Source organism: Aeromonas sp. S11(2024), assembly GCF_041402345.1.
In the GTDB taxonomy this organism is placed as follows: domain Bacteria; phylum Pseudomonadota; class Gammaproteobacteria; order Enterobacterales; family Aeromonadaceae; genus Aeromonas; species Aeromonas veronii.
Genome location: NZ_JBGLRC010000005.1, coordinates 170,923 through 227,817 on the forward strand (window position 1 = coordinate 170,923; position 56,895 = coordinate 227,817).

The window sequence follows — 56,895 nt, forward strand, 5'->3', positions numbered from 1 at the left end:
TTGTTTGATAAAGGTATGATTTTTGCTTGAGGCTGCCATTCGATAAAACAAGGAGATGGTGTTGAAATTTCTGACCGTTCACTCCCTCGCCCAGGATTCATCGCTGGCGGCCCAAGATATCTGCGCGCAGCTACGCCACCATGCCGATCAGGCCCCCTCCCTGCTGTTACTCTATTTTACCCAAGCCCATGAGGGGGCGATACTGCGCGACGCGCTCAAACGCCAGTTCCCGACGACCCGCCTGCTTGGGTGCAGCTCTTGCGGTGGTGTCATGACCGAGATGGGACACCACGCCCGAGACGGATATGGGCTGGCCGTTGCTGCCCTGTACGATGAGAAAGGGGCATTCGGGGTAGCCGGTGCCAGCGGTGACGGGGTGGATGTGCGGCAGTTGCTGCGCCGAGCCATGAGCGATTGTGGTCGACCGGGCGAGCTGCCCCAGCTGATCCTGTTTCATGCCAGTCCCGGCAAGGAGGAGGGGCTGCTGGCCGGAATCGAGGCAGAACTCGGTGCCTCGGTGCCGGTGGTCGGTGGATCCGCGGCAGATAGCAGTGTCAGCGATGACTGGCAGCTCTGCTGGGATGAGGCGGTGAGTCAGGATGGCATCGGTCTGGCGGTGCTCTATCCCGATTGCCAGCTGGCTTTTCAGTTTCACTCCGGTTATGTGCCTGCCGAATTCAGTGGCGAGATCACAGCCTGCAACGGGCGGGAGGTACTCACCATCGATCACCAGCCTGCTGCCGAGGTCTATGCCCGCTGGTGCGGTCGCGAGCAGCCCTGGCCGGTGGGGGCGATTTTGCGGGAGACCACGCTCACCCCGCTGGCTCGTCAGGTGGGAGCGCTGGATGGCATTCCTTACTACAAACTCTCCCATCCTGAAGCTGTGACCGAACAGGGCGGGCTACGCCTCTTTACCGATGTGGTGCAAGGGGAGCGTCTGCTGTTGATGTACAGCAGTCAGGAAGGGTTGCTGCAGCGCAGCCTCAATGCCATGCGCGTCGAGCCAGGGTATGGGGTCGATGTGGAATTGCAGCCTATCGGCGCTCTCATCATCTTTTGTGCTGGTTGTCGTTTGGCGCTAGGTGATATGTTGTGCCAATTTGTCGAGCAGAGCCAGGCTCGCCTCGGCAAGATCCCCTTTATCACCCCCTTTACCTTCGGCGAGCAGGGGCGGCTGCCCAATGGCGAGCTGGCCCACGGCAACCTGATGGTATCGAGCGTGATTTTCCTGACCCGTTGAGTCGGCAGAACATAACAGAGCAGGCAACAAGATGATTGGCAACAGTGAACTGGAAGCCCTCGGCGACAAATTGCAGACCACGCTGGTCGACCTTATGCGTTGCCGCGAGCGCGAGGCCAAGTATCGTCACGAGTCCCAGACTCTGCTGGGGGGGGTTGCCACCCTCGCCGATGCCAAGACGCTGGAGCAGGTGCTGGAGAGCCTTATCCAGGTGCTCAAACCCTTTATCGGCTTTGAGCACGCTGATGTGGTGGCTTGGGAAGGGGAGTTGGGGAGTACCCACCTCAGTACCGAGCCAATGCTATCAGCCCGCGGTTGGCGCATGACCCCGGCATTTGCCCGCGCCATCTCGGGTGAAACCCTGGTGATTTACGATCCCGCCCAGCTCCCTGAGCTGGCGCCGCTGGCGAGTGAGCCGGGCTGGGCCAGCGTGATGCTGACCGGGCTGCAGGCCCCCGGTTTTACCGCCACCCTCATCTGCCGCCACGCTCGGGCGGGCACCTTCGATCTCACCAGCAAGGCCGCCATGGAGCGTTGCCGTCCTCTTATCGCCCAGGCGCTGGTCAACATCACCTATCGGGCCCGGTTGCAGGAGCAGGTCGCGGTAAAAACCGAGGCGCTGCAGGCCAGCGAACGCCGTTTTCGCAGCTTCGCCGCCATGGCTTCGGACTGGTTCTGGGAAACAGATGCCGAGCATCGCCTTAGTTACGCCTCAGAGCCGGGTTATCTGGATGAGATGACCCCGCAGGCGACCCGGCCGACCCTCTATGACTACGTCTGCAACAAGCAGAGCTGCGATGCCCAGAAATACCTGCAGCTTTTGGCGCTGCGCCGGCCGGTGCGAGGGGTGCGGATGCAGGTCGCGCTGCAACACGGCCCCTGCTGGATGGAGGTGAGCGCCGAGCCCTGCTTTGACCATGATGGCCTGTTTATTGGTTATCGCGGCACAGCCCGGGATATCAGCAACCAGATCCGCCGGGAAGAGGAGCTGGCGCGGGCACGTGATGAGGCTGAAGCGGCCAACCGTGCCAAGTCCCAGTTTCTGGCCATGATGACCCACGAGATCCGTTCGCCCATGAATGCGGTGTTGGGGATGCTCGATCTGGTGCAGCATGCCGAGCTGGCGCCGGAGCAACAGAGCCTGCTGCGTCATGCCACCCACTCGGCCAGATTGCTGCAAACCATCATCGACGACGTGCTCGATTTTTCGAAAATCGAGTCGCAAACCCTGGTCTTTCACTGCGAGACCCTGCAACCCGTCCAGCTTTGCCAATCTCTGGTCGAGCCGCTGCAAGCTCGCGCGACCGCCAAGGGGATCGCGCTGGTTTATCGGGTCGATGAGTCTGTGCCCCGGGAGTTGCAGGGTGATCCGATGCGTTTGTCACAGGTGATGGGCAATCTGCTGGACAACGCCCTCAAGTTTACCGAGCAGGGGCAGGTGACACTGCACCTGGGTTGGCAGGATGAGAAGCTGCTTATCTCGGTCTCCGACACCGGGATCGGGATCGCCGATGCGGATCAGGCGCTGCTGTTTGAGCCCTTCTCCCAGGTCGATAACTCGGCCACCCGGCGTTTTTCCGGTACCGGCCTCGGTCTTGCCATCAGCAAGCGTCTGGTGACGCTTATGGGGGGAGAGATCCACCTGAAGAGCGAGCCGGGCAAGGGAAGCTGTTTCTGGTTCGAACTGCCTGGCATGGCGTTGCCTTGCCATAGCCAGCCGCAGCGGGAGGAGGGGGCTTCGGCACTGCTGCCACTGGATGTGCTGGTGGTGGAGGACAGCCCGGTGAACCAGTTGGTGGTGTCGCTGATGCTGCAAAAACTGGTGGGCAAGGTACGGCTGGCGGCCAATGGTCTGGAGGCGCTGGCGCAGGTGGATGAGCAGCTCCCGGATCTGATCCTGATGGATATGCGGATGCCCCTGATGGACGGACTGGAAGCCACCCGGCGCTTGCGTGAGTTGGGATGTACTATGCCTATCGTCGCCCTGACGGCCAATGCGATGGCGGAGGACAAGGCATGCTGTCTGGCGCAGGGGATGGATGACTTTCTTGCCAAGCCCATCACCTTGTCACGGCTGAGAGAGTGTTTGCAGCGTCATTTTGGTCAGCGGTTGCCGACGCGCGGATAAAAAAAATGGTCAACTTTGTGGGTTGACCAGTTCTTCAGCAAATACTGAAGAGAGCACGGGATAAATCGGGTTGTATCAATCTACATGAAAAATCTGTGCCAACTTTTTCAGGACTCTTTTGTGTTCAATTTTGGCCGTTTAGCGCAGCGGCTCTCTCTTGTTATGGTGTTTTGCGTTCCTACTTACTCGCAAAATGCGAATTTCACATTTTCATTGTTGGAATAATTGCATTTTGCAATGCTGTTTTTGTCATTGTGAAATCAGGCGATGCAGAAATTTACGGGCCGCTTCGCTGTTTTGTTTGGCAATCAGCATCTGCTTTTCATAAATCGGCATCGGCAATATCTCGAGCCAGCGTTGGCAGAGCCAGGCGGCATCTTCAAAGCGCTTGTCCGGATAGAGCTCATCAAGCTCCGGATACTGCTCGAACACTTCCCGCAGGCGATTGACCAGCAGCTTGTCGTTGAAATCTGAGTGGGTGCTCGGCCAGTTGGGCAGCATCTCCACCTTGGCCCGGCGCAGGCCCATCTCGTCTGTTTCCATCTCGTGGATACAGAAGCGCTCCAGTCCCAGCACCGTCACACCCAGCAGGCCATCATTGAGGGTGTAGAAGTCAGTCACCTTGACCCGGGTGCCCACCGGCAGAATGCGGCCGGATTGTCCCGAGGTGGTCGACTCTTCCATCACGATGCCAAAGCCCTGATCGTTGATGAATGACTCCTTGAGCATCTGCAGGTGGCGTGGCTCGAACAGACGCAGAGGAAGCTTGCCGCCCGGCAGTATGTGGGAAGGCAAGGGGAACAGTGCCAAAGGTTGTAGTTTCATGTTCCATCCTCCATTGAGTAGTTGCTGAATATGACAATGCAGCGACTGTGCCAGAGAATGAAAAAAGCCACCGGAGGGTGGCTTTCGGGCGGTTGAGGGCGCTTAGTTGCGCTGCTCCAGATACATGACAGCCGCTTCCACGCGGCTTTGCGCCTCGAGTTTCTTCAGCAGGCTCTTCACGTGAACCTTGACCGTTCCCTCGGAGATATGGAGTACCGAGGCGACCTGTTTGTTGGAGAGGCCTTTTGCAATTTCGCGCAGGATTTGCATTTCGCGACGCGTTAAGCTTTCCAGCTTCTGCTGCAGGTGATCCAGCTCGTAGATGTTTTCGAGATAGGGGCGCAGCGGTTCGCTCAGGATCTGCTTGCCGGTCATCACGTCGGCCAGCTGGGCAAGCAGCAGATCAGGCTCGGTATCCTTGAGCAGGTAGCCGTCGGCACCGGCCTTGAGCAAAGCCACCACATCCTGACGGGCATCGGAGACGGTGAGGATCACCACCCGGGAGGTGATCTCTTCGGCCCGCAGCGCCTTGAGGGTATCGAGGCCGGAGAGCCCCTTCATGTTGAGGTCGAGCAGGATCAGGTCCGGCTCGGACTCTTTGGCCAGCGCCACGGCATCTGTGCCGTTGGAGGCTTCACCGGTCACCTCCATGTTCTCTTCCAGAGCCAGCAACTGCACAATCCCTTTGCGCATGAGGGGATGGTCATCTACGACCAGAACTGTGTATTTCATCTCGTCCATCAGGCGTCTCTCGCTAGACTGGTGGGAAAGGTCAGATGCACGCAGGTGCCTTGTGGTTGCTGCTCATTGATGGTCAGCAGACCGTGCAGTTTGCTGGCGCGCTCGTTCATGATGCTCAACCCGTAATGGTTGATCGCCGAGCTGGCGAGTCCGATCCCGACACCGTCATCTGAAATCTGAACCTCAATGTTACCACTGGCGAGGGTCTCACAGCTAACATCAATCACTTGCGCGTTGGCATGTTTGATGGCATTGAGCACTGCCTCACGGATCAGCTGCAAAATGTGGATATGCTGGCCCGCCTCCAGGTCGTTGTCGGCCAGTCCGTAATGGAACCGGATTTCGGCCTGGGTCTGAGGTTGCAGTTGATCAAGCATGACGCGGATCGCTTCCCCCAGATTGGCATCGCCAATGGTGAGACGGAAGGTACCGAGCAGTTCGCGCAACTGGGTATAGGCATTGCTAAGCCCCTCGTCGATCTGCTGCATCGCCTCCTGCGCCTTGTCATGCTGCCCCTTGGCGTAAGAGCGCTTGAGCAGGGTGGACTGGATCTTGAGATAGGAGAGGGCCTGCGCCAGCGAGTCGTGCAGCTCCCGGGCGATCACAGCCCGCTCCTCCATCAGCAGCAGTCGTTGCTGTTGCAGCAGGGTCTGGTCTTTGTGCAGCACCTGAGCCAGCAGCATGGTGAAGTTCTTGATCAACCGCTCATCGATGGGGTGCTGGCTGATGATGTCGAGGCGGCCGAACTCCTGCTCATCCATCTGCAGATAAAAGCTGGCCACCGCATCGAGATCGCCGGGCCAGCCGGTGCGCCCCGAGATGTAGACCGGCATGGCGTTGTGCTCGAAGCGGGTCAGCCGGATATGGTCGATATGCTGGTGGGCGGCAGCGCGGTCCAGCAGTTTGATGAGGGTACGGGTACTGAGCGGGGCGGCGTGCAGCTTCTGGGCGGTCGAGTAGAGAAACGAGAGTGTGTCGTTGGCCTGTTGCAGCTTGGCGGTTTTCTCTTCCACCTTGTTTTCCAGCTCCCGATAGAGCTTACCCAGCTCGTCCGCCATGGTGACGAAGGCGCGCGACAGCTCCCCCAGCTCGTTTTCGCCGTGGGCGGGCAGCTTAAGATCGAAATCCTGCCGTTGGATCTGGCGGGCGCAGTAGACCAGTTGGTTGAGGGGGGCGACCACCTGCTGGCGGGTGAAGCGCACAGTGAACCAGGCGATGGTGATGATGGCCAGCAGGCCGAGCCCCTCCGCAAGCGCCAGCATCCGCACCTTGAATTCCACGTGGTACTGCATCTGATTGACGAAATTGTCGATGGCCGCCACAAACTGCTCGGTGTTATCGGTGTACCGTCTGGGGGTGCGATCCTCGATGTGCTGGCGCATTACCTGCCACTGGCCGAGCACCTCGCCATAGGTGCGACGCAGGGAGGCAGGAGTGATCCAGCGCTGGGTCTCCTGCAGCTCTTCGGCGTGCAGGGTCTCTTCAAACTGGGAGAGACGCCCCAGCACGCTGTCGCCCCGCTCGATTTCGTAGGCCATCCGGTAGGCCTGCATCCGCAGCGAACCGGAGAGGTTGATCGCCTTGGCATCGGGTACCGAGTAGAAGAGGGTGACCATGGCGACCAGCGCGATCAGGCTGGCCATGAAGAGGATCAACACCATGGCGCGGCCAATGGCACTGCTGACCGAATGGACCCTGAACCGTTTTCCCATACTGATGCGCACCTCTGAATAGTGATAAGGACCCCGCAAGATGCGTGGGAGTGTACTCCAACTTGTGTTAGCATCGAAAAACTAGATGAACTCCGAGCGGTTTTGCCTAAGTCCTAGCGATAGGGGGAAACCAGCCGTCAGCCGACGTTCGAGCTGTAAGGGTCAGGAAAGAAATGCCCTGGCCTCCCGTATTTGGAAAGGTGTTTATGTTGCCACTTGAAGATGGTTTTTCCCGTCGTTTTTACTATTTGCGTCTGTCGGTGACCGACGTGTGCAATTTCCGTTGCACCTATTGTTTGCCTGACGGTTATCGCCCCCCGGAAGGCCACAAAACGGGGCGTCAACCCTTTCTCTCGATTGACGAGATCCGCCGCGTGGTCAGCGGTTTTGCCGCCATGGGCACCCGCAAGGTGCGCATCACGGGGGGCGAGCCCTCCCTGCGCCGCGATTTCACCGAGATCGTCAAGGTGATTGCCACCACCCCGGGTATCGAGAAGGTCGCCATGACCACCAACGGCTATCGCCTCAAGGAGCGGGCCCAGGAGTGGTTTGATGCCGGACTCAACGCGCTGAATGTCAGTGTCGACAGTCTCGACCCGCGCCAGTTTCACCAGATCACCGGTGAGAACAAGCTGGCCGAGGTGATGGAGGGGATCGAAGCAGCACTGGCCGCCGGTTTCAAATCGGTGAAGATCAATGCTGTGCTGCTCAAGGGGCTCAACGACTACCAGCTTGATGCCTTTCTGGGCTGGATCAGGTACAAGCCCATCGAGCTGCGCTTTATCGAGCTGATGCAGACCGGCGAGATGGATACCCTGTTTCGTGACCACCATGTCAGCGGCGAGCAGATCAAACAGCGCTTGCTGGAGAGCGGCTGGGTGCAGCAGTTGCGGGGCACGGATGACGGTCCGGCGCAGGTCTTTATGCACCCCGATTCGCAAGGTGGGGTGGGGCTCATCATGCCCTACAGCAAGGATTTCTGTGCCGGTTGCAACCGGCTGCGGGTCTCCTCGCTGGGGAAGCTGCATCTGTGCCTGTTTGGCGACAACGGCATCGACCTGCGGGAGCTGCTCGGCGCAGATGGGCAATCTGATGAGCTGCAACAGCGCATTCGCGCGGCACTGGCGGGCAAGAGTGCCACCCATCGTCTCCATGAGGGCAATGCCGGCATCACCCCTCATCTCGCCTCGATCGGCGGATAACCGCAAAAAATCGCCAACGATTAAATAGCAATCCTCACATGGAGGTATTTTAACCGATACCTCCATTTTTATTGCGCTGCAAGGCTTTGATCTGGCGCAAGAATCCCCCCTGTTTATCTCCCTGGTGGTATATCCCTTACCTTGTCAGGGCCGCAATATACACCCACTCTTATAATTGGTATCAAGAATGCCAATCATGGACTCGCACTGTCCCCTTTTTCACCAGAACAGGAGTCAACATGCCGGATGAGATCGATCTTGCCCGCCGCGGCCTGTTCCGGGGGCGGCTGAGAACTGCCGAACCGCCGGTGCAGTTGCCCTGGTCAGTCAACTGGTCGGCATTTGTCGCCGACTGCACCCGCTGCGGGGACTGTCTGGCCGCCTGTCCGGAGCAGATCCTGGTGAATGGCGAGGGCGGTTTTCCGGTGGTCGATTTCCAGCGTGGCGAATGCACCTTCTGCACCGAGTGCGTCACTGTCTGCAAGGCGCCGCTGTTTCGCCCGACCAGCGAGTCCCCCTGGCACTATAAGGCCCATATCGAGGCCAACTGTCTGGCCAATGGTCAGGTGTTCTGCCAACGCTGTCAGGACAGCTGCGAGCCCAATGCCATTCGTTTTATTCCGGTGCTGGGGCGTGTGCCCACTCCGACGGTCGAGCCGGATCGCTGTAATGGCTGCGGCGCCTGCGTGCAGGATTGTCCGGTTGGCAGCATCAAGGTCGACGAGCGAGCCGCCCCATCCGGTGGTACGAGCCAGCCCGCCCTCAAGCAGGAGTCAGAATGAGTCAGAAGCCGTGTGACACAGAAGCCACAATGGATCAGGAGTTCCATGTATCGAGTCTGGTGGTGCTGACCCAGCCCCCCTTGCGCCATCAGCTCGCCGAGCAGATTGGCGCCCTTGAAGGGGCCGAGATCCACGCCGTCAGTGACGAGGGCAAGCTGGTCGTGACCCTGGAAGGTCCGAGCCAGCGGCCGATCATGGCGGCCATTGATGCGATACAGGCGATGCCGGGTGTGCTCTCTGCCGCCCTGATTTACCACCAGTTCGATGAACTGGGCGGTCACTGAAAAGAGTGATGGGATGCCGGGCGTGCCCTCTGCCGCTGATGGCAGGCTCCCGTTCGACAGATTCGACAACTATTACGCGATAAGCAATGTGAGGATATGCCATGAAGCTGAGTCGACGCGACTTTATGAAGGCCAACGCGGTGGCAGCTGCCGCTGCCGTGGCCGGTGTCAGTGCCCCCACGCTGGCAGCCAATCTCATCACCAGTACCGACAAGACGGCCATCCATTGGGATAAGGCTCCCTGCCGCTTCTGCGGTACCGGCTGCTCCGTGCTGGTGGGCTCTCAGGATGGTCGGGTCGTGGCGACTCAGGGTGACCCCGATGCGCCGGTCAACCGTGGCCTCAACTGCATCAAGGGCTACTTCCTCTCCAAGATCATGTATGGCCAGGATCGCCTCACCCAGCCGATGCTGCGGATGAAGAACGGCCAGTTCGACAAGGATGGCGACTTCGCCCCCATCAGCTGGGATCAGGCGTTCGACATCATGGCCGAGAAGTTCAAGGCGACCCTGAAAGAGAAGGGGCCGACAGCTGTCGGCATGTTCGGCTCCGGCCAGTGGACCGTCTGGGAAGGTTACGCCGCCGCCAAGCTGATGAAGGCCGGTTTCCGCTCCAACAACATCGACCCCAACGCCCGTCACTGCATGGCCTCCGCGGTCGTCGGCTTTATGCGTACCTTCGGTATGGATGAGCCGATGGGCTGCTATGACGATATCGAGCAGGCCGACGCCTTCGTGCTGTGGGGCTCCAACATGGCCGAGATGCACCCCATCCTCTGGTCGCGGATGTCCGATCGCCGTCTCTCCAACCCGGATGTGCAGGTGCACGTGCTCTCGACCTTCGAGCACCGCAGCTTCGAGCTGGCGGACAACGGCATGGTGTTCACCCCGCAGACCGATCTGGCGATCCTCAACTATGTCGCCAACTACATCATCCAGAATGACAAGGTGAACTGGGACTTCGTCAACAAGCACACCGTGTTCAAGAAGGGGGCCACCGACATCGGTTATGGCCTGCGCCCGACCGATCCGCTGCAGCAGAAAGCGAAGAACCCGGACAGCGGCGATGCCACGCCGATGACCTTCGAGGAGTTTGCCAAGTTCGTGGCGGATTACGATGTGGAGTCTGTCTCCAAGCTCTCCGGCGTCTCAAAAGAGAAGCTGGAAAAGCTGGCCAAGCTCTATGCCGACCCGAGCAAGAAGGTGGTCTCTTACTGGACCATGGGCTTCAACCAGCATACCCGTGGCGTCTGGGCCAACAACCTCTGCTACAACATCCACCTGCTGACCGGCAAGATCTCCGAGCCGGGTAATGGTCCTTTCTCACTGACCGGCCAGCCCTCTGCCTGTGGCACCGCGCGTGAAGTGGGTACCTTTGCCCACCGTCTGCCTGCCGACATGGTGGTGACCGAGCCCAAGCACCGCGCCATTGCCGAGCAGATCTGGAAACTGCCGGAGGGGACCATTCCCGACAAGGTGGGTTTCCACGCCGTGCTGCAGGATCGCATGCTCAAAGATGGCAAGCTCAACGCCTACTGGGTGATGTGTAACAACAACATGCAGGCTGGCCCCAACATGAATACCGATCGCCTGCCTGGCTATCGCGATCCGCGCAACTTCATCGTGGTCTCTGACCCTTACCCGACCGTCACTGCCCAGGCCGCTGACCTCATTCTGCCCACCGCCATGTGGGTGGAGAAAGAGGGGGCCTACGGCAACGCCGAGCGCCGCACCCAGTTCTGGCACCAGCAGGTGAAAGCGCCGGAAGGGGCCAAGTCAGACCTGTGGCAGCTGATGGAGTTCTCCAAGCGCTTCAAGGTTGAGGAAGTGTGGCCGGCTGAGCTGATTGCCAAGATGCCGGAAGTGAAGGGCAAAACCCTGTTCGACGTGCTCTATGCCAACGGTCAGGTCAACCAGTTCCCGAAAGAGCAGAGCAAAGGTCTGCTGAACGACGAGGCCGAGCACTTCGGGTTCTACGTCCAGAAAGGGTTGTTCGAAGAGTACGCCACCTTCGGTCGTGGCCACGGTCACGATCTGGCGCCGTTCGATCAGTACCACGAAGCGCGTGGTCTGCGCTGGCCTGTGGTGGATGGCAAAGAGACCCTGTGGCGATATCGCGAAGGGTTTGACCCCTATGTGAAAGCGGGCGAGGGGGTGCGTTTCTATGGCAAACCCGATGGCAAGGCGGTCATCTTCGCCCTGCCGTTTGAGCCCGCCGCCGAGTCGCCCGATAAAGAGTACGATCTGTGGCTCTCCACCGGCCGCGTGCTGGAGCATTGGCACACCGGCACCATGACCCGTCGGGTACCCGAGCTTTATCGCGCCTTCCCGGATGCGGTGCTCTTCATGCACCCTGACGATGCCAAGGCTCGCGGTGTGCGCCGTGGCGAAGAGGTGATCGTCTCCTCCCGCCGTGGTGAGGTGAAAACCCGGGTCGAGACCCGTGGTCGCAACCGTCCGCCGAAAGGACTGGTCTTCATGCCCTTCTTTGATGCGAGCCAGCTGGTCAACAAGCTGACCCTGGACGCCACCGATCCGCTCTCGAAAGAGACCGATTACAAGAAGTGCGCCGTCAAGGTGATGAAGGCTTAAGGCGGGGGAGTGCGAGATGAGTCGTAGTCGTCGCCAGTTTCTGGCCGACATGGCCAAGGGGGCCTGCGGTGTGGGCCTGCTTGGCGTGGGGCTCGGTGGCGTGGCCCGCCAGCAGGCACAAGCTGTGCCTGCCCAGGCGCTGCGTCCGCCCGCCGCTCTCGATGAAGCAGACTTCCTCAGCGCTTGCGTGCGTTGCGGGCTCTGCGTCGAGGCGTGCCCCTACGACACCCTCAAGCTCGCCCGGCTGTTTGACCCTGTGACCACTGGCACTCCCTATTTCAAGGCGCGTGCCGTGCCCTGCGAGATGTGTGATGACATTCCTTGCGTGGTGGCCTGTCCGAGCGGGGCGCTGGATCAGCAGATGACCGACATCGATCAGGCCCGGATGGGGGTAGCAGTGCTCATCGATCACGAGACCTGTCTCAACTATCTGGGGCTGCGCTGCGATGTCTGTTATCGGGTCTGCCCGTTGATTGACAAGGCGATCACTCTTGAGCTGCAGCATAACCAGCGTACCGGCAAACACGCCATGTTCCTGCCCACGGTACACAGCGATATCTGTACCGGCTGTGGCAAGTGCGAGCATGCCTGCGTGCTGGAGGAAGCGGCCATCAAGGTGGTGCCACGCCAGCTCGCCAAAGGTGAGCTGGGTCATCACTACCGGCTCGGCTGGGAAGAGAAGGCCAAGGCGGGGAACAAGTCGCTCATCGGCGACAGGCTCACCCTGCCCACCCGTAAACCGGAGGGGTTATGAGTCGTTATCCGGGGGAAGAGGCTCGCATCAAGCTGGGTTGGTGGCGTTCCCACCGCTTCCTGCTGCTGCGTCGGCTGAGTCAGTTCAGCGTGCTCGCGCTGTTTATGCTGGGGCCGCTGGCGGGTATTTGGATCCTCAAGGGCAACCTCTCCAGCTCGCTGTTGCTGGAAACAATGCCGCTGACCGATCCCCTCACGCTGCTGCAGTCGCTGGCGGCGGGTCACTGGCCCATCACCACCCTCTGGCTAGGGGCTGCCATTGTGCTGGCCGGCTACTGGCTGGTTGGGGGACGAGTGTTCTGCTCCTGGGTCTGTCCGGTCAACCTCATCACGGATGCGGCGGCCTGGCTCCGGGGGCGCCTTGGCCTCAAGGGCAATGGCCAGTTCAGCCGTGCGACCCGCTACTGGCTGCTGGCCATGGTGCTGGTGGTGCCAGCGGTGGTCGGGGTGATGGCGTGGGAGTTGGTCAATCCTGTGTCGCTGGCCATGCGCGGTCTGTTGTTTGGCATGGGGGCGGGCTGGGCCCTGCTTGCAGCGCTGTTCCTGTTCGATCTTTTCGTGGTTGAGCGGGGTTGGTGCGGTCATCTCTGTCCGGTGGGGGCCTTCTATGCTCTGGTCAACCGGGTCGGATTTATCAAGATTTCTGCCAAGGGGCGCGAGCGGTGCAACAACTGCATGGATTGTTATGCGGTTTGCCCAGAGCGTCCCATCCTGCGCGGGCCTGTTCACGGTGCCAAGCGCGGTCACGGGCCCTTGATTGCGGCTCAGGAGTGTACCAACTGTGGCCGCTGCATCGATGTCTGCGCGGAACAAGTTTTTGAAATCACTGTAGGTTTTGCCGTCAAGGCAGAAAAAACGTCGGAGAACAAATAATGAAAAAGCTGATTGGAGCAATGCTGGCCTGCCTGATGGCGGGATCCTTGATGGCAGCGGCCCCCGAGATCACCAACAGTACCGGTGGCCTCAAGTCCGAGCGGGGCGCCATCGATCTGGTGACCGATGCCACTGCCGCGCCCCTGAAAAACTTCCGCAAGGATGGCGCGCCCTACGATCGCCAGTACATGCATCAGCCGCCGCTGATCCCCCACGACATTCGCAACTATGAGGTAGATACCAAGGTCAACAAGTGCCTGGCTTGCCACAGCTTCAAGAATGCCAGCGCCATGAAGGCCCCCAAGATCAGCCCGACTCACTTCGAGACCCGCGACGGCCTGACCCTGGGTGAAGTGTCGCCGCGTCGCTACTTCTGCCTGCAGTGCCATGTACCGCAAGCGGATGCCAAGCCGCTGGTGGAAAATACCTTTAAACCGGTTGAAGCGCTGAACTGAGGAATCCATAGATGAAATTACCCGGCTTTATCCAGCGTCTGTGGACCACCTTCAAGTCACCATCGAAGGCGGCTCTCTGGGTCATCCTGCTGATGGGCTTCTTCGGTGGCGTGATTTTCTGGGGTGGCTTCAACACCGCCATGGAAGCATCCAACACCGAGGCCTTCTGCACCAGCTGTCACGAGATGAAGGACAACGTGTTCGAGGAGTATCGCGATACCATCCACTACGCCAACCGCTCCGGTGTGCGGGCCAGCTGCCCGGATTGTCACGTACCCCATGAGTGGACCTACAAGATCATCCGCAAAGTGCAGGCTTCCAAGGAGCTGTGGGGCATGATCACCGGCAAGGTGGATACCCGCGAGAAGTTCGAGTCACACCGGCGCGAGATGGCGGAGCGGGAGTGGCAGCGGATGAAAGAGACTGATTCGCGCGAGTGCCGCAACTGCCACAACTTCGAGTACATGGACTTCTCCCTGCAGGGGCAGCGTGCCGCCAAGATGCACTCTACCAATCTGGCCAGTGGTGAAAGTACCTGCATCGACTGTCACAAGGGGATAGCTCACCAGCTGCCCGACATGACCGGGGTGAAAGGGTTCTGATCCTGCGACGACAGGCCGGGTTTGCCCGGCCTGCGTTTTGTTCATATATGGGACAAGCATCAGATTTGTGTGTCTTTTAAATCCCATATCTCGTGAAACCTTTGATAGAATCAGCCCGCCGTCACACGCTTGAGCAAGTTGGTCACCCCTGTCTGCGTCCGTTTTTGCGCCCTGACAGCTGGCCTCTCATACCCCTTCTCTTCCTGCCTCGTTGACGGCCCATAGCCACAAGGAGCTGCCCGATGGGACAGAAACACAACGCATTTATTCCCCTCAAGATCGCCGTGCTGACGGTCTCCGACAGCCGCACTGCCGCCGATGACAGCTCGGGCGACTATCTGGTCTCGGCCCTTACCGACGCGGGCCATCAGCTGGCCGATCGGGCACTCTGCCCGGACAACCTGTTTCGCATCCGCGCGCGGGTGAGCGAGTGGATCGCCGATGAGGGGGTGCAGGTGGTACTGATTAACGGCGGTACCGGCTTCAACGAACAGAACCGGGTGCCGGAAGCGGTCGGTGTGCTGTTCGAGCGCACCGTACAGGGTTTTGGCGAGATGTTCCGTCAACTCTCTTTTGCCGAGATTAAAGGCTCCGCCATGCAGAGCCGTGCGCTGGCGGGACTCGCCAATCGCACCCTGATCTGCTGCCTGCCCGGCTCCACCGGCGCCTGTCAGCTGGGTTGGGAGCAACTGATCCGCGATCAGCTCGATGCCCGCACCAAGCCGTGCAACTTTGTCTCCCACCTCTGAGAGCAAACGATGAACCAGACCGATCCCAAGCAGACCCAGCCCAACCTGACGCATCTTAACCAGAGCGGCGAAGCCCATATGGTGGATGTGACCGACAAGCAGGTGACCGAGCGCGAAGCCCGCGCCGAGGCGTTTGTTGTCATGGCCCCCGAGACGCTGGCGCTGATCCTGAGCGGCCAGCACCACAAGGGTGACGTGTTCGCCACCGCCCGCATCGCCGGTATCATGGCTGCCAAGAAGACCTCTGATCTGATCCCCCTCTGCCATCCGCTGGCCTTGACCAAAGTCGAGGTGGAGATAGTGCCGCTGGCCGAGCAGAATCGGGTGCATATCCGCACCCTCTGCAAGCTCTCAGGCAAGACCGGGGTGGAGATGGAGGCGCTGACGGCAGCGTCGGTAGCGGCGCTGACCATCTACGACATGTGCAAGGCGGTGCAAAAGGACATGGTGATCGAACAGGTGCGGTTGGTTGAGAAAAAGGGCGGCAAGTCCGGCCATTTTCAGCTGGGGTCAAATAGCGGGGAGCAAGCATGATCAAGGTACTGTTTTTTGCGCAAGTAAGAGAGCTGATTGCCTGTGATGAACTGAGCCTGCCGTGCGACTATGCCACTGCGGAGCAACTGCGTGCGGCGCTCTGTGAACGCGGCGACAAGTGGGCACTCGCCCTCGAGTCAGGCAAACTGCTGGTGGCGGTCAACCAGACCCTGGTGCCTCTCGATACCCCCATCAACGATGGCGATGAGGTGGCCTTCTTCCCGCCGGTGACCGGAGGTTAAGGATGAGCGAGATAATGACCGTGGATCGCACCACTGAGCTGTGCGGTGGTGACGAAGTGGCCTTCTTCACTTTCTCTCCATTAACGACCGGAGGCTGAGCCATGAACGACGTAGCCATTACAGACCGCATTCTGGTGCAGCGTGAGGATTTCTCGCTGGCGGACGAATATGCCCGCCTCGCCACCCGCCCCGATAGTGGCGCCATCGTCACCTTCGTTGGCAAGGTTCGCGACTTCAATCAGGGGGAAGAGGTGAAGGGGTTGGCCCTCGAGCACTACCCCGGTATGACCGAGAAGGCGCTGGCCGATATCGTGCAGGAGGCACGTCGCCGCTGGCCGCTGCAGGAGTGTACCCTCATTCATCGTATCGGCGAGTTGTGGCTTGGCGATCAAATCGTGCTGGTGGCGGTGAGCAGTGCCCACCGCGACGCCGCCTTTGACGCCTGTCACTTCATCATGGATTTCTTGAAAACCCGGGCGCCGTTCTGGAAAAAAGAGCTGACCGCCGAGGGTGTGCAACGCTGGGTCGAGGCGCTTGATCGCGACAACGCCGCTGCTGCCCGCTGGCAAGCCTGACCTGTTCATCACGAGGGGCACAGGTTCAACGGGAACCACGGCCCCGCCAAGGGGCGCGGATGTGCGGGCCCCATCAGGAGAAAGGGAATGAAACCGCTGTTATCTGTTGTCATCGCCGGCGTCTGCGCCGCCACCTTGCATACCGGTGCCGTGCAGGCCGATGAAGTAAAAGTGGCCGTGGCGGCCAACTTCAAGGGCACCATAGAGCGTATCGGCAAGGAGTTCACCGCCAAGACCGGCCACACTCTGGCAATCTCGTCTGCCGCCACCGGCGTGCTCTACACCCAGATCAGTCACGGCGCACCGTTCGATCTCTTCCTCTCCGCCGATGCGGCGACCCCCGAGAAGCTGGAAAAAGAGGGCATGGGGAGCGATCGCTTCACGTACGCCATCGGCCAGCTGGGGTTGTGGAAGAAGGGGGGGCCGGCCCCTGACGAGGCGACCCTGCGCAGCTGGAAAGGCAACCTTGCCATCGCCAATGCCCGCACTGCTCCCTATGGTGCTGCCGCCATGGCGACCCTCACCCATCTCAAGATCGATCCCAAGCAGTACCGGTTGCTGACCGGCGCCAACATCGGCCAGACCTGGCAATTTGTCGACACCGGCAATGCTGAGCTGGGCTTTGTCGCCTGGGCCAATCTGGTTGAGGCGGGCAAGACTGGTGAAGCCTGGGCAGTGCCAGCGAGCTTCTATCCTCCCATCGAGCAGCAGGGGCTGGTATTGAAGAAAGGTGCCGCGGTCGAGGCGCTGGTCGCCTGGCTCAAGGGGCCGGGTCAGGCGCAGATCAAGGCAGCGGGTTATGCCTTGCCCCAATAAGGGGATGGGCCTGATGCGATACCCTGAGTGGTCGGCCTTCGGGTCGGCCACTCTTTGCAATAAGGATGGATACCATGCCGTTGGGGGCATTTATCAACCGGGAGGTCGGCAATGAGTGAAGGGGATCTGCTGGCGGTCTGGCTCACCCTGAAGCTTGCGGCCTGCACCACAGCGATTTTGCTGTTGCTGGCACCGCCGCTGGCCTGGTGGCTGTCGCGCAGTCAGAACAGGCTGCGGCCGCTGGTTGAGGCGCTGGTGGCGCTGCCGCTGGTGCTGCCTCCCACGGTACTGGGTTTTTATCTGCTACTCGCCTTTTCCCCCGAATATGGCTTCGGCGCCTGGTGGCGCGACACCTTTGGCGCCCCGCTCGCCTTCAGCTTTCTCGGCCTGCTGTTTGCCTCCATCCTCTATTCGCTGCCGTTTGTGGTGCAGCCGCTCACCTCCGCCTTCGTCAACATGGGCAACAAGGAGCTGGAAGCTGCTGCGACCCTGGGGCTCGGCCCGCTGGAGCGCTTTTTCCACATCATCTTGCCGATGACCCTGCCCAGCTTCGTAATGGCGGCAGCCCTCGGCTTTGCCCATACATTGGGGGAGTTTGGCGTGGTGCTGATGATTGGCGGCAATATCCCCGGCGAAACCCAGGTACTCTCCATCGCCCTGTTTGATCATGTGGAGGCGATGGATTATCAGAACGCCCATATTCTGGCGGGCGGTTTGATGGCCTTCTCGCTGGTGATGCTGGTGCTGGTCTACGGGGTGTTGCAGCGCAGACAGCGGAGAGTGTTTGGATGAACCAGCCCGCCACTATGCCGCCAGTGAACGAGCAGCACCGCCATGCCCTGAACCTCAATGTCCGGCGCGAGTTTGGCTCCTTTACTCTCGATTGCGCACTGACTCTCGAACTGGGGGGGATCCTCGGCCTGTTCGGCCCCTCGGGCTGTGGCAAGAGCACCCTGCTGCGCATCATCGCCGGACTCGATCGCCGAAGCGGGGATCGCTTGCGGTGGCGCGATCGGGAGTATGCTCAACTGCTGCCCGAAGCGCGCCGGATCGGGCTGGTGTTTCAGGACTCGCGCCTCTTCCCCCATCTGACGGTGCTCGGCAATCTGCAACTGGCGGCCCGCAAGGGGCGAGGGCGCTGGCAGCCCGAAGCGCTGGCGGCGCGGCTCGGTTTTGCCGATCTGCTGGGGCAGCCTGCCCATGCCCTCTCTGGCGGTCAACGCCAGCGGGTAGCTCTGGGGCGGGCGCTGCTGGCCGAGCCTGATCTGCTGCTGCTCGATGAGCCTTTTTCTGCGCTCGATCGGCGCAGCCGCATCCATCAGGCCCATGTGCTCAAGGGGTTGCAGCAGGAGAGCGGCATCCCGATGATCTTCGTCAGCCACGCCATGGAGGAGGTGAGCTTGCTCTGCGATCAGCTGGTGCTGCTGGAAGGTGGCAGGGTGGAGGCGCAAGGCCGGCCGAGCGAGATCTTCGCCCGAACGGATCTCTCGCTCGCCAGCCGTGACGATGCCGGGGTGATGCTTGATGCGACCTTGGCCCACTATGATGACGACGAACAGATGGCGACCCTGCAGCTTGGTGAGCAGCAGTTGCGGGTCACCATGACCCATGTGCCGGACGAGAGTGGCCCTTTGCAGATCAAGGTGGCGGGGCGCGATGTGGTGATCGCCACCGCCCCCATCGAGCACTCCAGTCTCTCCAACTGTCTCGTCACCCGTCTGCTGGCGGTGCGCGAGGTGCGTCCCGGCCAGACCCTGTTGCAGTTGGCGCTGGGTGAGCAGATACTGCTGGCCCGGATCACCAGCCGCTCCGCCAGGCGGCTGGCGCTGGCGCCGGAGCAGCAGATCTACGCTTATATCAAGGCGGTGAGTCTGGTCAGCGAAGGCTGATTGGGCGCCGTGCTGATAACGTGGCAGGATGGCCACGGGCAACATAACAACAAGAGATGGTTCAGGTGATGAGTCGAGAGGCAATACACTGATGCGCCGCAATCAGGTGATGAAATTCAACGGTCTTGCCCTGCGCAGTGCGGGGGAGGGCCCCTTGCTGTTGCTGCTGCATGGGCTGGGCTCCTCCAGCCTCGACTGGCAGGCGCAGATCGAACGGTTTTCCGAGCACTACCGGGTGGTGGCGCTGGACTTGCGCGGCCACGGCCAGAGCATGCAGGAGGGGCCGTTCGATGTGGCGACCCTGGCAGCCGATGTGGTGAACTGGCTCGACGAGCAGCCGGAGCCCGCCTGGGTGGTGGGATTGTCGCTCGGGGCCATGGTGGCGCTGGAGCTGGCGCTGCAACTCCCCCACAAGGTGCAGGGACTGGTGCTGGTCAACGGTTTTAGCGAGTTTCTGCTGGAAACACCCAAAGAGCAGGAGCGTTACGCCCAGCGCCTCAAATGGCTGCGCTGGTTTGGCATGCGCCCGCTCGCCTGGTGGCTGGGACGCGAGCTCTTCCCGGGCCCGGATCTGGCGCAGGTGCGCCATACCTTCCGGCTGCGTTTCGTGCGCAATAAAAAGAAAACCTACAAGGCGCTGCTGGAGGCGCTACCGGGCTGGTCGGTACGTGCCCGGCTCGGCTCCATCTGGCTGCCGGTGGCCATCATCTCCACCAGTCACGACTATCTGCCGCTGGCCAAACGGGTAGAGCAGTTTGCCGCCCTGCCCAACGCCACCATCCACACCCCCAACGGCCACCACGCCTGGCCTGCGGAAGATCCTTCCGGATTTAATCATTTGCTTCACCGGATTTTAGAAACCCATTAAACTTGTCGCCCTTTTACCCCGTGTATGTATTGGTTCGATCGCCTTGCCAAAGGCATAAGGCAAGGCAATCGGACCCATTTCTGATCTATTAACAGGTGTTTCCTCATGTCTGAAGTAATGAAAATGGCCATCGATGATGGCTCGACCAACGTCAAGGTGAGCTGGATTGAGAACAAGGTGCTCAAAACCATCATCTCTCCCAACTCCTTTCGCAAGGATTGGAAGAGCGCCGCATTGCGTAAAGACAAAAAGATCTACAACTACGAGATAGGCAACACCAAGTACACCTACGACGCGACTTCCGACAAGTCTCTGGCCACCACTCATGTGGAGTACCAGTATGACGATCTCAACCTGCTCTCAGTGCATCATGCCCTGTTGCAGGCCGGTGTGACGCCGTGCGATGTCGCCATCACCGTAACCCTGCCCATCACCGAGTTTTACAACCCGGATGATTGCCAGCGTAACGAAGAGAAGATCGAGAAGAAACGCCGCAACCTGATGCGTCCGATCACCCTTAACAAGGGCGAGCTGTTCAATATCGTCAGTGTCGAAGTGATGCCGGAGAGTCTGCCTGCTGCGCTCTCCCGCCTGATTGGCTCAGGCTGCAACGAGTTCACCAAGACTCTGGTGATCGACTGTGGCGGCACCACTCTGGATATGGGGATCATCGTCGGTGAGTTTGATGATGTCTCCGATGTCTACGGTAACAACGAGATCGGTGTCTCCATGGTGACCGACGCTACCCGCAAGGCGCTGGCCGCAGCAGACAGCGACTCCAGCTATCTGGTGGCCAACGAGTTTATCAAGCGTCGTCACGACATGAGCTTTGTACGCGATGTGGTCAACGATGAGAGCCAGATCCCCAAGATCCTCGAGAAGATGCAAAACAAGATCGACGAGCTGGGCACTCAGGTTGCGCATGAAGCGAAGAAGTTCGCCAAGAACCCGAACCGTGTCTATCTGGTCGGTGGCGGCGCATCTCTGATTTATGACGCGATCAAGGCGGCCTATCCCACCCTAGGTGACCGTGTCGAGCTGCTGGACGATGCTCAGTCCGCGCTGGCTCGTGAAATCTGCCTCTACACCACGGAAGAGGATGAAGTCTATCGCGAAGCGCCTGTGATGGCCGAGGTTGACGATGAGTAGTCAACTCAAGCGCATGACCTTCTCCATCTATATGGATCCGGGTGCGCTGGAGTCTGATCGCTATGCGGTCGGGGTATTGCAGAACTGGTATCAACGGGCGCGAAAGATCCAGGAGGGCACCGAGGAGTTTGACTTCTCCAAGAGCCGTTTCCACAAGGATATCTACCTCTCCGGCATGTTCATGTACGTGCTGGCGCCCAACCTCTGCAAAGCGATTGCCAATGCACTGGGGCCGGAGCAGGTGAGCATGACGACCCTGCGTCATGCCTTTGCCAGCTGTGGTTTCAATCTGGGGGAGGTCGCTGGCGAGGCGCAGCCTGCCGCAGATGTGATGATCGACGAGATAGTGGCCAGACTGGCCCCACAGCTGGGACAGAGTGATACCACTTCACTGGTGGACGAGATTGTCAGCCGGCTTGGCGAGCAGCAACCCGCCGAGATGTGGGATGAACTCAGACAGGGACTGCCTGCCGCGCTGGATCATGACCAACTGGCCGAAGCCATCGCTGGCAAGCTGCCATCAGCAGGGGCCGAGCAGGATCTGGCTCCCCTTGCCAGCAGTATCCAACTGCTCTCTCGCCAACTGGAAGAGCAATCCCGGCTGATCCGCGAGCAGCACAGATTGATCCAGCGACTGGCCAGTTCCCCCGCTCGACAGAGTGTTGTCGGCACAGAGGCAGAACCTTTGATCGAGGATCTCTCCAGTCAGGTGGCCAGTATGAAAAAGGTCAAAGCCAAGGGGATCTTCTGATCCCCGATAGCGTTGCTAAATCGGAATACAAAAGCCGAACCACAGGGTTCGGCTTTTTTGATCCCATTGTCCCGTCCTGAATATGGTTTACACCTTTCCCCCAATAAATGGAGAACCCGATGGGACAAGGTGTGAAACGGACACAGCGCGATTACTCGCTGACTTTTAAACTGGCACTGGTCGAGCAGATTGAAAAAGGCGAACTTACCTACAAACAGGCTCAGGTGCGTTATGGCATTCAGGGCCGCTCCACCGTTCTGGTATGGTTGCGTAAACATGGTCGGCAAGATTGGAGCCAGGGGGCTTCTGTGCGTGCCGGCAGGAGCATCACCATGCCTGACCCCGACAACCAGACACCCGAACAGCGCATCAAGGAACTCGAGCAACAGCTGGCGCTGATGAGTCAGAAGGCCCAGTTTTTTGAGGCCGTCGTCGATGTACTGAAGAATGACTACGGCGTCTCCATCGTAAAAAAGCGACCCGGCAAGTCCTCTCGCAGCGGCAAGTCGAGAGGCTGAGCATTGTCAGGGCTTGCCTGTTTCTGGGGATAAGCCGGCAGGCTTACTACAAGCGCAATCGGGTTGCAGACTTACGCCATGCACAAGGACTGCAGGTGGTGCGCTTCGTGCGTCAGGTTCGACTGCGACAACCTCGGGTGGGCACGCGCAAGCTGCATTATCTGCTGCAGGGTCAGAATGATGGCGGGCTCAAGGTCGGGCGGGACAGGCTGTTTCAGATATTGGCCGAGCACCGCTTGCTGGTGCTGCCCAGACGGGCGTATCACAAGACCACCCACAGTTTTCACCGTTTCTACCGTCATCCCAACTTGCTCAAGGCGGGGCCAGAGCAGGTCACACCGGTGGCCCCGGAGCAGGTCTGGGTCGCAGATATCACCTATCTGCCAGCCAGGAGCGGGCCGCTGTACCTGAGCCTGGTGACGGATGCGTACTCACGCAAGATAGTGGGCCATCACGTGCACGAAGGAATGCATGCCAAATCGGTGGCGATGGCGTTCAAGACAGCACTGAAGCAACGACGTGGCGGCGGTGAACTCATCCATCACTCTGACCGCGGCGTGCAGTATTGCTCGGGGCTGTATCAGTCATTACATGAAAGGTACGGGGTGAAATGCTCGATGACGGATGGGTATGACTGTTATCAGAATGCGTTGGCGGAGCGGGTGAACGGGATTTTGAAAGGAGAGTTATTGTTGCAAAGCCCGCAGGATTTGACGCAAGCGCGGGAAATGGTGCGTGAAGCGGTAGATATTTACAACGAGGAGCGGCCGCATCATGCGTTGAAATACAGAACCCCCGATGCGGTACATAGGGGGTTCTGAGTAGAGAAATGCTAGTTGAAAATGTGTAAACCTATTTCAGGACTAGACACATTTGGGTCAAGGGTGAGAGCAGACCGGGCAGTCGGGGCGCTTGGGCAGTTTCATCTCGCGGAAGGTGCCGCTCAGGCCGTCGATCATCAGCAGGCGGCCGCTGTAGCTTTTGCCCATGCTGGCCAGGATCTTGATGGCTTCAAGTGCCTGCAGGCTGCCCACCAATCCCACCACGGGGGCGAGCACACCTGCCTCGACGCAGGTGAGGGCCTGCTCGCCAAACAGGGCGCTGAGGCAGGCGTAGCAGGGCTCATCTTCCTGCCAGGTGAAGCTGCAGAGCTGACCCTCCAGCCGGATGGCGGCGCCACTGACCAGCGGTATTTTGTGCTGGCGTGCCTTTTGATTCAGCAGGTTGCGAATGGCCAGGTTGTCGGTGCAATCGAGCACCAGCTGGTGCAGGGGCAGCAGGGTATTGAGCGGCGCCTCATCGGCCACGGCAGCGTGGGTCTCCACCTTGAGCCAGGGATTGAGTGCGCGCAGCGATTGCGCTGCTGAGTCTACTTTGTAGTGGCCAATTCGCTCATCGTTGTGTAGCACCTGACGCTGCAGGTTGGATAGCTCCACCTTGTCGAAATCGACTAGGGTGAGCTGGCCAACCCCGGCCACCGCCAGATACTGGCTGGCGGCGCAACCAAGGCCACCGGCGCCGATCACCAGCACACGGGCCTGCTTGAGCGCCTCCTGTCCCTCGAAGTCGAAGGATTTGAGGATGATCTGGCGGTTGTAGCGCAGCAGTTCGGCGTCGCTCAGGATCTCGCTCACAGCAGCAATCCCCCGAATGGCTCCACGGTCACCGTCTCGCCCGCGGCGACGCGGCCCCGTTCCCGTTCAAGAACGATGTAGCAGTTGGCTCGCGACAGGGAGCTGAACACGGCGGAGTCCTGCGAGCCGGTGCTGCGCACCTCGAGGCCGTTCGGTCCCTGACTCAGGATGCCGCGCTGGAAGTCGAGTCGGCCCGGGCTCTTTTTGAGTGGCTCGGCCGCAATGGCTTGCAGCTGGAGCGGGCGCTCGAAGTGCTGGCCCGCCAGCTTGGCCAGCGCCGGTTGCACCAGCTGATCGAAGGTGACCATGGCGGAGACGGGGTTGCCCGGCAGGCCGAAGAACCAGGCGCGGGGCAGACGGCCAAAAGCAAACGGCTTGCCCGGCTTGATGGCCAGCTTCCAGAAGCCAATCTCGCCGAGCTCGTCCAGCAGTTGTTTGGTGAAGTCCGCTTCCCCCACCGAGACGCCGCCGGTGGTGATGAGTACATCGGCCTCTTCGTCGGCGCGGATAAAGGCGGCGCGTAGCTGGGCGGGATCGTCGGGGATGATGCCAAGGTCGAGGCAGTCGCAGCCCATGCGCGCCAGCATGGCCCGTACGCCATAGCGGTTGGAGTCATAGATATCGCCGTGGGCCAGCGGGGTACCAACCGGTTTGAGCTCATCGCCGGTGCTGAAGATGGCCACTTTCAGCGGGCGACGCACCGTGACGGTAGCCACGCCGAGGGAGGCCAGTAGTGGCATTTCGCGCGGGGTGAGGCGAGTACCGGCTGGCAGCACGCAGGCGCCCTTGCCGATATCGCTGCCGGCGCGGCGGATATTCTGGCCCGGTTCGGGTTGTGCCAGAAAAGTGATCCGATCGCCGTCGGCCTGCGTTTCTTCCTGCATCACCACTGCATCTGTCCCTGCGGGAACCGGGGCGCCGGTCATGATCCGCACGCAGTGACCGGCGGGCCACTCGCCCTGATAGGGCTGACCGGCAAAGGCTTTGCCCGCCATGATGAGCGGGATGCCAGCGGCGAGATCGGCCAACCGCACGGCGTAACCGTCCATAGCGGAGTTGTCGAAGGGGGGCACGGCGAGGGGAGAGGCGATGTCGCTGGCAAGAACCCGGCCAAGGGCCTCTGGCAGGGGCAGTTGCTCGCTGTCGCAGCAGCAGGCGAGTTGTTCCAGCATCCCTTGCAGGGCATCGCTTAAGGGGAGTAGTCCGCTGGTATCAAATCCCATCGTCATGACCTCTTTCTATGATTGAAGGCGGGATTATCACAAAAATCCCCGGGTATGGGCAGGTTATCTCAAGGGAATCTCGGGGTAATCGGCGCTAAAACGGGGGTTGATGGCCATAAAGTATGAGGTGACGCACAAGTTGACTTGAATCTTGGCGGCAATGGCCGTTTACTATGCCGCCATAACAGATGGCTGTCACATCCTGTGTGGCGACCATTACAGCGATACCGTCGGCCCCGTACGCCGCAATAACATAAGGGGTTGCTCCTTGAGCTGCCCTCACAGTCCCTGAGCGTGGGAGAGAAGATAATGACAACCTTAAGTCCGGAAGCCTTGCTGGTCAGGGCTGCCCTCGAAGCCCAGGGACTGGAAACTCCCCTGGTCACCAACGAGCTGAATAGTCAGCAGAAGCGGGAGAAGATCGAAGGCCATATGCGCTCCATCATGGAGACGCTGGGGCTGGATCTGACCGATGACAGTCTGGCCGAAACGCCGCATCGCATCGCCAAGATGTACGTCAACGAGATCTTCTCAGGCCTCGACTATTCCACCTTCCCCAAGGTGACGGTGATCGAGAACAAGATGCAGGTGGACGAGATGATCATGGTGCGGGACATCAGCCTCACCAGCACCTGCGAACACCACTTCGTCACCATCGACGGGCTGGCCCATGTGGCCTATATCCCTCGTGGCAAGGTAATTGGCCTGTCGAAGATCAACCGCATCGTGCAATTCTTCGCCCGCCGTCCCCAGGTGCAGGAGCGGCTGACCCAGCAGATCCTGCTGGCGCTGCAGACCCTGCTCGGTACCAAGGATGTGGCCATCAGCATCAAGGCGACCCACTACTGTGTCAAGGCGCGCGGAGTGATGGATTCGACTTCTTACACCACCACCACCTCCCTCGGCGGGGTGTTCAAGACCCAGCCCGATACCCGGGCCGAGTTTCTCGGTGGCCTGCGCGGATAAAATAGCGGTTGTTTTGTAACCGCCACGCTGAATAAACGAGACGCCAGCAGCCCTTGCTGGCGTTTTTATGGACGATAGCCAGAGATGGCGAGCCTGCATCGACCACTTTCTCTATTTTCGTAAGCGAATATTTCATGTTCGTGATCGAACGCTCAAAGTGTGAAAATCTTGACTGGTAGCTCTTCGGAACCAACCTGTCCCCATCTTAAGATGCTTGCCATTACCAGCAGGGCATCATTTACAGGTTGGAGTAGCCGTGTTTCGTTCAATCAAACATCAGGTCATGTTTTTTGGTGGCTGTATTTTACTGGCTACCGTGTTGAGTGTGGTCGGGTATAGCTATCTGTCTCTTGCGACTATGCAAGGTGGTATTCAGGGCGAAATGCGCGAGACAACTCGTCAGGATGCCGGACGATGGCTGGTGGCTCTGGCTGGTCAACAAGCCGGCGAGATTGCAGGCACCTTTGAACAAGCCCTTAATACAGCAGAGACACTTGCCGCCATGCTGGCTGGCAATGTTCATCAACCCAGGCCATTGGACCGGGCTACCGTGACTGCCTTGCTCAAGGATGTTGCTGAACGGAACAGCGACTTTCTCAGTATCTACAGTGGTTGGGAGCCTAATACCTTTGATGGTCAGGACAGTGCGTATTTGACTAACGGGGTACATAGCCAGGCCACTGGCAACTTTGCCCCTTACTGGAGTCGTGGTCCAGCCGGGTTCACCATCAAACCGCTGGGCGACTATTACAGCAAGAGTTTGAGCAAGACCGGTATCCGGGCATCGGAATGGTATCTCTGTCCGATGGAGAGCAAGGCAGCCTGTGCTGTCGACCCTTCCGTTTATACCGTGAATGGCCAACCGATGCTCTTGACCTCTTTTGTTGTGCCCGTTCTGGATCAGGGCCGCTATCTGGGGATGGTCGGGGTCGACTATTCCCTCAACTACCTGCAACAGTTGGCCAAGCAGGTAAGTGGCCAGGTGTTCTCTGGCCAGAGCCGGGTCAGGATCATCAGTCCACACGGCATCATCGCCGCGGATTCGGCGCAACCTGATGTGATCGGGGGGCGGCTTGAAGAGTCTGGCTTGATGGATCTGCTCAACAAGGGAGAGACCAGTAGTCAGCAAGTTTCGGGTCAGTTGCGCGTGCTGGTGCCAATCCATCTTAAAGGGGTCACTAAAGCCTGGGGGATCATCATTGAGGTGGCTGATACGGCGCTGTTTGCAGATGCTGATCAGGCTGAACAGGCGAGAGCCGCTGATTTCAGCGAGAGTTTGTGGATGCAACTGCTGGTTGGGATCGTGGTGGCATGCCTTGGTCTTGTCGGCTTGGCCTGGGCTGCCGGATCCATCTCGCGCCCGGTACAACAGACCGCCAGCATAGTCAGACGTCTTTCTGCCGCTGGAGGGGACTTGACCCAACGCCTCAATGTGATGCGTAAAGATGAGACTGGCGAGTTGGCTGAGGGGATCAACCGGTTTGTCAGCACTATTCATCATATTGTGAGTGATACGGCACAAAGTGGCCGCGACTTGCAGCTAGCTGCCCACCAATCTGCCGAGCTGGCTCAGCAAGGATTGTCCAATAGCCATCGGCAATTGGAAGAGATTGAACTGGTTGCAGCAGCCATCCACGAAATGGCCTCGACGGCGGACTCCGTCTCCAGCAGTGCACAGATTACCGCTGATGCTGTAGATGAGACCCGCAAAGCGGTGCATAGAGGTCAGCATGTGGTGAGTAATTCCGCTAGTGGTATCCGTGAGCTGAGTGTGCAAGTAGATGTGGTGGCACAGCGGATTGCCGAGTTGCAGCAACAGGGTCAACAGATCGGTTCGATTCTCGATGTGATCCGTACCATTTCGGAACAGACCAATTTGTTGGCTCTGAATGCAGCGATTGAGGCCGCTCGTGCCGGGGAACATGGTCGGGGGTTTGCGGTGGTTGCGGATGAGGTCAGGGGATTGGCGTCCAAAACCCAGGCTTCAACCAAAGAGATCCAGGGCATGATCGAGCGCCTTCGTCAGACCACGGCAGAAGCTGTGAGTACCATGGGAGAGGGAAAAAACTTGAGTGAGCTGGCATTGCAGGATGCAGAGCTTGCCGTGACCGAGCTTGCGACGATAGTTATGTCGGCAGACCGGATCCAGGATATGGCGACTCAGATCGCCAGTGCGGCAGAGGAGCAGTCCAAGGTCACCGATGATATCAGTCGAAATGTCAGCAACATTCATGACGCGGCAACCGCATCGACCCGTTTGGCTAACCAGCAGGATGAACAAAGTCAGCAGATGCATAAGTTAGCCAGCGATGTAATGGACAAGATTGGGCGCTTCCGCTATTAAGTTTTTACCCCCTTATAGTTGATCTTTCATCCAAATGACCCCTATTTTGAACGGGGTCATTTGAGTTGCTTTAATTTTAATCACAAGACTCTTTCCGAACCGCAATAATCCGGCTATTCTACCGCCCCTCTCGGCTCTCGCTGCCGCTCATGGAATTCAGAGATATTCATCAAGGTTGGATGGTGCGCCACTGAACAGGTGGCCAGATAGTTCATGCCAGGAGGGCGTGAACCGGACGAGTGCTACGAATTTAACGACCACCAGGATATCCCATGAATACCAGTTCCATGACCATAGGCAAAAAACTCACCGCCGGCTTTGCCGTGCTCGGTTTGATGGTCGCCTTTATCGGCGGTTTTTCCCTTGTCCAGTTTGGCAACATGAATGATGTTGCCATCCGGTTTACCGACAGCATCTTGCCAGCGGTCAATCGCACCAGCGCGATCGGGGATTCTCTCGGTGAGTTGCGTCGTTATGAGCTGGGTTATTTCGTGGTGGCTGCCGAGCCGCTGAAAAGGGCTGAATATCGGAATATTGCCAGCCAACAGCTTAACTCGATCGCGCAGCAGCTGATTGCCCATGACAAGACGATCTGGCCTGAGGATGTGGCGGAGCGCCGTACCTTCGATACGGTGAAATCTGACTGGGATCGTTACGTCGCCCTGCACCAGCGAGTCAAACAGCTGCAAGACAGCGATCAGCTTGCCGAAGCCCAACGCATCTTCCTTGAGGAGGGGGTTCCCCTTTACACCGCGCTGAGCAAGTCAGTGGCCTCCCTTATCCAGATTAACCATGGTTATGCGTCTGAATCCCGCAGCGACATTGTCGACTCTTATCAATCCGCCAATCTGAGTGTCACCATCGCGCTGGTGATCGGTTTGATCCTTGTGGTGGTGCTCTCCGTGGTACTGACCCGCCAGATCCGCGATCCGCTGATCATGCTGGCCCGTCAGGCCCAGCGTATTGCCAATGGCGATCTGGGTCAGGGCGAACTGCAGCAGTGGATCCGTGACAGCCGCTTCAACCGCGATGAACTGGGTCAGCTGGGCGCCGCCATCAACCGGATGCAGGGTTCCCTCTCCGATCTGGTGAGCGAGATCGCCGGCTCCGTGAGCCAACTCAGCAGCGCAGTGGAGGAGGTGAGCGCCATCTCCAGCCAGTCTGCCAGCGGCATGGCCATCCAGCAGAACGAAGTCTCCCAGGTGGCGACCGCCATGAACGAGATGCAGTCCACCGTCAACGAAGTGGCCCGCAACACCACGGATGCCATGAGCGCCGCCAAGGATGCCTCCCGCACCTCTGCTGCTGGCAGCGAAGTGGTACGCAGCTCCATTGCCAGCATCGAAGAGGTGTCGGTCAAGATTGAACAGGCGGGCACAGTAGTGCAGCAGCTGGAGGCCGACAGCGCCAACATCAGCGTGGTGCTGGATGTGATTCGCGATATCGCCGGTCAGACCAACCTGCTGGCCCTTAACGCCGCCATCGAAGCGGCCCGTGCCGGTGAGCAGGGTCGTGGTTTTGCGGTCGTTGCGGATGAAGTGCGTTCATTGGCCCAGCGGACCCAGGACTCCACCGCCGAGATCAGCAAGATGATCGAACTGTTGCAGAGCCGCGCCGCCGAGGCAGGCAACGCCATGCAGCTGAGTCGTCACCAGATGCAGGAGAGCGTTGGTCTGGCGCGGGATGCCGGTACCAGTATCGAGACCATCAATGGTGCCGTGGTGCGCATCACTGACATGAATACCCTGATCGCCACCGCCACCGAAGAGCAGAATGCGGTGACCGAAGAGCTCAACCGCAGCATCGTCAACATTCACAATGCCGCTGACGAGAATGCCCAGGGCGCTCATCAGATCGCTCAGGCTTGCGTCGAGCTGAGCAAGCTGGCAAGCACCCTGCACCATATGACCCAGCGCTTCACCCTCTAAGGGTTGATGCATGGATAACAGAAGGCCCCACCAATTGGCGGGGCCTTGTTGTTTCTGGCGTTGTGGAAGGGCTCAGCTCAGGCCGACTATCTCGCCGTTCTCATCGATATCGATATGGCGATAGGCAGGCAGGCTGCCCAGCCCCGGCATGGTCATGATGGGGCCCGCCAGCGCATAGACGAAGCCGGCACCGGCGCAGAGCTTTACCTCGTCGATGGGCACCTCGAAATCGGTCGGCACCCCCTTGAGGGCAGGGTCATGGCTGATGGAGAGCGGCGTCTTGGCCACGCAGATGGGCAAGTGATCCCAGCCTTCGGCGGAAAGTTGCGCCAGCTGCTGGCGGGCTTTGTCGGATAGCTGCACTCCGCGGCCACCGTAGCCGCACTCCACCAGGGTCGCCAGCTTGGCATCGAGGCTCATCTCGTCGGGGTAGAGCAGTTTCACCTTGCTAGGTTGCTCGCAGGCGGCGACCACGGCGCGGGCCAGCTCGCTGGCGCCTGCGCCACCCTGGGTGAAGGCATTGGAGATAGCTGCGCCACAGGCACCGGCTTGCTGCGCTTCATGGGCCAGCAGCGCTAGCTCGGCCTCGCTGTCGGTAGGGAAGCGGTTGATGGCGACCACCACCGGCACCCCGTAACGGCGGGCGTTCTGGATATGCCAGGCGAGGTTGGCGCAGCCCTGCTTGAGGGTCGGCAGATCCTCCCCTTGCAGACTGGCAGGCAGCGGCTGGCCCGGGCGGATATCGAGCAGGCCGCTGTTGGCCTTGAGGCCGCGCACCGTGGCCACCAGTACTACGCAGGCGGGGGGGATGCCGGATTGGCGGCTCTTGATGTTAAAGAACTTCTCCAGCCCCATGTCGGAGCCAAAACCCGCCTCGGTCACCACATAGTCGGTCAGACCGAGGGCGATGCGATCGGCGATCACCGAGGAGTTGCCGTGGGCGATATTGGCAAAGGGGCCTGCGTGTACCAGCACCGGCGTCTGCTCGGTGGTCTGCATCAGGGTCGGTTGCAGCGCATCTTTGAGCAGCACCGTCATGGCGCCTGCTACTTCCAACTGTTCGGCGGTGACGGGCTTGCCGTGAATATCGCGGGCCAGCTGGATGCGGCCGATGCGATCGCGCAGATCCTTGAGATCGCTTGCCAGCGCCAGAATGGCCATTAGCTCGGAGGCGGCGGTGATGACGAAGCGATCGCAGCGCTCCACACCATCGGCAGCGCCGCCCTGACCTATGGTGAGGTGGCGCAGGGCGCGGTCATTCATGTCGAGGGTGCGCGGCCAGAGGATATGGGCCGGGTCGATCTCGAGCCGCGGCAAACCGGTTCTGGCGGTGAACTCATCGCCGAGTTTTTGCTCGTGGAACAGGCGGGCATCGAGGGCTGCAGCCGCCAGATTGTGGGCTGCCGTTAGGGCGTGAAAATCGCCGGTGAGGTGGAGGTTCATCTCCTCCATCGGCACCACCTGGGCGTGGCCGCCACCGGCAGCGCCCCCCTTGACCCCGAATACCGGGCCGAGGCTCGGCTGGCGGATAGTGGCGATGCTGGGCTGGCCAATATGGTTGAGCCCCATGGAGAGGCCAAGGGTGGTCACCGTTTTCCCTTCACCGAGCGGGGTCGGGGTGATGGCGCTCACCAGTACCAGCTTGCCGCTCTGTGTGGGCTGAGACTTGAGCAGGTCGAGGCTGAGCTTGCCTTTGTAGTGGCCATGAGGGCTGAGCAGGTGCTGGGGGATGGCGAGGCGTTCGGCCAGCGCGTGAATGGAGAGACAGGGGGACTGGCGGGAGATCTCGATATCGCTTAGCATCAGCACCTCGTTGGCATATCGGGGTAAAATATGCGGCGCAGTCTAGTGGAATATAACGGGTAATCCAATGACGAAAACGATTTTATTTGGTGAGGGTGAGGTTCGTCAGAATCCTGTTCGGCTGGAGCTCAACGCACTCTATCATCCCCCCAAGCAGCCGATGACGGCGCTGGGGATTGTCAGCGCGCTGGTGCCGTTGTTCGGTTTCGGCTGGCAGGCGATGACCCAGGACCCCGAAACCCAGCTGCGCCACGAGATCCGCAAACGGGTCAACAAGCACAAGACCGACGAGGCAAACCTCATTCTGATCCTGCAGCTTGCCGCCATGTTTGACTGCCCCGAGATTGAAGTGGCGCTCCCCTATGCCCTCGGTGAGCCGCAGTTGTCGGTTGTCCGCACCCGTTTGCCACGTTGGCAGTTAAGCCTCGAGCAGGAGCGTCTGCTAGCCAAGCTCACTCCTGTTGCCGCATCCACCACCACACCCGACCAGCGTTAGGTTTCAAGCCGGGTCAGCAGGCCGGATAGTCAGGCCCTATCCTCTGCTCTGGCAATCAGGTCGGCGCATCCCACTGTTGCGGGGCGAGATAGCGCTCCTGCACGAACTCGATAAAGCAGCGCACCTTGGCCGAGACGAAGCGGCGGTGCGGATAGACCGCATAAAGTCCCACATCTCCCTTGTCCCACTCTGGCAGCAGGCTGACCAGCTGCCCTGACCGCAGGGCCTCCCCCACGATAAAGGTGGGCTGCAATATGATGCCCTGATCATCACAAGCGGCGCGGGTCATCGCCACCCCGTTGTTGGCCCGCAGCGGCCCCTGTGGCCGGATGCTCTGCTGCTCGCTTCCCCGTTTGAAGTGCCACTCCGGCTGGGTCAGGGTGTAGATCAGACAGTCGTGCTGTTTGAGATCCTCGGGTTTTTCCGGTCTGCCCTTGCGTGCCAGATAGGCGGGGCTGGCGCAAAGCTCGACCCGAATGGTGGCAAGCTGGCGCGCCACCAGCGAGGAGTCGCTGAGGTGGCCGATCCGCAGCGCCAGATCGAACCCCTCTTCCACTAGCGCGACCCGCCGGTCGCTGTACTCGATATCGAGCTTGAGATCGGGAAAGCGCTGGCGAAACAGCGGCAGGGCCGGGGAGAGGTGCAGATAGCCAAAATCCATCGGCACCGAGAGCTTGAGGGTGCCGTTCGGCTGCTGGTTGTGGTGGGTCAGCTGGCTGTGGGTCTCTTCCAGCTCCGCCAGCAGGGCGAGGGAGCGCTGGTAGTAGAACTGGCCCGCTTCGGTGGGATTGACCTGACGGGTGGTGCGCGACAGAAGCCGGGTGGCGAGGGACTCCTCCAGCTGCTGCATCAGTTTGGAGGCCATGGCGACCGAGATGCCGAGCTGGTTGGCGGCCTTGGTAAAGCTCTGGCACTCCACCACCTTGATAAAGGTGCGCATGGCAGCGATCTGGTCCATTTTCCATCCTCAGTAAATAATGAATTTAATAAATCACTGATTATTCATCTTCAGAACGAGGTTAGCATTTTAACCACTGATGTGAACCCCAAGATGAAGGAACGAACGGATGAAAATGACCAAGGCTCTGCTGGCCTCCTGCCTGTTTATGGCTACCCCCCTGATGGCGGCGGATTACGATGTGGATGCGGCGCACACCACGGTGCAGTTCAAGGTGGGTCACCTGGGCTTCTCCGAGCTGGTGGGTCGCTTCAACACCTTCAGCGGCACCTTCAGCATGGATGACGCCAACCCGGCGGCCGCCAAGGCGAGCTTTGAAGTGGATGCCGCCAGCGTCGACTCCAATCACGAAGCCCGCGACAAGCACCTGCGCAGCCCTGACTTCCTCGACGTGAAGCAGTATCCCAAGATGACCTTCGTCAGCTCCGCTTACGAGGGCACCAAGGATAAAGGCGTGCTGAAAGGGACTCTGACCCTGCACGGCGTCTCCAAGGAAGTGGCATTCGATCTGGTCAAAATTGGCGAGGGCAAGGATCCCTGGGGCGGTTACCGCAGCGGCTTCAACGCCTCCACGACCATCAAGCGCAGTGACTTTGGCGTGAGCTACATGCTGCCCGGCATCCCGGACGAGATGAACATCAACCTGTTTGTCGAAGGCGTGCGCAAGTAATGGGCGCGGAACTTCTGCTGCAAACCCTGGCGGCTCCTCTGGGAGCCGCTTTGCTATCGTGGCGCTGGCCGCGACTGGGGTATCTGTGGGGCGCGCTGGCGCTCTGGCTGGTGGGAGCCTGGCTCGGCGGCCTCTATGGCATACCGGAAAAGGCGTGGCAGTGGCTGCCGCTAACCCTGCTTGTCCCCGCCATTGCGGCTCAGGTGAACGATCTGCGCGGCTCGCTGCTGCTCTTTGCCGTGTTCAGCGCGCTGGTGTGGTGGCAGGGATTGGCATCGGTATTGGCGAGCGAACCCGGGATCTGGCCGGCACTGCTGCCCGCCATCCTCTGGTTTGGCTGGAGCACCTTGCGCTGTGATAGCCGCGAGGGGCTCGGGTTTGCCTTCGGTTTTATCTGGTTGGCGCTGGTGATCGGCATCGATGGTAGCCTGCTGATTGCCCAGCTGGCCGGTGCGCTGGCCGCTTTCGCCGGCTTTCGTGCCCTGCTCGCCACCTTTGTTGGCATCAATGTAGCCCCAGCCGGTCTGGCGCTGGTCCTCGCCTTTGTCCAGATGCTGGCCTGGCAATATGTGGAGGTGCCGCTGGTGGTGTTGCTGCCGGTCTGGTTGCTGCCGCTGCTGGAGTGGGCGTTGCGTGACAAACCCTGGCCAGTGCGTTGGGGTGGGCTGATCTTGCTCGCCGCGGCAGGAACCGGGCTTAGCCTGTGGTGGGTGTGGCCTGCTGCTTCTTTGTACTGATTTTTGCATGTAAAACAGGCAATTACAGTCATTTTTGCATACCCGCTCATACTCTTGACAGATAATGATTGAGCCACCTATGTGTTTCAGATAAAAAGGTTTTTCATTTTATTTGGACATACACAGAACCCGGCCGCGCCGGGTTCTGTTTGCCTGCTTTGCGGCACATAAGGAGGCCACAGTTGCGCAGTCAAGGATCTGAGCATCTGTTTTTTCGCCATTTCACCGGACAGGGACGCATCGACGGTCTCTGTATTCTGCTGGTCACTCACCTGCTTCCCGATCGCCCCCGTTTTATCGAAGCGCTTTCCCGGATTGGACGGATTGGCGCCATTTTGCCCAAACCGAAATCGGTACACGGCCCGACCCTAGAGTGGGTATCACAACACTATCCGGTGCTGCCCCTCAACCGGCGCTGGACCAATGATCCCGACAGTATCATCCAGCAGATTGCGCCGCTGGTGGCCCCCCACGAGCGGTTGCTGATCCTCGATATTGGCGGTTACTTTGCCAAAACCCAAGTGATCTTGAGTGAATACTTCGGCCCCCGTTTCCTCGGGGTGGTGGAGATGACCGAGAACGGCCATCAACGCTATGAGCAGGAGGTGCTGGCAACCCCCGTGGTGTCGGTGGCACGCAGCCCCCTCAAGCAGGCCGAGGATATCCAGATTGGTTTGAGCGTGGTCTACTCCGCGGAGTCGCTGGCTCGTAATCTCAACCGTACTTTCAACGTCTGCGAAGCCGTGCTGTTTGGCTATGGCAAGGTGGGGCGCAGCATCGCCCGCGACCTGCGCTGTCGCAACCTCCATCTCGGGCTGGTGGAGACCGATGTGCTGCGACAGGTCGAAGCGCTCTCGCACGGTTTTCGCTTGATCACCAAGGCTGAAGCCTTGATCCGCGCCGAGCTGGTGATCTGCTCTACCGGCAACGGCTCGCTGGATTTGGCGGATCTGCAGGCGCTGCGCCCCGGCACCATGGTCGCCTCGGTCACCTCGGCCGACGACGAGTTTGCCTTCTCGCTGGCCCAGTTGCCGTGGCCGAGCGAAGAGGTGTGCCCCCATGTGCTGGCCCTCAACCGGCCGGATGGTACCCAGATCTACCTGCTCAACCGGGGTGAGGCGGTCAACTTCGTCCATGGCGCCGTGATTGGCGAATATGTCTATCTGGTGCTGGCGGAGATCATGGAAGGGATCCGGATGCTAGCGGCAGGCCCTCTTGCTCCCGGCCTGTTCGAGCTGCCAGAATCGGCGATGCGTACCATTGCCCGCCATTGGTTGGCCGATTTTCATGGGGTTGATCAGCACTGATTTGACCAAACCGGGATCGGCCATTGGGCGGCAGTACGCCACTTCCCGCCATTGTCGCTTTTTTATGGAGTCACTCATGATCGAGTCTGAAACCCTGATCAGCAAACCCCGCATAGAAATCCGCTACTGCACCCTCTGTCGCTGGATGCTGCGCGCCGCCTGGCTGGCGCAGGAGCTGCTATCCACCTTCGACAGCGATCTGGCGGAGGTGGCGCTGGTGCCGGCCAGCAAGGGGGAGTTCCGCATTCTGGTGAGCGGGGTGCAGGTGTGGGATCGGGTGGTCGATGACGGCTTCCCCGAGGCCAAGGAGATCAAGCAGCGGGTGCGTGACGTCATCGCCCCTGAGCGGGATCTCGGCCACTCGGATCGCAAGGCGGCCGACTAACGCCAGATGGGCCGAGCGCTTCGAAAAGGTGCTGAGCATGAGAGCGAAAGGAGAGGGAGGCCATGGCCTCTCTCTCCTTTTTTGCCTTTGGCTGTTTGCCTGGCGCCAGCAGGGCTATGAGCGCGGCTCGGTCAGATGGCTGCCGATATAGCGGGCCCGCTTGTGGGACTTGATCCGGCTCACATCGACCCACACCAGCCCGTCGATGCAGTGGTTGAAGTCGGGGTCGATGCCAAAATCCATGAACTGCACCCCGCCCGGCTCGCACAGCTCGGAATACTGCTTGTAGAGGGTTGGGATGGCGCAGCCCAGATTGTCGAGACGGGCCTTGAGTGCTTTGAGATCAGCGCCGTAATCCACCCCCTCGAACAGAGGTTGCGTCTCGGGGTAGGGACGGCGGGAGGGGGCCAGCGCCAGCTCGGGGGCAAAGTGCTGGCGGTAGAAGCTCACCAGCAGATCCTTGGCCGCCGGCGGCAGGCTGCCGGAGAGCGACACAGGGCCAAACAGGTAGCGGTAGCGGGGATAGCGGGCCAGATAGGCACCGATGCCGAACCAGAGATAATCGAGCCCCCGCTTGCCCCAGTAGGCGGGCTGGATAAAGCTGCGGCCAAGCTCGATGGCAAGCTCCAGCCGCGGCAGCAGCTTATCCTCAAAGCCGAACAGGGTGTGGCTGTAGAGACCATCCTTCCCCTTGCTGGCCAGCAGCTCTGCCACCGGGGCAAAGCGGTAGGCGCCGATAATGTCGAGTCGGGCCGGATCCCAGAGGATCAGGTGGTGATAGTCGTTGTCAAAGCCATCGAGATCCCGCCGCTTGCCAGACCCTTCCCCCACCGCGCGAAATGCGATCTCCCGCAGCCGCCCCAGCTCGCGCAGGATCACCGAGTGACTCAGTTCATGGCGGCGGTAGAGGTAGATCCCCTGACCATCCGGGGTGGTGCCGAGCTGCTCGCAGCTTTCGATGGCCTGTTTGAGTTGGCGGCGATCCTCCGGCAGGGCGATGGGGGCCTCGGTCTGCAGCCGTCCCGCCTTGCCACGGCCAATCCGGTAGAGGTGGTTGCGCACCAGCCGCGCCGCCGTCTTGGCGGGTAGATCCTGAAAACTGCCGATTGGAATGCGCGCTCCTATGGTCACCGGCAGGGTCTGCCCCTGCTGGCGAAACAGCTGGCGTACCAGCAACAGGGCGGAGGCGGGCTTGTTGAGCCAGGAGGCGAGATAGAACCAGAGGCTGTTGCGTCCCCCCAGATGGATGGGCACCAGCGGGGTGCGTGTGCGCTGGGCCAGCTTGATAAAGCCTGCCTGCCAGGGGCCATCTTTCACCCCCTTGAGGCCAAGCCGGGATACTTCGCCTGCGGGGAAGATCACCAGCGCCCCTTCACGGGCGAGGTGTTCGTTCATGGCGAGGATGGCCTGTCGATCGGTCTTGCCCTCCATATTGTCCACCGGCAATAGCAAAGGGCGCAGCGGCGCGAGCTGGGCCAGCAGCTGGTTGGCAACGATCTTCACATCGGGGCGGATGCGACCGAGCAGTTGCAGCAGCGCCAGTCCGTCCAGCGAGCCGATGGGGTGGTTGGCAACAAGAATGACCCGGCCGCTGGCGGGAATATGCTCCAGCTGCGCCTCGCTGACCCGATAGTCGAAATCGAGCTGGGTCAGCGCCTGCTCGACAAAGTCGAGGCCGCGCAGGTGCGGGTAGCGGGTGGCAAAGTCGGCAAAGGCTCGTTCGTTGAGCAGCCAGCCCAGCAGCCGCTTTAACAGCGGGGTGAGCAGGGGGTAGCCAAGCAGGCGGGGGAAGTGCTGGGTCAGCAGGGTATCGATAGTGAACATCTGGGGGGCTCCGGCGATCCGTTGCTCCCAGCATGATGTGACACTGTTCCCGCGACATGTCAGCGGGATGACAGTTTGATGGCAGCGGCAGCCAGTAGCTCCTGAGCGACCCCCCCGGTTTACCTTTCTTGATGGGTGATGGCCAGATAGCAAGGGGGGAGCCGGTAAACCGGCTCCCCCCTTTTGCCCTGGTAATGATAGCGACCCGATTAACCGCGCCAGGCTGCGGTGAGGCGCACCAGCTCCACCAGGGTGGCGACCGATTTCTCCATGGATTGCAGCGGGATGAACTCGTGCTTGCCGTGGAAGTTGTGGCCACCGGTGAAGAGGTTGGGGCAGGGCAGACCCATAAAGGAGAGACGGGCGCCATCGGTACCGCCGCGAATGGGTTTGATCTTCGGCACCACGTCGGCGGCCTCCATGGCGGCCTTGGCCAGCTCGACGATATGCATGTGCGGCTCGATCTGGCTGCGCATGTTGCGATAGCTGTCGGTCAGGGTCAGCTCGATGCGGGCCTTCGGATACTCGGCCTGCAGGGCTGCCACCCGGCTCTGCATCTCGGCCTTGCGCGCGGCGAAGTGCTCGTCGTTGAAGTCACGGATGATGTAGTGCAGGGTGCTCTCCTCCACGGTGCCGCTCATCTGCGCCAGATGGAAGAAGCCCTCATACCCGTCGGTGCACTCCGGGGTCTGCTCGGCAGGCATGGCGGCGTGGAAGCGGGCGGCCAGGGTTTGGCTGTTGATCATGCTCCCCTTGGCGGTGCCGGGGTGGACGTTATTGCCGATAAAACGCACCGTGGCGCTGGCGGCGTTGAAATTTTCATACTCCAGCTCGCCCAGTTCGCCACCATCCACGGTATAGGCCCACTTTGCCGGGAATCTCTCCAGCGGGAACAGGTTGGCGCCGCGGCCAATCTCTTCATCCGGAGTAAAGCCGACCCAAATATCACCGCGGGGGATCTCGGGGTGGGCCTGCAGGTGGTCGATGGCAGTGAGGATCTCGGCGATGCCCGCCTTGTCGTCGGCGCCAAGCAAGGTGGTGCCGTCGGTGGTGATGAGGTCCTGACCCAGATAGTTTTTCAGGAAGCGGTAGTCATGGATGGCGAGCACCTCGTCACCCTTGCCAAGGCAGATGTCGCCGCCCTGATAGTTTTCGATGATTTGCGGTACTACGTGCTCCGCCTCGTAGTCGGCGGTATCCATGTGGGCAATCAGGCCGATAGCGGGGGCGTCCGGCTGGTTGCCCGGCAGGCAGCCGGTGAGGTAGCCGTGCTCATCCAGAGTGACCCGGGTTAGCCCCAGCGCCTTCATCTCTTCTTGCAGGGCGCGGGCAAAGATCAGCTGGCCTTCGCTGCTGGGGCAGGCTGGATTGGTCTCATCGGAGCGGGTATGAAAAGTTACGTAACGCAGAAAACGCTCAAGCAGGGTATCCATTAGTCAGCCTCTAACCGATTGTGAGCGGTCATTGTGGCCAATCCGTGCGGGGCACTCATTGCGTCAGCGCAGGTTTTTCCCATTTTTTGACGCAAGGGAAGAGCGGTGAATGTGCGGCACGCGGGGCAACGCCCAGGAGGGAGGTCGCATAAATGTGGCATTTATTGCGATATTTAGGCGCTGGCGGTGGCGGCCAAATTCCCCTCAGCGACCGCACAGCAAGGCGTCAGCCCAATCATGGCGTTTTCACACACTTTTCAAGGGGAAACCGGGCTGTCGCATAACCTGCGCCATCCCAGAGCCCGCCTGCCCGCCAGCAAGATTTGATCGACTTATTAAAAGGGGATTTTGAACACTATTTTTTATTGTCACTGCCCGCGGTAAGTGTGTACACTCCGCGCCGATCCAAGGGCAACCCTGAAGCAGGCAGAGCCGCCAGAAACCCGACCGATCATACGCCTATAGGGCGAGGCACGCAGAAACGACAGACACTGCTGGGGAATGGTTTCTTTAATACCGGTTAGGCTCCGGTATCAGGGAGAACAACAGACTCTCATCCTTCATTTGACCGAGTGGGCCACCGGCTCATCATCTTCCCTTGTCATGGGCGGTCACTGACGGTGAGGTGGGCTGTGGTTGTTGTCGTCTATCAACACGCATGCGTGCTGGCGCCTTCGCTTCTCTTCCTTGGAACCCTCTCCTTCTGTCGGGATCGCTGCCGAATGATGAACTGACGGCGTGGCTGATGTCGTCTGTCATCAAAGTACCGCGGCGCTACGGCATAGTGGCACCGCATACCGTTGAGCTTGATGTAAAGCCACCAGCCCCACATCAAGACTCGTTACTTCCCCAAGATCCACCAGGCAGCCTCTGGCTTGCCGCGATGTGCAAAAGGTTGGTTTGGGTGGCTGCGTCTCGTGATGGCAGCGCTCGCCGTACTCTGCACTAGATGGTCTGGATGTGATTGAGGGTAACGAAGGCGACTTTGGGTCGCTCATTTGCGAGGCATAGCCCATGACTAACTGGTCCAGCAAGGACTCCTTGAAGGTCTACAACGTTCCCTACTGGGGTGCGGGTTTTTTCAATATCAATGACGCCGGTCATGTGACCGTCGCCCCCGACAAATCACGCCCTGACGCGCATATCGTGCTCTCTGACGCCATCGAACAGTTGCGTCAGTCCGGGCTGACCACCCCCGTGTTGCTGCGCTTCCCCGACATCCTCAAGAGTCGGGTCGATGCGCTGTTCAACGCTTTTGGTCAGGCCATCGAGAAGTCTGGCTATGAAGGGGACTACCTCTGCGTTTACCCGATCAAGGTAAACCAGCAGCGTCGTGTCATCGAGACCATCAGCCAGTCCTACAGCGACAAGCCCCGGCTTGGCCTGGAAGCTGGTTCCAAACCGGAACTGCTGGCCGTGCTGTCCCATCACCATGAGCAAGGTTCGGTGATCGTCTGCAACGGTTACAAAGACCGCGAATATATCCGCCACGCCCTATTGGGCAACCTGATGGGCCACAAGGTCTACATCGTGGTGGAGAAGCCCTCCGAACTGGAAATGGTGCTGGACGAGTCAGCTCGTCTCAACATCAAGCCCAACATCGGGGTGCGTGCCAAGCTCGCTTCCACCGGCTCCGGCATGTGGGAATCGAGCGGTGGCTCCATGTCCAAATTTGGTCTCTCCGCCTCCCAGATCCTGGCGCTGATCGAACGTCTGCGCGGGCTGGGCAAGCTGGATTGTCTGCAACTGCTGCACTTCCATCTGGGCTCCCAGATCGCCAATATCCGCGACATTCAGGGCGGCATCCGCGAGTGCGGCCGTTTCTACGCTGAACTGCGTCGCCTCGGTGCCAACATCGAAGTCGTGGACGTCGGTGGTGGCCTGGGCGTGGACTACGAGGGAACCCGTTCCCAGAGCCACTGCTCCGCCAACTACAGCCTCTCCGAGTACGCCAATAACGTGGTATGGGGCATCGGCGATGTCTGCCGCGAGTTCGATCTGCCGCACCCGACCATCATCAGCGAGTCCGGCCGTGCCCTGACTGCCCACCACGCCGTGCTGGTCACCAATATCATTGGTGCCGAAGGTGTGGAGATGAACGACATCAGCGCGCCGGACGAAGATGCGCCGACCATTCTGCAGAACATGTGGAAAGGCTGGCTGGATCTGCGCAGCGAAGATCCCTCCCTGCTGGAGATCTTCCATGACTCGGTGGCAGATCTGGGTGACGTGAATACCCAGTACACCATGGGCCTCTTGAACCTTGAACAGCGTGCCTGGGCCGAGATGCTGCACCAGAACACCTGTCTGGCGCTCAAAGAGATGCTCAACCCGGTCAACCGCAACCACCGTGCGCTGGCTGACGAGCTGAGTGAAAAGCTGGCGGACAAGTGCTTTGCCAACTTCTCCCTGTTCCAGTCTCTGCCGGATGCCTGGGGTATCGGTCAGGTATTCCCGGTGATGCCGCTGGCTGGTCTCGATCGTCCGCTTAGCCGTCGCGGTATCCTGATGGATATCACCTGTGACTCCGACGGTCAGGTCGAGCACTATGTCGACGGTCTGGGGGTCGAGAGCACCCTGCCAATGCCGGTCTACGGCGAGAATGAAGAGTGCCACGTCGGCTTCTTCCTGGTCGGTGCCTATCAGGAGATCCTCGGCGATCTGCACAACCTGTTCGGTGACACCCACTGCGCGGAAGTGTGGCTGGACGAAGAGGGCAAGATGGACATTCGCAACGTGGTGCGCGGCGACACCGTCGACCAGCTGCTGCGTTACGTCAACATCGACCCGTCCGTCATTCGCGAAAACTACCAGCGGATCGCCGCTCACCCGGCGCTGGACGATGCCACTCGCAAAGCCCTGCTCGACGAGCTGGAGCTGGGCCTGCAAGGCTACGCCTATCTGGAAGACGAATAAGCCTTTTGGCTTGCCCCTCGTTTTGGCGGGGAGATGAAAAAACGGCGCCTGCGGGCGCCGTTTTTGTTACCGGGGGCCATCCGGCGATATGACGGGGCACTCGGCCCATCTTCATTCGGATAACCGATGCGGGCTCAAGGCATCCGCAGGCCACAGATCTGGCAGATATCTGTCCCTTTCAGCTGTTTCCCTTGATCTGCATCAAGCGTGAACCTCGGTGGTTATTTTACGGTCAGGAGTGATGTTGATGGAATGTAACAAAAGGATGTGCATATGGAACTGAAAAGGGACCCGAGATGCTATACCGACGTCTGTATCGACGGTAAGTGGTATCACTACGACCACTGCAGCACCAACGTCTATATGCTGATGGGAGGCGCCGCGCCGAGCCTTCAGCTGGCCTATGAGCCGAGCAGCGAAGAGGAGCTGATCGAGATGCTCCAGCAGCTGGGGCGCTTCTGACTTACCGAATTGATATCTTGCCATATGGCCATCGGGCGCGTTGCCACGATGGCCACCACTCTTCACCGCTGTACCTTATCTCAGCGGTTTTTATTGCCCAATAACCCCTTGCCAATCTCCAGCATGGCGACGGCCGCGGCGTAGCTGCTATCGGACTTGCCAATCTCATCCGCCACATAGAGAAAATTGGATTGGTACTTCTCGACGGCCTCCCGTGGACTGGTCGCGTCAATAAAGTCCTCCTCCACCTCGAATCCTTGGGTCAGCAGTGCCGCCTTTTCACTCAGAAAAGTCGGAGATGCCATGTCGATAAAGGTGTATTGCTGCCGTTTGGACGCCGGAATGGTAAAAAACTGGTATCTGGCCATGGGTAAATCCTCGCTTGAAGCGGGTGATAAATGACGTGACGCTGGGTTTAATCTGTGGCTCGCAGGCGGCTTGCTTGCCTCGACGTCGCAGACCGTGCGTGTCGGGAATGCCGCACTTTGTTTTCGTTCGAGACTACTTTGTTGGCATCTGCCCGGCAAGTGGGAGCAGCGATTTTCTGGATGATCCGCGCAACCGAGATGTTGTGGGCAGGGGCGAGACCGAGATAATGGCGGGCTCACGTTGAGCCCGGCTTGTCAGCGCTCTGTCACAGTACGAAGCTCTGTACCATGGCGCGCAGCTGTTCGGTGAGCTGGTGGATCTGGCGGGCGGCATCGCGGGCGGCGTTGGCCACTTGCAGCGCCTCGTCACTGCCATCGGAGATGCGCACTACGTTGCGTTCGATCTCGTTGACCACGGCGCCCTGCTGCTCGATGGCGCTGGCGATGATGGCGTTGGTATCGACCATTCGATCCACCTTCTCGGTGATGGCGCCGAAAGCCTGTTTCGCCTCCTGCGCCAGCCCGACCCCCTCCTGCGCTTCATGGCTTGCCGCCGACATGGCGGTGACCGAGGCGCGGGCGCCGGATTGCAGCTGTTCAATCATCTGCTGGATCTCGACGGTAGCCCCCTGGGTGCGGTTGGCAAGAGATCGCACCTCGTCGGCCACCACCGCAAAGCCGCGACCCTGCTCACCCGCCCGGGCCGCTTCGATGGCAGCGTTGAGGGCCAGCAGGTTGGTCTGTTCGGCGATGCCGCGGATCACGCTGATGACGCCGCCAATCTGGCTGCACTGCTGTTCCAGCTGGCCTATGGTGTCGGCGGTACGCAGCACCTCGCGGTTGATATGGTCGATGGCCTTGATGGTTCGTTCCACCACATCCTCGCCCTGACCGACCACGTTCTGCGCCTCCTGGGTCATGCGGGCGGCTTGCAGGGCGTTGCCCGCCATGTCTTGTGAGGTGGCGGCCAGCTCCTTGATGGCGGTGGCGACCTGATGGGTCTCCCCTTGCTGATCGGCAATGACCTCCTGCGAGCGGCAGGTGCGCGCTTCGATCTCGGTGGCGCTCTCCACTACTGTGACGCCATTTTCCCGCACTCGCAGCATCAGGGTGCGCAGGGTCTCCAGGGTCACGTTGTAATCCCGGCTGATGGCGGCCAGCTCGTCCTGACCGACGATCTCGATGTGCTGGCTGAGATCCTGGGCGTTGACCCGGGCGGCGATATCACGCACCCGCCCCACGGTTTCGCGCAGGGAGAGATAGGCGCCGATCATCAGGTAGAGGTAGAGCAGCAAGCTGGCGGTCAGCGGCGCTGTGACCCACCAGAAGTGGCGTTGGTTGGCGGCCAGCCGCTGATGCAGGTCGGCCTCCAGCCGCTGGCGTACCTGGCCTGCCAGTGCGGTGATGGCCTCGTCCATCTTATCCCCCAGCGCTTGCACCTCCTTGGTGGGGAGTTGCACCAGCTGATCCTTCATCATCTTGTTTTCCATGGTCTCGACCCCCTGACGCACCAGCTGTATCAGAGCATCGGTCTGCTGACCCAGCTCGGCGCGATAGGCGGGTTCAATCTGGTAGAGCAGGGTCAGATCGGCCTCCAGCTCTTGCAGAGTGGCGCTGATAAGGTCGAGACGAAAACGCAGGCCGCTGTAGCCCTCGGCCTGAAACAGGCCGAAATCGGCGATGGTGGCGGCGCGATCCCGCACCTGAGCCAGCAGGTCGCGCAGCTGCGGCAACCGCTCGCTGGCGAGGATCACCATGTAGTAGGTACCGAGCGCCGGATCCTGGATCAGGCTGCTACTGGCAGTAATGTGCTTGTAGAGGTGGCGCACCTCGGTCAGCAGCTTGTCGTGGCGCAGGTTGCTCTGCTCCACTTCCAGCTTGCCCGCTTCACTCTGCAGGGCGGCCCAGCCCGGCTGGATCACCTCAAAGGAGGGGTTGTTCTGGCGGGTGTCGGCAAAGGCTTGCAGGCTCTGATCAACGGCTTGCGCGGCTGCCTTGACCTGATCATCACCGACCGGATCCACCTCATAGGCGTGACGGGTCACCAGATTGCGATGGGTGAGCAGGGCTTGCTCGATAGCGGGCACGGGGGCGAGATTGGCCACTCCCGCCAGCTCGCGGTTGGCCTGGACGTTGTCATCCTGCAGCCGCCCCAGCAGATTGGCCATGCTGTAGGCCAGTGGCAGCAGCATCAGGCAGGACCAGAGCAGGAATTTGTATTTGAAGGAGAGCTGGTTGCCCAGCCGGATGGCGGGGTTGAAAATCCATTTCATGTTAAGCCTCGATACCTGAGTGCGGGCGTGAGTCGTGTTGCCTGAATAGTACTCCGAGCGGCCTCCCTTGGGTGATGGCCGGTTGCAAGTTGTGATCCCCTTGGCTTTTTACTTCCGGGCGGGGGCGCGGTCAGCCGCACCAATAGAAAACGGGCCACCCGAAGGTGACCCGTGGTCGATAAGGGGAAACCGATCAGTTGAACGCCAGGAAGGGCGAGACACAGAGCAGCAGGCCGGTGACGATGATGATGTAGAGGGAGGTGCCCTTGTACTTGTGCAGCGCCGGTACCTGATAGACCAGATAAGCCGGGATGAGGCAACCCACCATGCCGAAGATGGGGCTGCAGATGGAGGTGAAACTCAGTACCGGTGCGTTGAGCACGATGGCACCCCAGGAGAGCATGACGGTGAACACCATGATCCCTTTGCCCACCAATCCTTTGTTGATGCGGTTTTCCGGCATGACGCGGCGCAGCAGGTTCATTGCCAGCCCCTGACAGGCTTCACGAAAGCCCAGATAGACGCCGAAGTAGGCGGTCATTACCGCAAAGATGTTGAGGGTGAGGCTCAGGAGCTTGAGGGTCTGGCCGGGCATCCCCTGGGCTACCATCGCCAGTGCGGAGATATTCTCTTCAGAGGCTTTGACCGCCTGATCGTGGCCCATGGCCAGAGTGAAGGAGACCGCGTAGAAGAACACCACCACGAACAGGATGCCGAAGGCGATATTCATGGCGCGCATCGCCTTGAAGCGGGCCACTTCCAGCGACTTTTCCCGCGAGCGGTAGGAGATCACCATGGGGCTCAGGCTTTGAATAAAGAGGATGGAGGTGAGGGTAAAGGGGAGCATGATGATGGCATCCTTCATCCAGTCACCGGCAGCGGGCATGGCGGTGATGTTGGCCGCATCCCACTTGTCCACCATCATCAGGCCCAGCACCGCAACAACGCTGATCTTGGTCAGCACCATAAAGGTGGAGATCTTGAACAACAGGTTTTCGCCGCGCGAGGCCAGTGCCACCAGGCCACAGATCAGCACCAGACCGTAGAGCGGGTTTTCGGAGAGCAGGCCGTCGGTAACGCCGAAGCTCTGCAAGAAGGAGGCGCTGTCATTGGTGATGGCGGTGGAGTAGACGAAGACCCAGATCACCAGCATCACGAAGTAGAGGGCGCCGAGCAGCACACCCCAGTTCTTGCCGAGGTAGCCGGTGATGACGCTGGGGTAATCCTTGCACTCCGGCGAGGTGGCCAGGGTGTTGATAAAGAGGCGCTGGAACATGTACATGGCGGGGTAGCCGATCACCGCAGAGAGCAGAAAGACCCACAAACCCATCAGACCCACCTGTACCGGCAGGAAGACGATCCCCGCGCCGATGGCCATGCCGATGCTCATGATGATCCAGCCCCAGTCGGTGCTGTCGAAGCGAACCGCTTCTTTCCATTCCAGCGTGCCCATCACGGGGCTGGCGAGTGTAGTGCTATGCGCGTCCATTAAAACCTTCTTTTTTGTAGGGATGTGGGAAAGCGGCGCAAATATAGTTGAATAAAACTGTCATAAACAATGCCCATAAGAGTACTTTTGTTCAAATCAGGATGGTGATCACGGTTTATATTGAGGCCGAAAGGTGTCTATAAACGCCATTTTTGTATCTTTTTGTTGAATGGATAAAATAAAAAGCAAATAATGTTGAACAGAATGAGATTCATGATTGCAAAAAAAATTGCACAAACAGGAGTGGCTATATGAAACGCATCATCACAGCAGCAGCGGCACCTGACGCTATTGGTCCCTACAGCCACGGCACTGCCTATGGCGACCTTATCTTTACCTCCGGTCAGTTGCCGGTCTGCAAGCAGCAGGGTGGTGTGGTGGAAGGGGGGATTGCCGCCCAGACCCGCCAGTCACTGGAAAACCTGAAATCCGTGCTGGAAGCCGCTGGCGGCTCGCTGGATACCGTGCTCAAAACCACCTGCTACCTCGCCGAGATCAGCGATTTTGCCGCGTTCAACGAGGTCTATAAAGCCTATTTCCAGAAAGATTGTCCGGCGCGCAGCTGCTTCGCAGTGAAGGATCTGCCGATGGGCGTCAAGGTTGAAGTGGAAGCGATCGCCCATATCGCTCGTTAATGCTGATAAAAAGGTTCAAGTGATGAAACAAGCGTGGCAGCAGTATCTGCAGATTATTCAACAGGTTGTCAAACCAGCGCTGGGTTGTACAGAGCCAATCGCCGCTGCCTATGCCGCGGCTGTCGCCGTCCGGCAACTGGGCTGTGAGCCCGGTCGCCTCGAGGTTGCGGTGTCGGACAATCTCTATAAAAACTCGATGGGTGTTTATGTGCCGGGCACCGGCAAGATCGGTCTGGCCATTGCGGCCGCGGCCGGTGCCATCGGCGGTAACGCCGACGCCGGGCTGGAGGTGCTGGCCGCGATCCAGCCAGAACAGGTGGATCGTGCCCAGCAGCTGATCGATGCTGGCAAGGTGCAGGTGAGCCGCACCGCCGCCCCCGAGTTTATCTTCTGCCGCGTGACCGTTTATGGCACTGATGAAAAGGGTGAAGAGCACAGTGCCGAAGTGACCCTGTGCGGCGGTCATACCCGCATCGTCGAGCAGCGCCGCGATGGCGAGGTGACCTTCACCGCCGATCAGAGCCAGGGCGGCGCCACCGGTTCCATCTGCGATGGCGTCGATATCAGCATCGCCGCCATCTACGAGTTCGCCACCCAGGTGGAGTTCGAGCAGATCAGGTTCATCCTCAAAGCCTCCGAGCTTAACGGCAAGCTCTCCGCCGAGGGGATGAACAACCCCTATGGCCTGGAGATTGGCCGCACCATGCAGCAGAACATCAATGCCGGTCTTATCGGCGAGGATGTGATGAACCGCATCGTGATGATGACGGCGGCTGCCTCTGATGCCCGCATGGGGGGCGCGACCCTGCCAGCCATGAGCAACTTTGGCAGCGGCAACCAGGGCATTGCCGCCACCATTCCGGTGATGGTGATTGCCGAGCGCTTTGCGGCCAGCGAAGAGCAGCTGGCTCGCGCCCTCATCATGAGCCATCTGGGCGCCATCTATATCAAGTCCCACTATCCGCCGCTGTCGGCCTTCTGTGGCAATACCGTGACCAGCGCGGCCGCCTCCATGGCCATGGTCTATCTGGCGGGTGGCAGCTTCGAGCAATCCTGCTTCGCCATCCAGAACGTGCTGAGCGACAGTGCCGGTATGGTGTGCGACGGGGCGAAAGCCTCCTGCGCCATGAAGGTGAGTACCTCCTCCGGTGCGGCGGTGCGCGGCTTCCTGATGGCCCTCAACAGCCACTCGGTGTCGGGGCAGGGGATCGTCGCCGGCGACGTGGATCAGACCATCCGCAACGTCGGTCAGATGGTGAAGGAGGGCATGTCTGCCACAGACAGCACCATTATTGATATCATGTCCGCCTGATGTCCCTGTCGGTTGCTGCCCGGCGCCCATTGTCCGGCAGCAACCCTTGCAAGAAGGTCCCATTGTGAAGCTGCAAGAGTTGAGTCCGAGCGATTTTGAGATCCTCAAGTCGATGGAGAACATAGTGGATGGCATCGCCGCCATGTATGGTCAGCACACCGAAGTGCTGCTCCACAGTCTGGATGCGCGCAATCCCTCGATCGTCAAGATTGCCAACGGCCATATCACCGGCCGCAGTGTCGGCGCCCCCATCACCAACCTGGCGATGATGAAGCTCAAGAGCGGGCAGGATATCTCCAGCCCCTACATGACCAAGTGCGCCACCGGCAAGACGCTGCGCTCCATCACTACCGTGATCCGCAACGGGGAGCACAGGGCCATCGGGTTGCTCTGTATCAACAGCGACATGGATGCCCCGCTGCAATCCGTGCTACGGACCATGATGCCGGAGTGCATGCATCCCCACGAGAGCCATGCCACCCCGGAGGTGTTCGCCCGCAACATCGACGAAGCGCTCAACAGCACTATCGACACCGTCAGTGCCGAGGTGCGTGGCAACGAGGCTGTGCCCCCGTCCCAGAAGACCCGGGTCATCGTCAACCAGCTGCACGACATGGGGATCTTCGAGTTAAAAGACAGTGCCCAGATTGCGGCGCGCCAGCTCGGGATCTCGGTCCACTCCATCTACCGCTATCTGCGGGAGATCAAGAAGGGCTGAGCCGATACACTCTGGCCAAATTGGTAGCAAACGGGTCAGCCTTGACCCGTTTTTTACGCCCGCTTTAGCCTCTCTGTTTGGGCCATCCTTCGGGCTCATCTGCTATCATCTTCCCCCTTTATTTTTCTATCTATCTGAACGTGCTGGAGAAATCATGTCCCGACTCATCTATCTGCTGCGCCATGGCCAGACCCGCTTCAATGCCGAGCAGCGTCTGCAGGGGCGTTGTAACTCCGAGCTGACCGACAAGGGTGAGGCGCAAGCCATCGCCATGGGGCGGCGCCTTGCCGCCGAACTGGCGGATCCCGCCCGCTGGACCGTCTATGCCAGCCCGCTTGGCCGTGCCCGTCAGACTGCACTGCTGGTGTGCGAGCAGTTGGGGCTGACGGCAGATCGCATCATCTGGGACGATCGCTTGATGGAGCTGGGGATGGGGGAGTGGGAGAGCTGCCAGATCCCGGCGCTGCGTCTTGCCCACCCCGAGCTCGATACCGGCAAGGGGGACTGGTATCTGCAGGCACCGGGGGCCGAGAGCTTCGAGAGCATTCAGCGCCGGGCACACCAGTGGTTGCAGGATCCCGCGATCGCCGAGCGGGCCATTGTTATCTCCCACGGTCTGCTCGGTGCCATGTTGCGCGGCGTCTATGCCGATCTCGACTATGAGGCGACCTGGTCACAGGAGTTGCCGCAAGATGCCTTCTATAAGCTGCAGGATGGCCACATCACCCGCATTGCCTGCTCGTTGCCGTGAGGTGGCACCATGGCATGGACCATGATTGCCACCTTCGGATGCCCATTTTTGCCGCAGTTCAACACATCAGAGCACCTTATCGCGGCAAGATGAGGTATCTTATGCCCCGATTTCATCCATTAAACGGATCCGAGACCCCATATGATCATCAAACCCAAGGTTCGCGGCTTTATCTGCACCACCACTCATCCGGTCGGTTGTGAAGCCAATGTTCGTCGCCAGATCGCTTATACCAAGGCCAAGGGCACCATCGAGAATGGTCCCAAGAAGGTGCTGGTGATCGGCGCTTCCACCGGTTATGGCCTGGCCTCCCGGATTGCGGCTGCCTTCGGTAGCGGCGCCGCCACCCTCGGCGTCTTCTTTGAAAAAGCGGGCACCGAGTCCAAGACCGGTACCGCTGGCTGGTACAACTCTGCCGCCTTCGACAAGGCAGCCAAAGAGGCGGGCCTCTACGCCAAGAGCGTCAACGGCGATGCCTTCTCCAACGAGTGCCGCGCCAAGGTGATCGAGCTTATCAAGCAGGATCTGGGTCAAATCGATCTGGTGGTCTACTCCCTGGCCTCTCCGGTGCGCAAGATGCCGGAAACCGGCGAAGTGGTGCGCTCTGCCCTGAAACCCATCGGTGAGGTCTACACCACCACCGCCATCGATACCAACAAGGACCAGATCATCACCGCCACCGTCGAGCCGGCTAACGAGGAAGAGATCCAGAACACCATCACCGTCATGGGCGGTCAGGATTGGGAGCTGTGGATGGCTGCCCTGCGTGATGCCGGTGTGCTGGCTGACGGCGCCAAGTCCGTGGCCTACTCCTACATCGGTACCGATCTGACCTGGCCAATCTACTGGCATGGCACTCTGGGCCGCGCCAAGGAAGACCTGGACCGCGCCGCCGCCGCCATCCGTGGCGATCTGGCTGCCAAGGGCGGCACCGCCCATGTGGCTGTGCTCAAATCCGTGGTGACCCAGGCTTCTTCCGCCATTCCGGTGATGCCGCTCTATATATCCATGGCTTTCAAGATCATGAAGGAGAAGGGCATTCACGAGGGCTGTATGGAGCAGGTGGATCGCATGATGCGCACCCGTCTCTACGCGTCCGACATGGCGCTGGACGATCAGGCTCGCATCCGCATGGATGACTGGGAACTGCGCGAAGATGTGCAGCAGACCTGCCGTGACCTGTGGCCATCCATCACCAGCGAAAACCTCTCCGAATTGACCGATTACACCGGCTACAAGCAGGAGTTCCTGCGCCTGTTCGGTTTCGGTCTGGATGAGGTCGATTACGATGCGGATGTAAATCCGGACGTGAAATTCGACGTGGTCGAGCTCTGAGTCTGACTCAAGTGAAAACGGGGCCCCGCGGGGCCCTGTTTTTTTGGCAAAAATCCCGCTAATTTGCGGAATTTTATTATCAGCGATCACCTTTTTCCCATATCAAACCCGCTAGTCTTGCGCTGATCGGATCACAGACGGCATTGCCGAGGTACGGAAGCTATGACCACTCCAAACGAGGCGCCCAAGAAGCGCCAACTCCCCACAGTCTATACCCTGCTTTTCATCATCATCGCCCTGATGGCCGCCCTGACCTGGGTGCTGCCAGCGGGCAAATATGACTATGTCACCGCCAAGACCCAGCAGCCGGTGGCGGCAGCGGCCGTGGCCGATTACAGCGGCGACGAGCGGCTGTTGCCGGTGCCCGGCAGCTACACCGAACTCCCCTCCCACCCGCAAGGGGTATTCGAGGTGCTCAAGGCGCCCATCCAGGGCTTTCACAAGGCGGCCGACGTGGCGCTGTTCGTGCTCATCATCGGTGGTTTTCTCGCGGTGACCATGCAGAGCGGTGCGCTCGATGCCGGGGTGGGGGCCATTGTGCGCGGCTTTGCCGGGCGCGAACGGCTGCTGATCCCTGTGCTGATCGCTCTCTTTGCTCTTGGTGGTTCCACCTTCGGTATGGCGGAGGAGACGGTAGCCTTCTGGGCACTGATCGTGCCGGTGATGATGGCGGCGGGCTTCGATCGCATGGTGGCGGCGGGGATCATCCTGCTCGGCTCCGGGGTCGGGGTGCTCGCCTCTACCGTCAACCCGTTTGCCACCGGCATCGCCTCCGGTTTTGCCGGTATCCCCATCGGTGAGGGGATTGGCCTTAGGGTCATCCAGTGGCTGCTGCTGGTGATCTTCGCCTCCTGGTTCGTGATGCGCTACGCCAAGCAGGTGCAACAGGACAAATCCCGCTCCGTGCTGGCCGACATCACCTATGACGACGAGTTCTCCCAGATGAAGAGCGGCAACCTCGCCTTCACCGGCAAGCAGAAGCTCACCATGCTGGTCTTCTTCGGCACCTTCCTGCTGATGATCTATGCGGTGGTGCCCTGGTCGGACTTGGGGATCGACGTGCTGCCCACCTTTGGCTGGTGGTTTGACGAGCTCTCGACTCTGTTTTTCAGCGCTTCCATTCTGATCGCGCTGATCAACCGGATGCCGGAATCCAACTATGTGGCGACCTTCCTGAGCGGCGCTCGGGATCTTATCGGGGTGGCGCTGGTGGTAGCGGTGGCGCGCGGCATCTATGTGGTGATGGAGCAGGGCGTCATCATCGACACCATTTTACACTGGGCCGAAGGGCTGGTGACCGGACTCTCCTCGTCGGTCTTCATCCTGATGGCCTATCTGGTGCACATCATCCTGAGCTTCTTCATCCCCTCCACCTCGGGGCTGGCGACCGTCTCCATGCCGCTGATGGGGCCGCTGGCGGACTTCTCCGGCATCTCCCGGGATCTGGTGATCACCGCCTATCAGTCCGCCTCCGGTTGGATCAACCTGTTTGCCCCCACCGCCGCCCATCTGGTGGCCGGTCTGGCGCTGGCCAAGATCCCCTACGATCGCTTCGTGCGTTGGGTGCTGCCCTTTATCATCGGGGTGGCTCTCATCACCATGGCGGTGCTGGTGGCCGGTGCCCTGCTGCACGGCTGATGGTGCGGATTGAAAACGACAGATAACAAAAAGGCTCCCGCGGGAGCCTTTTTCATGAGCCTTGCTTACTGCTTGTAGCCCTTGAGGAAACGGGCGAGGCGGCCGATGGCATCCTCCAGCTCCTCTTCGCGGGGCAGGAACACCAGCCGGAAGTGATCCGGCGCCGGCCAGTTGAAGCCGGTGCCCTGTACCAGCAGCAGCTTTTCCTGTTGCAGCAGGTCGAACACCATCTTCTGATCGTCGCGGATGTCATACACCTTGGGGTCGAGGCGCGGGAACATGTAGAGCGCCCCCTTGGGTTTGACGCAGGAGACCCCGGGGATCTCGTTCAAGAGCTCCCATGCCTTGTCCCGCTGCTTGCGCAGGCGACCGCCCGGCAGGATCAGCTCGTTGATGCTCTGGTAGCCGCCAAGCGCAGTCTGGATGGCGTGCTGCATCGGCACGTTGGCGCACAGTCGCATGGAGGCCAGCATCTCCAGCCCTTCAATGTAACCGCGGGCACGGCCTTTGGGGCCGGTGATGACCATCCAGCCCTGACGGAAGCCGCAGGCACGGTAGGCCTTGGAGAGGCCGTTGAAGGTCACCACCATCACATCGTCACACAGGGTGCAGACGCTGGTGTGGGAGATATCGTCGTAGAGGATCTTGTCGTAGATCTCGTCGGCGAAGATGATGAGGTTGTGCTGGCGGGCAATCTCGATCACCTCCAGCAGGAACTCGCTGCCGTAGACGGCTCCGGTCGGATTGTTGGGGTTGATCAGCACCAGGCCGCGAGTGCGCGGGGTGATGCGAGCGCGGATGTCGTCGAGATCCGGATACCAGTCAGCTCCTTCATCGCAGCGGTAGTGCACCGCATGGCCACCGGAGAGAGTGACGGCGGCGGTCCAGAGCGGGTAGTCGGGGGAGGGTACCAGCATCTCGTCGCCATTGTTGAGCAGCGCCTGCATCGCCATCACGATCAGCTCGCTGGCGCCATTGCCAATGTAGATGTCGTCGATATCGACCTTGCGCATCCCTTTTTGCTGGTAGTACTGCATCACCGCTTTACGGGCAGAGAAGAGCCCCTTGGAGTCGCAGTAGCCCTGGCTCAGCGGCATGTTGAGGATCACATCCTTGATGATCTCTTCCGGCGCATCAAAGCCGAACGGGGCCGGGTTGCCGATGTTGAGCTTGAGAATGCGGTGGCCTTCGTCTTCGAGACGGCGAGCCTCTTTATGCACCGGGCCGCGGATGTCATAGCAGACATCGTCGAGCTTGTGCGACTTGTCGATTGTGAACATGGTGAGTGTGATTCCTTCCCCACAGGGACGCGTTGGCGAAAAAGGCGATTTTTAGTATCAAATTTCTTTTCCTCTATTCTTCACAGAATTGAATGCTAGAACAATCCTCTTTTTAGAAGAATTCCCTGATTTTTAGCCCTAAAACAGGGTTGCTAGAACGTTAAATTCAGCACGATCTTTGGTGCTAACCAAGGTTAACTAGTGAAACATGGGGAACGAATTAACAAAGCAGCCTGACTGTGTTGCAATATCCGGATCCTGTGGCACGATTGGCTTGTGTAAAAAATCGTCTTCGTCCCCCTTTTCGATGAGTTGAATGGCACTCATGGTGTCATCTTTATGTGGTTCGCTCATCGGCGTTCACTTCTGCGAGGTTTTCCCATGCAAGCACCCGTTCCAGGCCGCTATCGCCACTTCAAGGGGGGTTACTATCAAGTGCTTGCCCTGGCTCTGCATACCGAAACCCAGGAGCCGCTGGTCATTTATCAATCCGAGCAGGATGGTCAGGTCTATGCCCGACCCGTCGCCATGTTTATGGAGTGGATTGAGCATCAGGGGCAGGTTGTCAGCCGTTTTGCCCCTGCAGGAGACTGACCACGCCTCCGTTTTTATCGTTCAAGGGATGAGCACTCGAGCTAAACGGTGTCACAAGTTGTCGCATGACGCCCTTGGGCATGAGACGTGCAGTCAGCTGCCTTAATGATAAATCTCTTATCTAATCAACAAATTGTGACGAATATCACATTCGGTGAGCCCTGCCTGCCGGGTTCGCAATCTGGACTCACACTCCCATAATACTGCGCTTGTTCAAGCATGGGCCCTTCTCGGGTCTTGTTCGGTGTTATCTCAAATTGGAGAAATAATGTGAAACCTGTTGCTGCTGAGTTTATGGGCACTTTCTGGCTGGTATTGGGCGGGTGCGGCAGCGCCGTGCTGGCTGCGGCCTTCCCTCACGTCGGGATTGGTCTGCTGGGGGTCTCGCTGGCTTTCGGTCTGACCGTGCTGACCATGGCGTTTGCCATCGGCCATATCTCCGGTTGCCACCTCAATCCTGCCGTGACCGTCGGTCTGTGGGCGGGTGGTCGTTTTCCGGCATCCGGTGTACTGCCTTATATCGTGGCGCAAGTGTTGGGTGGCATTGCCGCCGCTGCCGTGCTTTACGTGATTGCCAGCGGTCAGGCCGGGTTTGATCTCTCTGCCGGTTTTGCTTCCAACGGCTACGGTGAGCACTCTCCGGGTGGTTATAGCCTGACTGCCGCACTGGTGTGTGAAGTGGTGATGACCGGTTTCTTCCTGTTCGTCATCATGGGCGCCACCGATAGCCGTGCGCCTGCCGGTTTCGCGCCGATCGCCATCGGTCTGTGCCTGACCCTGATCCACCTCGTCAGCATTCCGGTGACCAATACCTCGGTCAACCCGGCCCGCAGTACCGGTGTTGCGCTGTTTGTCGGTGACTGGGCTATCAGCCAGCTGTGGCTGTTCTGGGTTGCCCCGATTGTCGGTGCCATTCTGGGTGCGCTGGCTTATCGCCTGGTGGCGACTGAGCAGAAGTAATTATTTGCGAAACAAAGTGTGGTATCGACACGCCTGCGGGCGTGTTTTTTGTTTCTGGAGGGGCGAGAAAAGAGCATTAACCGAGGCTAACCTCAGAGCCCTTTGGCCTGCAGCATCTCTTTGTAGCGCAGATGGAGGAGCTGGACGCGCTCCACATAGGCACGGGTTTCCGCATAG

General features: G+C 59.8%; 53 protein-coding genes and 1 riboswitch (1 of these 54 only partly in view). Of the genes, 39 read left to right on the forward strand and 14 right to left on the reverse strand.

The genetic code is table 11. From position 1 onward, the window contains the following. The first annotated feature begins 55 nt into the window (after positions 1-55). Together ACB040_RS06840 and ACB040_RS06845 are read left to right on the forward strand one after the other, a co-directional pair. On the forward strand, positions 56-1,240 hold the full coding sequence (locus ACB040_RS06840; RefSeq protein ID WP_371153726.1) for an FIST signal transduction protein: 1,185 nt from the start codon (positions 56-58) through the stop codon (positions 1,238-1,240). A gap of 31 nt (positions 1,241-1,271) precedes the next feature. Beyond that, a complete protein-coding gene (locus tag ACB040_RS06845; protein WP_371153728.1) occupies positions 1,272-3,368 on the forward strand; it encodes an ATP-binding protein in 2,097 nt (698 codons plus the stop codon). Positions 3,369-3,617: 249 nt separating this feature from the next. Here ACB040_RS06845 and ACB040_RS06850 read toward each other — a convergent pair whose 3' ends face one another. The 3 genes from ACB040_RS06850 to narQ form a co-directional block, all read right to left on the reverse strand. Further along, on the reverse strand, positions 3,618-4,193 hold the full coding sequence (locus ACB040_RS06850) for an LON peptidase substrate-binding domain-containing protein (RefSeq protein ID WP_005334473.1): 576 nt from the start codon (positions 4,191-4,193) through the stop codon (positions 3,618-3,620). Positions 4,194-4,295: 102 nt separating this feature from the next. Further along, positions 4,296-4,934, reverse strand: coding sequence for a two-component system response regulator NarL (gene narL / locus ACB040_RS06855; protein ID WP_005334471.1), 639 nt, complete (start codon positions 4,932-4,934; stop codon positions 4,296-4,298). Next, positions 4,934-6,646 carry a nitrate/nitrite two-component system sensor histidine kinase NarQ gene (narQ, locus tag ACB040_RS06860; protein ID WP_005334468.1) on the reverse strand — a complete coding sequence of 571 codons (1,713 nt, stop codon included), beginning with the start codon at positions 6,644-6,646 and terminating at the stop codon, positions 4,934-4,936. The genes narL and narQ overlap by 1 nt, the downstream gene beginning before the upstream one ends. A 78-nt stretch (positions 6,647-6,724) precedes the next feature. Further along, a riboswitch (molybdenum cofactor riboswitch) is annotated at positions 6,725-6,865 on the forward strand. Here narQ and moaA point away from each other — a divergent pair. From moaA to ACB040_RS06955, 19 genes are all read left to right on the forward strand, one after another. Beyond that, a complete protein-coding gene (gene moaA / locus ACB040_RS06865; protein WP_338771892.1) occupies positions 6,853-7,848 on the forward strand; it encodes a GTP 3',8-cyclase MoaA in 996 nt (331 codons plus the stop codon). It overlaps the preceding riboswitch by 13 nt. Before the next feature lie 239 nt (positions 7,849-8,087). Further along, positions 8,088-8,630 carry a ferredoxin-type protein NapF gene (gene napF / locus ACB040_RS06870; protein WP_204420482.1) on the forward strand — a complete coding sequence of 181 codons (543 nt, stop codon included), beginning with the start codon at positions 8,088-8,090 and terminating at the stop codon, positions 8,628-8,630. A 29-nt stretch (positions 8,631-8,659) separates the two neighbouring features. Further along, the gene (locus ACB040_RS06875; protein ID WP_031227438.1) at positions 8,660-8,914 is read left to right on the forward strand and encodes a chaperone NapD; all 255 of its coding nucleotides are present in this window, start codon (positions 8,660-8,662) and stop codon (positions 8,912-8,914) included. Between the two features lie 101 nt (positions 8,915-9,015). Beyond that, entirely contained in the window at positions 9,016-11,505 is a 2,490-nt protein-coding gene (napA, locus tag ACB040_RS06880) for a nitrate reductase catalytic subunit NapA (RefSeq protein ID WP_064336553.1), read from the forward strand. A 16-nt stretch (positions 11,506-11,521) separates the two neighbouring features. After that, positions 11,522-12,259, forward strand: a complete 738-nt coding sequence (napG, locus tag ACB040_RS06885; protein WP_118853579.1) for a ferredoxin-type protein NapG — start codon at positions 11,522-11,524, stop codon at positions 12,257-12,259. After that, complete coding sequence (gene napH / locus ACB040_RS06890) at positions 12,256-13,131, forward strand: quinol dehydrogenase ferredoxin subunit NapH (protein WP_371153733.1); 876 nt, start codon at positions 12,256-12,258, stop codon at positions 13,129-13,131. The genes napG and napH overlap by 4 nt, the downstream gene beginning before the upstream one ends. Next, entirely contained in the window at positions 13,131-13,586 is a 456-nt protein-coding gene (locus tag ACB040_RS06895) for a nitrate reductase cytochrome c-type subunit (RefSeq protein WP_371153735.1), read from the forward strand. The genes napH and ACB040_RS06895 overlap by 1 nt, the downstream gene beginning before the upstream one ends. Positions 13,587-13,597: 11 nt before the next feature. Beyond that, complete coding sequence (locus ACB040_RS06900) at positions 13,598-14,188, forward strand: cytochrome c3 family protein (protein ID WP_005353459.1); 591 nt, start codon at positions 13,598-13,600, stop codon at positions 14,186-14,188. 242 nt (positions 14,189-14,430) lie between these two features. After that, positions 14,431-14,937 (forward strand): molybdenum cofactor biosynthesis protein B, encoded by a 507-nt coding sequence (moaB, locus tag ACB040_RS06905; protein WP_005344126.1) that lies wholly within the window; start codon positions 14,431-14,433, stop codon positions 14,935-14,937. Between the two features lie 9 nt (positions 14,938-14,946). Further along, a complete protein-coding gene (moaC, locus tag ACB040_RS06910; protein WP_371153738.1) occupies positions 14,947-15,471 on the forward strand; it encodes a cyclic pyranopterin monophosphate synthase MoaC in 525 nt (174 codons plus the stop codon). Next, complete coding sequence (gene moaD / locus ACB040_RS06915) at positions 15,468-15,713, forward strand: molybdopterin synthase sulfur carrier subunit (RefSeq protein WP_371153740.1); 246 nt, start codon at positions 15,468-15,470, stop codon at positions 15,711-15,713. Before moaC ends, moaD begins: the two co-directional genes overlap by 4 nt. A 101-nt stretch (positions 15,714-15,814) precedes the next feature. Continuing rightward, positions 15,815-16,288 carry a molybdopterin synthase catalytic subunit MoaE gene (gene moaE, locus ACB040_RS06920; protein ID WP_368175126.1) on the forward strand — a complete coding sequence of 158 codons (474 nt, stop codon included), beginning with the start codon at positions 15,815-15,817 and terminating at the stop codon, positions 16,286-16,288. An 87-nt stretch (positions 16,289-16,375) separates the two neighbouring features. Beyond that, complete coding sequence (modA, locus tag ACB040_RS06925; RefSeq protein WP_088869494.1) at positions 16,376-17,104, forward strand: molybdate ABC transporter substrate-binding protein; 729 nt, start codon at positions 16,376-16,378, stop codon at positions 17,102-17,104. Positions 17,105-17,215: 111 nt separating this feature from the next. Continuing rightward, the gene (modB, locus tag ACB040_RS06930) at positions 17,216-17,896 is read left to right on the forward strand and encodes a molybdate ABC transporter permease subunit (protein WP_005361814.1); all 681 of its coding nucleotides are present in this window, start codon (positions 17,216-17,218) and stop codon (positions 17,894-17,896) included. Then, on the forward strand, positions 17,893-18,993 hold the full coding sequence (gene modC, locus ACB040_RS06935; protein WP_371153743.1) for a molybdenum ABC transporter ATP-binding protein: 1,101 nt from the start codon (positions 17,893-17,895) through the stop codon (positions 18,991-18,993). The genes modB and modC overlap by 4 nt, the downstream gene beginning before the upstream one ends. Before the next feature lie 91 nt (positions 18,994-19,084). Next, positions 19,085-19,861: an alpha/beta fold hydrolase gene (locus tag ACB040_RS06940; protein WP_371153745.1), complete on the forward strand. Its 777-nt coding sequence runs from the start codon at positions 19,085-19,087 to the stop codon at positions 19,859-19,861. Between the two features lie 105 nt (positions 19,862-19,966). Next, entirely contained in the window at positions 19,967-21,010 is a 1,044-nt protein-coding gene (gene parM, locus ACB040_RS06945) for a plasmid segregation protein ParM domain-containing protein (RefSeq protein ID WP_338771873.1), read from the forward strand. Next, positions 21,003-21,761, forward strand: coding sequence for a hypothetical protein (locus ACB040_RS06950; RefSeq protein ID WP_371153747.1), 759 nt, complete (start codon positions 21,003-21,005; stop codon positions 21,759-21,761). The genes parM and ACB040_RS06950 overlap by 8 nt, the downstream gene beginning before the upstream one ends. Positions 21,762-21,880: 119 nt before the next feature. Further along, a protein-coding gene (locus ACB040_RS06955) for an IS3 family transposase (protein WP_371153749.1) occupies positions 21,881-23,100 on the forward strand; the annotation gives its coding sequence in 2 pieces (ribosomal slippage) (positions 21,881-22,229 and positions 22,229-23,100; 1,221 coding nt in all). A gap of 57 nt (positions 23,101-23,157) precedes the next feature. Here the strand turns inward: ACB040_RS06955 and moeB are convergent. Both moeB and moeA read right to left on the reverse strand, forming a co-directional pair. Next, positions 23,158-23,913, reverse strand: a complete 756-nt coding sequence (gene moeB / locus ACB040_RS06960; RefSeq protein ID WP_371153750.1) for a molybdopterin-synthase adenylyltransferase MoeB — start codon at positions 23,911-23,913, stop codon at positions 23,158-23,160. After that, positions 23,910-25,136, reverse strand: coding sequence for a molybdopterin molybdotransferase MoeA (gene moeA, locus ACB040_RS06965; RefSeq protein ID WP_371153780.1), 1,227 nt, complete (start codon positions 25,134-25,136; stop codon positions 23,910-23,912). The genes moeB and moeA overlap by 4 nt, the downstream gene beginning before the upstream one ends. A 309-nt stretch (positions 25,137-25,445) precedes the next feature. Between moeA and folE the strand changes: the two genes are divergently transcribed. From folE to ACB040_RS06980, 3 genes are all read left to right on the forward strand, one after another. Continuing rightward, on the forward strand, positions 25,446-26,102 hold the full coding sequence (gene folE / locus ACB040_RS06970) for a GTP cyclohydrolase I FolE (RefSeq protein ID WP_115522773.1): 657 nt from the start codon (positions 25,446-25,448) through the stop codon (positions 26,100-26,102). A 256-nt stretch (positions 26,103-26,358) separates the two neighbouring features. Then, on the forward strand, positions 26,359-28,446 hold the full coding sequence (locus ACB040_RS06975) for a methyl-accepting chemotaxis protein (protein WP_371153752.1): 2,088 nt from the start codon (positions 26,359-26,361) through the stop codon (positions 28,444-28,446). Between the two features lie 272 nt (positions 28,447-28,718). Then, complete coding sequence (locus tag ACB040_RS06980) at positions 28,719-30,374, forward strand: methyl-accepting chemotaxis protein (RefSeq protein WP_338771858.1); 1,656 nt, start codon at positions 28,719-28,721, stop codon at positions 30,372-30,374. Positions 30,375-30,446: 72 nt separating this feature from the next. Here ACB040_RS06980 and ACB040_RS06985 read toward each other — a convergent pair whose 3' ends face one another. Further along, positions 30,447-32,177: a formate--tetrahydrofolate ligase gene (locus ACB040_RS06985; RefSeq protein WP_338771856.1), complete on the reverse strand. Its 1,731-nt coding sequence runs from the start codon at positions 32,175-32,177 to the stop codon at positions 30,447-30,449. 67 nt (positions 32,178-32,244) lie between these two features. Between ACB040_RS06985 and ACB040_RS06990 the strand changes: the two genes are divergently transcribed. After that, on the forward strand, positions 32,245-32,673 hold the full coding sequence (locus ACB040_RS06990; RefSeq protein WP_302245598.1) for a hypothetical protein: 429 nt from the start codon (positions 32,245-32,247) through the stop codon (positions 32,671-32,673). A 55-nt stretch (positions 32,674-32,728) separates the two neighbouring features. On the opposite strand, the gene ACB040_RS06995 is transcribed toward ACB040_RS06990, so the two are convergent. Continuing rightward, a complete protein-coding gene (locus tag ACB040_RS06995) occupies positions 32,729-33,631 on the reverse strand; it encodes a LysR family transcriptional regulator (protein ID WP_338771850.1) in 903 nt (300 codons plus the stop codon). Between the two features lie 109 nt (positions 33,632-33,740). On the opposite strand from ACB040_RS06995, the gene ACB040_RS07000 reads away from it, so the two are divergent. The 4 genes from ACB040_RS07000 to ACB040_RS07015 all read left to right on the forward strand — a co-directional run bounded on the left by ACB040_RS07000 (position 33,741) and on the right by ACB040_RS07015 (position 36,730). Beyond that, entirely contained in the window at positions 33,741-34,301 is a 561-nt protein-coding gene (locus ACB040_RS07000) for a YceI family protein (RefSeq protein ID WP_005334411.1), read from the forward strand. Beyond that, positions 34,301-35,038, forward strand: coding sequence for a hypothetical protein (locus ACB040_RS07005; protein WP_338771847.1), 738 nt, complete (start codon positions 34,301-34,303; stop codon positions 35,036-35,038). The genes ACB040_RS07000 and ACB040_RS07005 overlap by 1 nt, the downstream gene beginning before the upstream one ends. Positions 35,039-35,220: 182 nt before the next feature. Next, complete coding sequence (locus ACB040_RS07010; protein ID WP_371153756.1) at positions 35,221-36,345, forward strand: adenosylhomocysteinase; 1,125 nt, start codon at positions 35,221-35,223, stop codon at positions 36,343-36,345. 76 nt (positions 36,346-36,421) lie between these two features. After that, on the forward strand, positions 36,422-36,730 hold the full coding sequence (locus ACB040_RS07015; RefSeq protein WP_371153758.1) for a SelT/SelW/SelH family protein: 309 nt from the start codon (positions 36,422-36,424) through the stop codon (positions 36,728-36,730). A 114-nt stretch (positions 36,731-36,844) separates the two neighbouring features. Here the strand turns inward: ACB040_RS07015 and ACB040_RS07020 are convergent, their stop codons facing one another. Together ACB040_RS07020 and pepT are read right to left on the reverse strand one after the other, a co-directional pair. After that, complete coding sequence (locus ACB040_RS07020) at positions 36,845-38,554, reverse strand: lysophospholipid acyltransferase family protein (protein ID WP_371153760.1); 1,710 nt, start codon at positions 38,552-38,554, stop codon at positions 36,845-36,847. Between the two features lie 209 nt (positions 38,555-38,763). After that, the gene (pepT, locus tag ACB040_RS07025) at positions 38,764-39,987 is read right to left on the reverse strand and encodes a peptidase T (RefSeq protein WP_371153762.1); all 1,224 of its coding nucleotides are present in this window, start codon (positions 39,985-39,987) and stop codon (positions 38,764-38,766) included. Between the two features lie 1,014 nt (positions 39,988-41,001). Between pepT and speA the strand changes: the two genes are divergently transcribed. Together speA and ACB040_RS07035 are read left to right on the forward strand one after the other, a co-directional pair. After that, a complete protein-coding gene (speA, locus tag ACB040_RS07030) occupies positions 41,002-42,903 on the forward strand; it encodes a biosynthetic arginine decarboxylase (protein ID WP_005344160.1) in 1,902 nt (633 codons plus the stop codon). A 273-nt stretch (positions 42,904-43,176) separates the two neighbouring features. Beyond that, a complete protein-coding gene (locus ACB040_RS07035) occupies positions 43,177-43,365 on the forward strand; it encodes a hypothetical protein (RefSeq protein WP_005334402.1) in 189 nt (62 codons plus the stop codon). 80 nt (positions 43,366-43,445) lie between these two features. Here the strand turns inward: ACB040_RS07035 and ACB040_RS07040 are convergent, their stop codons facing one another. From ACB040_RS07040 to ACB040_RS07050, 3 genes are all read right to left on the reverse strand, one after another. After that, positions 43,446-43,733, reverse strand: coding sequence for a hypothetical protein (locus ACB040_RS07040; protein ID WP_150997253.1), 288 nt, complete (start codon positions 43,731-43,733; stop codon positions 43,446-43,448). A gap of 266 nt (positions 43,734-43,999) precedes the next feature. After that, positions 44,000-46,006: a methyl-accepting chemotaxis protein gene (locus tag ACB040_RS07045; protein ID WP_338771832.1), complete on the reverse strand. Its 2,007-nt coding sequence runs from the start codon at positions 46,004-46,006 to the stop codon at positions 44,000-44,002. A 193-nt stretch (positions 46,007-46,199) separates the two neighbouring features. Beyond that, entirely contained in the window at positions 46,200-47,495 is a 1,296-nt protein-coding gene (locus tag ACB040_RS07050) for an amino acid permease (RefSeq protein WP_005334398.1), read from the reverse strand. 251 nt (positions 47,496-47,746) lie between these two features. Here ACB040_RS07050 and ACB040_RS07055 point away from each other — a divergent pair, with 251 nt between their 5' ends. The 6 genes from ACB040_RS07055 (at position 47,747) to ACB040_RS07080 (ending at position 53,884) form a co-directional block, all read left to right on the forward strand. Next, positions 47,747-48,130: a Rid family detoxifying hydrolase gene (locus ACB040_RS07055; RefSeq protein ID WP_005344164.1), complete on the forward strand. Its 384-nt coding sequence runs from the start codon at positions 47,747-47,749 to the stop codon at positions 48,128-48,130. Between the two features lie 22 nt (positions 48,131-48,152). Then, positions 48,153-49,442 (forward strand): L-serine ammonia-lyase, iron-sulfur-dependent, subunit alpha, encoded by a 1,290-nt coding sequence (locus tag ACB040_RS07060; RefSeq protein ID WP_338771829.1) that lies wholly within the window; start codon positions 48,153-48,155, stop codon positions 49,440-49,442. 64 nt (positions 49,443-49,506) lie between these two features. Further along, on the forward strand, positions 49,507-50,160 hold the full coding sequence (locus ACB040_RS07065; protein WP_005334376.1) for a transcriptional regulator: 654 nt from the start codon (positions 49,507-49,509) through the stop codon (positions 50,158-50,160). 154 nt (positions 50,161-50,314) lie between these two features. Further along, entirely contained in the window at positions 50,315-50,911 is a 597-nt protein-coding gene (locus ACB040_RS07070) for a histidine phosphatase family protein (RefSeq protein WP_338771826.1), read from the forward strand. A gap of 141 nt (positions 50,912-51,052) precedes the next feature. Beyond that, entirely contained in the window at positions 51,053-52,246 is a 1,194-nt protein-coding gene (fabV, locus tag ACB040_RS07075; RefSeq protein WP_005361765.1) for an enoyl-ACP reductase FabV, read from the forward strand. A gap of 162 nt (positions 52,247-52,408) precedes the next feature. Beyond that, positions 52,409-53,884, forward strand: a complete 1,476-nt coding sequence (locus ACB040_RS07080) for a YfcC family protein (protein WP_101530443.1) — start codon at positions 52,409-52,411, stop codon at positions 53,882-53,884. 65 nt (positions 53,885-53,949) lie between these two features. Here the strand turns inward: ACB040_RS07080 and ACB040_RS07085 are convergent, their stop codons facing one another. Next, entirely contained in the window at positions 53,950-55,164 is a 1,215-nt protein-coding gene (locus ACB040_RS07085; protein ID WP_005334367.1) for a pyridoxal phosphate-dependent aminotransferase, read from the reverse strand. 381 nt (positions 55,165-55,545) lie between these two features. Here ACB040_RS07085 and ACB040_RS07090 point away from each other — a divergent pair, with 381 nt between their 5' ends. Continuing rightward, on the forward strand, positions 55,546-55,758 hold the full coding sequence (locus tag ACB040_RS07090; protein ID WP_236296680.1) for a DUF1653 domain-containing protein: 213 nt from the start codon (positions 55,546-55,548) through the stop codon (positions 55,756-55,758). 270 nt (positions 55,759-56,028) lie between these two features. Beyond that, positions 56,029-56,718, forward strand: a complete 690-nt coding sequence (gene aqpZ, locus ACB040_RS07095; RefSeq protein ID WP_005361747.1) for an aquaporin Z — start codon at positions 56,029-56,031, stop codon at positions 56,716-56,718. 92 nt (positions 56,719-56,810) lie between these two features. Here aqpZ and ACB040_RS07100 read toward each other — a convergent pair whose 3' ends face one another. Further along, positions 56,811-56,895 carry the 3' end of a lytic transglycosylase domain-containing protein gene (locus ACB040_RS07100; RefSeq protein WP_021229320.1) on the reverse strand. 665 nt of this gene lie beyond the right edge of the window, so 85 of the gene's 750 nt are visible here — the last part of the coding sequence; its start codon lies off the right edge, out of view — the gene reads right to left on this strand; its stop codon occupies positions 56,811-56,813.

Excerpts from the sequence above, each read along its gene's own strand:
- ACB040_RS06840 (WP_371153726.1), top strand. The coding sequence starts at position 56 with ATGGTGTTGAAATTTCTGACCGTTCACTCCCTCGCCCAGGATTCATCG.
- ACB040_RS06845 (WP_371153728.1), top strand. The coding sequence starts at position 1,272 with ATGATTGGCAACAGTGAACTGGAAGCCCTCGGCGACAAATTGCAGACC.
- ACB040_RS06850 (WP_005334473.1), bottom strand. The coding sequence starts at position 4,193 with ATGAAACTACAACCTTTGGCACTGTTCCCCTTGCCTTCCCACATACTG.
- narL (WP_005334471.1), bottom strand. The coding sequence starts at position 4,934 with ATGGACGAGATGAAATACACAGTTCTGGTCGTAGATGACCATCCCCTC.
- narQ (WP_005334468.1), bottom strand. The coding sequence starts at position 6,646 with ATGGGAAAACGGTTCAGGGTCCATTCGGTCAGCAGTGCCATTGGCCGC.
- moaA (WP_338771892.1), top strand. The coding sequence starts at position 6,853 with ATGTTGCCACTTGAAGATGGTTTTTCCCGTCGTTTTTACTATTTGCGT.
- napF (WP_204420482.1), top strand. The coding sequence starts at position 8,088 with ATGCCGGATGAGATCGATCTTGCCCGCCGCGGCCTGTTCCGGGGGCGG.
- ACB040_RS06875 (WP_031227438.1), top strand. The coding sequence starts at position 8,660 with ATGGATCAGGAGTTCCATGTATCGAGTCTGGTGGTGCTGACCCAGCCC.
- napA (WP_064336553.1), top strand. The coding sequence starts at position 9,016 with ATGAAGCTGAGTCGACGCGACTTTATGAAGGCCAACGCGGTGGCAGCT.
- napG (WP_118853579.1), top strand. The coding sequence starts at position 11,522 with ATGAGTCGTAGTCGTCGCCAGTTTCTGGCCGACATGGCCAAGGGGGCC.
- napH (WP_371153733.1), top strand. The coding sequence starts at position 12,256 with ATGAGTCGTTATCCGGGGGAAGAGGCTCGCATCAAGCTGGGTTGGTGG.
- ACB040_RS06895 (WP_371153735.1), top strand. The coding sequence starts at position 13,131 with ATGAAAAAGCTGATTGGAGCAATGCTGGCCTGCCTGATGGCGGGATCC.
- ACB040_RS06900 (WP_005353459.1), top strand. The coding sequence starts at position 13,598 with ATGAAATTACCCGGCTTTATCCAGCGTCTGTGGACCACCTTCAAGTCA.
- moaB (WP_005344126.1), top strand. The coding sequence starts at position 14,431 with ATGGGACAGAAACACAACGCATTTATTCCCCTCAAGATCGCCGTGCTG.
- moaC (WP_371153738.1), top strand. The coding sequence starts at position 14,947 with ATGAACCAGACCGATCCCAAGCAGACCCAGCCCAACCTGACGCATCTT.
- moaD (WP_371153740.1), top strand. The coding sequence starts at position 15,468 with ATGATCAAGGTACTGTTTTTTGCGCAAGTAAGAGAGCTGATTGCCTGT.
- moaE (WP_368175126.1), top strand. The coding sequence starts at position 15,815 with ATGAACGACGTAGCCATTACAGACCGCATTCTGGTGCAGCGTGAGGAT.
- modA (WP_088869494.1), top strand. The coding sequence starts at position 16,376 with ATGAAACCGCTGTTATCTGTTGTCATCGCCGGCGTCTGCGCCGCCACC.
- modB (WP_005361814.1), top strand. The coding sequence starts at position 17,216 with ATGAGTGAAGGGGATCTGCTGGCGGTCTGGCTCACCCTGAAGCTTGCG.
- modC (WP_371153743.1), top strand. The coding sequence starts at position 17,893 with ATGAACCAGCCCGCCACTATGCCGCCAGTGAACGAGCAGCACCGCCAT.
- ACB040_RS06940 (WP_371153745.1), top strand. The coding sequence starts at position 19,085 with ATGCGCCGCAATCAGGTGATGAAATTCAACGGTCTTGCCCTGCGCAGT.
- parM (WP_338771873.1), top strand. The coding sequence starts at position 19,967 with ATGTCTGAAGTAATGAAAATGGCCATCGATGATGGCTCGACCAACGTC.
- ACB040_RS06950 (WP_371153747.1), top strand. The coding sequence starts at position 21,003 with ATGAGTAGTCAACTCAAGCGCATGACCTTCTCCATCTATATGGATCCG.
- moeA (WP_371153780.1), bottom strand. The coding sequence starts at position 25,136 with ATGGGATTTGATACCAGCGGACTACTCCCCTTAAGCGATGCCCTGCAA.
- folE (WP_115522773.1), top strand. The coding sequence starts at position 25,446 with ATGACAACCTTAAGTCCGGAAGCCTTGCTGGTCAGGGCTGCCCTCGAA.
- ACB040_RS06980 (WP_338771858.1), top strand. The coding sequence starts at position 28,719 with ATGAATACCAGTTCCATGACCATAGGCAAAAAACTCACCGCCGGCTTT.
- ACB040_RS06985 (WP_338771856.1), bottom strand. The coding sequence starts at position 32,177 with ATGCTAAGCGATATCGAGATCTCCCGCCAGTCCCCCTGTCTCTCCATT.
- ACB040_RS06990 (WP_302245598.1), top strand. The coding sequence starts at position 32,245 with ATGACGAAAACGATTTTATTTGGTGAGGGTGAGGTTCGTCAGAATCCT.
- ACB040_RS06995 (WP_338771850.1), bottom strand. The coding sequence starts at position 33,631 with ATGGACCAGATCGCTGCCATGCGCACCTTTATCAAGGTGGTGGAGTGC.
- ACB040_RS07000 (WP_005334411.1), top strand. The coding sequence starts at position 33,741 with ATGAAAATGACCAAGGCTCTGCTGGCCTCCTGCCTGTTTATGGCTACC.
- ACB040_RS07005 (WP_338771847.1), top strand. The coding sequence starts at position 34,301 with ATGGGCGCGGAACTTCTGCTGCAAACCCTGGCGGCTCCTCTGGGAGCC.
- ACB040_RS07015 (WP_371153758.1), top strand. The coding sequence starts at position 36,422 with ATGATCGAGTCTGAAACCCTGATCAGCAAACCCCGCATAGAAATCCGC.
- ACB040_RS07020 (WP_371153760.1), bottom strand. The coding sequence starts at position 38,554 with ATGTTCACTATCGATACCCTGCTGACCCAGCACTTCCCCCGCCTGCTT.
- pepT (WP_371153762.1), bottom strand. The coding sequence starts at position 39,987 with ATGGATACCCTGCTTGAGCGTTTTCTGCGTTACGTAACTTTTCATACC.
- speA (WP_005344160.1), top strand. The coding sequence starts at position 41,002 with ATGACTAACTGGTCCAGCAAGGACTCCTTGAAGGTCTACAACGTTCCC.
- ACB040_RS07035 (WP_005334402.1), top strand. The coding sequence starts at position 43,177 with ATGGAACTGAAAAGGGACCCGAGATGCTATACCGACGTCTGTATCGAC.
- ACB040_RS07040 (WP_150997253.1), bottom strand. The coding sequence starts at position 43,733 with ATGGCCAGATACCAGTTTTTTACCATTCCGGCGTCCAAACGGCAGCAA.
- ACB040_RS07045 (WP_338771832.1), bottom strand. The coding sequence starts at position 46,006 with ATGAAATGGATTTTCAACCCCGCCATCCGGCTGGGCAACCAGCTCTCC.
- ACB040_RS07050 (WP_005334398.1), bottom strand. The coding sequence starts at position 47,495 with ATGGACGCGCATAGCACTACACTCGCCAGCCCCGTGATGGGCACGCTG.
- ACB040_RS07055 (WP_005344164.1), top strand. The coding sequence starts at position 47,747 with ATGAAACGCATCATCACAGCAGCAGCGGCACCTGACGCTATTGGTCCC.
- ACB040_RS07060 (WP_338771829.1), top strand. The coding sequence starts at position 48,153 with ATGAAACAAGCGTGGCAGCAGTATCTGCAGATTATTCAACAGGTTGTC.
- ACB040_RS07070 (WP_338771826.1), top strand. The coding sequence starts at position 50,315 with ATGTCCCGACTCATCTATCTGCTGCGCCATGGCCAGACCCGCTTCAAT.
- fabV (WP_005361765.1), top strand. The coding sequence starts at position 51,053 with ATGATCATCAAACCCAAGGTTCGCGGCTTTATCTGCACCACCACTCAT.
- ACB040_RS07080 (WP_101530443.1), top strand. The coding sequence starts at position 52,409 with ATGACCACTCCAAACGAGGCGCCCAAGAAGCGCCAACTCCCCACAGTC.
- ACB040_RS07085 (WP_005334367.1), bottom strand. The coding sequence starts at position 55,164 with ATGTTCACAATCGACAAGTCGCACAAGCTCGACGATGTCTGCTATGAC.
- ACB040_RS07090 (WP_236296680.1), top strand. The coding sequence starts at position 55,546 with ATGCAAGCACCCGTTCCAGGCCGCTATCGCCACTTCAAGGGGGGTTAC.